The sequence below is a fragment of the Methylotetracoccus oryzae genome, from assembly GCF_006175985.1.
Lineage (GTDB): Bacteria > Pseudomonadota > Gammaproteobacteria > Methylococcales > Methylococcaceae > Methylotetracoccus > Methylotetracoccus oryzae.
Window position 1 is genome coordinate 170,754 of sequence record NZ_SRSH01000008.1, and the last position, 44,139, is coordinate 214,892.

The window sequence follows — 44,139 nt, forward strand, 5'->3', positions numbered from 1 at the left end:
CGAACTCGTCTGGCGGATTCTGGAAACCAGCTGTTGATGAGACCCAGAACCGCAGTGACGCGGCGCAGAGCGCCGCAACAGAGCCTGCGCTCGCCGCTGACGGCACGGTGGCTGGCCCCCTTGCTCAGTCTCGGGCTGCTTGGCGTCATCGGTTATGGCGCGTGGACCTATTGGAATCAGAGCTTGCGCCATGCCTATCCGATCCGCTACGTTCGAATCGAAGGCAAGATTCTCCAACTCGACGAGAGCGAGCTCAGCTCGGCGATCTCACCCCTGGCGCAGGGTGGTTTTTTTGACGTCGACCTGTCGGCGATCGAGGCAGTTGGCCGCTCGTTCCCCTGGGTGGAAGACCTCCGAGTGGTCCGTCAATGGCCGGATACGCTGATCGTGAACGTCAGCGAGCATCGACCGGCCGCGCGCTGGAACCAGGGAAGTCTCCTGAACGACCGAGGCGTCCGGTTTACCCCGGCGAGCCTTGGGGGATTCGACGCGCTGCCCGTTCTGTCCGGACCTGAAGGACAGGAACGTGCAGTGTTCGCGGTGTTGAGCAAGCTGAATGCGATGATCCAGGGCGACGACGTCCGCGTCGGCAGGCTGCAATTGACCGCCCGACAAAGCTGGACCGCAACGCTTTCCGATGGCCAGGAAATCGTCATCGGGCGCCAGGACCCGGTAGCCAGCTTCGAGCGCCTTCGGCGTTGGTTGCCAAGCCTGGAGCGCCGGCGCGGGGCCTTTGTGAAGCGAGTCGACCTGCGCTACCGCAACGGTTTTGCCGTGGTCTGGGGTCTGGCAACCGAACCGGAGCCAGCGCCCGACGAAAACGGTGCAGCTGGGGGCACGGGAGCCTCTCTCCAGCCGTTCATGCAACGTCCAAACTCACATCTTGCGGCGCTTCAATGGTAAGAAAAGCAGACAGAAACTTGATCGTCGGCCTCGATATCGGAACGTCCAAGGTCGCCTGTATCGTCGGCGAACTGAACGGCGATCACGATATCGAGGTGGTTGGCATCGGCACGCATCCGTCGCGGGGCATCAAGAAAGGTGTCGTCGTGAACCTGGAAACCACCGTGCTGTCGATTCAGCGGGCGGTCGAGGAGGCCGAGTTGATGGCGGGTTGCCGAATCAATTCGGTCTATGCCGGCATCGCCGGAAGCCATATCACGAGCATGAATTCGCATGGCATCGTGGCCATCCGCGACAAGGAAGTCACGCAGGCCGACGTGGACCGCGTGATCGATTCGGCGCGCGCGGTGGCCATTCCGGCCGATCAGAAAATTCTGCACATCCTGCCGCAGGAATTCGTCATCGACCGCCAGGAGGGCATCCGCGAGCCGATCGGCATGTCCGGCATCCGCCTGGAAGCCCGCGTGCACATCGTCACCGGCGCGGTCAGCGCCGCGCAGAACATCGTCAAATGCATACGGCGTTGCGGCCTGGAGGTCGAGGACATCATTCTCGATCAGTTGGCCTCGTGTACCGCGGTGCTCAGCGAGGACGAGAAGGATCTCGGTGTGTGTCTCGTCGACATCGGCGGCGGCACCACCGACATCGCCGTGTTCACGGATGGCGCCATCCGACACACTGCCGTCATTCCGATCGCCGGGGACCAGGTCACCAACGACATCGCCGTGGCCCTGCGCACGCCCACGCAGTTTGCCGAGGACATCAAGCTTCGCCACGGTTGCGCGCTGACTCAGCTGGCCAAACTCGAAGATACGATCGAGGTACCGAGTATTGGGGACCGTCCGGCGCGCAAGATCTCGCGCCTGAATCTGGCCGAAATCGTGGAACCACGCTACGAGGAACTTCTGCTGTTGGTGCAGGGGGAGTTGCGGCGCAGCGGGTTTGAAGACCTGATCGCGGCGGGCTTGGTGATTACGGGCGGCAGTGCGCGCGTCGAAGGTCTGACCGAGCTCGCGGAAGAGATCTTCCATGTTCCGGTGCGCGTCGGGGTGCCGCAGCATGTCACGGGTCTGACCGATGTCGTGCGCAACCCAATCTATGCAACCGGTGCCGGGTTGTTGCTATTCGCTCGCCAGCATCAGGGCGGAGGAGACCGGCAGTTCGTGGCGGGGCCGGGGTTCAAGGGCGTATGGACCAGGATGCGGAACTGGTTCAGTGGGAGTTTTTAGGCATATCAAACCGAACGTGAGGGATTGAGCATGAAATTCGAGCTCGTGGATTCATACAGTCAGAATGCCGTGATCAAGGTGGTTGGTATCGGCGGAGGCGGTGGCAATGCCGTCAACCACATGGTCACCAATCACATCGAGGGCGTGGAGTTCCTGTGCGCCAACACGGACGCCCAGGCGCTAAAGAGCATCAACGCGCGCTCCGTAATCCAGCTGGGTAGCGCTCTCACCAAGGGGCTGGGCGCCGGTGCGAATCCGGACATCGGCCGTCAGGCGGCACTCGATGACCGCGAACGCATCCAGGAAGTACTGGACGGCGCAGACATGGTTTTCATCACCGCAGGGATGGGTGGCGGTACCGGTACGGGAGCTGCGCCAGTGATTGCCGAGATTGCCAAGGAAGCCGGCATCCTGACCGTCGCCGTCGTCACCAAGCCGTTCATGTTCGAGGGACGCAAGCGGCGGCAGATTGCGGACAAAGGCGTCGAGGAACTGAGCCAGTTCGTCGACTCGTTGATTACGATTCCGAACGACAAACTGCTACCCGTCCTGGGCAAGGATGTCAGCCTGATGCAGGCGTTCGCAGCCGCGAACGACGTCCTGCTCGGAGCCGTCAAGGGTATTGCCGACCTGATCACCCGCCCCGGCCTCATCAATGTCGACTTCGCCGACGTGCGGACCGTCATGGCTGAGATGGGCATGGCGATGATGGGGACGGGAGTCGCCAACGGCGAGAACCGGGCGCGCGAGGCGGCGGAGCGCGCGATCGCGAGCCCCCTGCTCGAAGATACGAGCCTGCAGGGAGCGCGCGGAATTCTCGTCAACATTACCGGTGGCCTGGATCTGGCCATCGGCGAGTTCGACGAAGTCGGCAACAAGGTCAAGGAGTTCGCATCCGACGACGCCGTCGTCGTGATCGGTACCGTGATTGACCCCGACTTGGTCGATGAAGTGCGCGTGACGGTGGTCGCCACGGGCCTCACCGGTTCACACGCTTCGGGTGAGACCGCTTTGAAACTGGTGCAGAAGAACACCGGAGAGATCGACTACGAGCAGTTGCAGCGACCGGCTGTCCACCGTCGCCAACCGAAGCATGAGCCGCGCGCGGAGACGGCGAAGGAGATGGACATGGACTACCTGGATATCCCCGCGTTCCTGCGGCGCCAAGCGGACTGATGCCCGCAGCTCGCTACGCGGCGATCCGCGTCCGACCCGAGGATTCCAAGAGAGACACCGGCGTATTCGAATTTCGGTGGTGCCGCGGCGCGGCCTTCCGTTCGATATCGGTGGGGGCAGACGTTCCCGTCACAATGAGGAGAGTCAGATGATCAGACAACGAACGCTGAAGAACATGATTCGGGCGACTGGCGTCGGCCTGCACACGGGCGAAAAGGTCTATCTGACCCTCCGTCCCGCGGCACCGAATACCGGTATCCGATTCAGTCGGGTCGATTTGCCCGAGCCGGTGGTCATCGAGGCTAGGCCCGAAAATGTGGGCGACACGACCTTGTCGACCACGCTGATGCACGGCGACGTCCGCATCTCGACCGTCGAACACCTGCTGTCGGCGTTTGCGGGGCTCGGCATCGACAACGCGTACGTGGACGTCAGTGCGTCGGAGGTCCCAATCATGGACGGCAGCGCCGGGCCGTTCGTGTTTCTGATTCAGTCAGCCGGTGTTCAGGAGCAGGAAGCGCCGAAGCGCTTTATCCGCATCAAGCGTCGCCTGATGGTTCAGGATGGTGAGAAGTATGCCCGGTTCGAACCCTACGACGGTTTCAAGGTGACCTTCACCATCGATTTCGATCACCCCGCCTTTCACACCGACAGCCAGACGGCGAGCATCGATTTTTCCTCGACGTCTTTCGTCAAGGAAGTCGCAAGGGCGCGCACCTTCGGTTTCATGCGCGACATCGAGGCGCTGCGCAAGCGTCGACTGGCGCTGGGCGGCAGCATGGACAATGCGATCGTCGTGGACAACTATCGGATCCTGAACGAAGACGGCCTGCGCTATGCGGACGAGTTCGTGAAGCACAAGATCCTCGACGCCATTGGTGATCTTTACCTGCTCGGTCACAGCCTGATCGGCGCATTCGTGGGTTACAAGTCCGGGCATGCGCTGAACAACAAGCTCCTGATGGAACTGTTGCGCCGTAAGGATGCCTGGGAAATGATCACCTTCCGTGATGACGAGGCGCTGCCGATTTCCTACATGCGCCCGGCCCAGGTCGCACGCTGATCCCATGCTTGCGGAACGGGGGCGGCAGTATTCGCTCGCAACCCTCGTTCTTTTCTTTCCGGCTGCGATGGGTAGCGTAGCGGGGAGTCGGCGCTAGCGGCGCTCCGCGTCGCGGAGCGTCTCCGCCAAACGCGCCAGCGCGGCCTGGATCTCGTCGCTTGGAGAGTATCTGGCCGCCGTTTCGACTTGCTCGGCGATTGCGCGGGTCGGAAGTGCAAGTTCGCGCAGCCTCCGGTCGATTTGCCAGCCCGGAAAAACGCGGATCTGCACATGTCGCCAACGCGACTCGAAGCGGTGGTTCAGCGTCGGGAGGGCCGGCGCCAGCGCGAAACGGAGCGCAGTGGCATGGACGGCCGCGTCCGCAAAGACGACCAGATGGTCGTGGTGTGAGACACAGTGTACGCAGTGCTTCGCAAGACGCTCGGGAATGAGCGAGCGAACCGCGTGCTCGATCGCCGCGTGAATCTGGCAGCGCGCGACGAAGTCGGCCAGACCTGGCGTTTGCGAAACGATTAGGCCAAGCTCGCGCCCGCGCCGGCGACGCTTAGTCGGTCGTGAGGGTCGCTCAGTCATCCGCGGGTGTTAGTGCTGCTTCACAGCACCCGTGTGACACGCAGTACATCCGGATCATCCTCTTTTTCGCACGCCCGAAAGCCAAGCTTCTCCGTGAAGCGCAACATCGCCGTGTTGCGGGCTAGTACTTCGCCCTCCAGTGTTTCGAAGCCTTTTTCACGACCCGCTGCGATCAACTGATTCATCAGCCGCGTGCCTAGGCCATGACGTTGCCAGTCGTCGGCGATGACCACGGCGAATTCGGCGCTGCGCGCATCCGGATTCGGGAAAAAACGGGCGACTGCGATTTCGGTTTCCTCGCCAGCCACGGTGGTGGTTGCGATCAGCGCGAGTTCCCGGTGGTAATCGAGTTGCGTAAATCTCACCAGCAGTTCCTGACTCAACTCCCTCAGCGCTTGGTTGAAGCGCAGGTAGCGTGCCTCCGGGGACAGTTTTCGGACGAAGGCGCGCTCGATCGCTGCGTCCTCCGGCCGGATGGGCCGGATCGTGATGTCCTGCCCCTCCGGCAACTGGAAGCGACTGATCCAGTTACTCGGATATGGATGAATCGCCATATGGTCGAAGTGACGCCGACCGGCAATGGGCGGGCGCACCATGATGCGTGTATCCAGCGCGCGAACGCCGTCCTCATCGGCAACCAGGGGATTGATGTCCAGTTCCTCGATCTGCGGGAGTTCGCAAACCATCTCGGAAATCCGCAGCAGTACACGGATCAGAGCGTCCAGATTGATTGGGGGAAGGTTACGGAACTGGCCCAGTAGCCGAGAAATTCGGGTCTTGGCGATCAGGTTCCGAGCGAGATCCTCGTTGAGCGGCGGTAGCGCGATGGCCCGGTCCCGAAGTACCTCGATTGCAGTGCCTCCCGCTCCGAAGCTGATGACCGGACCGAATACCGGGTCCTGGACGACGCCGACGAAGAGTTCCCGTCCGCTCGTCCGCTGGTACATTCTCTCGACGGTCACGCCGAGCAGTGTGGCCTCGGGACGCAACTCCTGCACGCGTGCCAGCATGTCAGAGTAAGCGTGGCGGATCGATGCGGCGCTATCGATATTCAGCCGGACGCCATCGACGTCGGATTTGTGCACAATGTCGGGGGAGCGGATCTTCAGCGCGACGGGAAAGCCCAGGCATTCGGCAGCCGCCAGCGCCTCATTGGGGGAGCCCGCGTCGATCGCCGCGCCCGCCGGGATATGAAAGGCGCCCAGGACCGCGCGTGTCTCGAGAGGGGTCAGCAGTGCCTGCCGCGATCCGAGCGCGCCATCGATGATCAGTTGGGCACCCGCAAGATCGGGTCGTTCCAATTCGGCCAGTGGCCCGGGCACCTGCATCAGAAGGCGCTGGTTTCTTCGGTACTCGACCAGATAGCCGAAGGCCTCGATGGCCGTCTCGGGATTGACGAAGTCCGGAATCCGCGCTGCCCGGAACAACGCTCGGCCCGCCTGAACCTGCCGCTCGCCAAGCCAGCAGGCGAGGAGTGGCTTGTCCGTGCGGCTTGCGGCGGCGATCACCGCCTCCGCGGCCTCGGCTGGCTGCGACATGGCTTGTGGTGTCAGCATCACCAGGAGTCCGTCGACAGCAGGGTCTGCGGCACAGGTCTCGACCGCTGTGCGATACCGCTCCGGTGACGCATCGCCGAGGATGTCCACCGGGTTGGCGCGAGACCAGTTCTCGGGCAGTTGCTGGTTTAGGGCGTTTAGCGTGTCGGGACCGAGCACAGCCAGTTCGAGTCCCTTGTCGATGGCCCAGTCGGTCGCCATGACCCCCGGTCCGCCCGCATTGGTAACGATGGCCAACCGGTCCCCGCGGATCCGTGGTGGCGACGACAGCAATTGGGCCGCTGCGAACAACTGCTCTATCGTGGCAGCACGCACGACACCAGCGCGCTCAAGTGCGGCGGCGAAGACATCGTCCGCGCCCACCAGCGCTCCGGTGTGAGTCATCGCAGCGCGAGACCCCTCGGCATGACGCCCCGACTTGATCACGATGACTGGCTTGAGGCGCGCTGCGGCGCGCAGGCCGCTGAGGAAGGGTCGGGCGTTCGTGACGCCTTCGACGTACATTAGGATGCTACGGGTTTTGGGGTCCAGCGTCAGGTAATCCAGTACCTCCCCAAAACCGACGTCGGCCGCGTCGCCGATCGAAACGATCAGAGAAAAGCCGATGCCGTGCGCGCCAGCCCAATCGAGAATGGCGGTACAGATTGCGCCCGATTGGGATATCAATGCGATGGAGCCGGGTTCGGCGACGTTATTGCTGAAGGTCGCGTTGAGTCGAGCGCTCGGGCGGATGAAGCCAAGGCAGTTCGGGCCGAGCAGCCGAATTCCCGCGCGCCGACACTCCTCGACGACCGCCTGTTCCAGGCGCTTGCCCGCGGCGTCGTGTTCGCCGAAGCCCGCAGACAGGACGACGGCAGCGCGGACATGGCGTTCCCCGCACGCGCGCAGGATCTGGACCACGGTCGAGGCTGGGGTCGCGATGACCGCCAGATCCACATCTTGTCCCAGCGCCTCCATCGAGGGTGCGCAGGGCAGACCCCTGACTTCCGAGTATTTCGGGTTGATGGCGAAGATGGGTCCCCCGAAACCCCCATCCAGGAGATTGGCGTAGAGACGGGTACCGACGGCGTCGGCACGCTCACTCGCACCGAAGACCGCGATCGATCGTGGCGCGAACAGGGGTTCCAGGTAATGTCGGCTCATGGCGAGTACTCCCTGGTTTGGCCGCGGAACGCAGGAGACGAGGCGCCGCCGCCGATGCCGACCCGGGGAAATCTCCGACGCGGCCGGCAAGGTGCCGCTAGGGATTCCTATTCCGTGTCCTCTGCCGTAGTCTCGCGAGCGGCGCGCGCGAGCTTCCTCCGGTGCAACATCACATAGACCGCGATCAGGAGCGCGCTGAACGCGAGGATGTCGATGACCGCGTTTTTCGAGTAGCGTTCTATCAGTTCCTGGTTGGCGCCAATGAAGTAGCCGATCCAGGCGAGCACTGAAACCCATAGCGCGGCGCCGGCCAGCGTATACAGGGTGAATTTCCAGTGATCCATCCTTGCCAGGCCGGCGGGGAGCGAGATCAGATGCCGCGCGACCGGGAGTAGGCGTCCGACAAAAGTCGAAATCTCCCCGTGGTCGCGAAAAAAGCGTTCGACCTTGGCGAAGTGCTCCTCGGTGATCATCACGTATCGGCCGTAGCGGAGCAGCAGGCGTCGACCCAGATAACGCGCAGCGAAGTAGTTGGCGTATGCGCCCACCAGGCTGCCGAGCGTTCCGCTGAGAATCACCAGCGTCATGTTCATCTGACCTTGCTGCACCAGGTAACCCGCCGGCGGCATGACGATTTCGCTGGGTATGGGAATCACGGAGCTTTCCATGGCCATCAGCAGGAAGATCCCCCAGTAGCCCATGGAGCCGATGGTCGTGACGAGCCAGTTGATCAGTTCATGCAGCACAGTCGGAGCATCCTTGATGGTTTAAACAGACTTATACGGTGCCCGCGACGAGCGGCACGAAGGTTACGGGCTCGATCGACTCCATCTCGAAGCCGGTTTCCGTCCTGGTAATGCGGTGCAGCATCTGCTCTCGCCCCGCGCCGAGCGGCACGATCATCACGGCACCCCGGCCGAGTTGGTCGAGCAAGGCTTGAGGGACTTCGGCGGGCGCGGCGGTGACGAGCACGCCGTCGAACGGCGAGTAATCATCCCAGCCCCAGGCTCCGTCACTGTGCTTGAGCCGCACGTTGCGCAGTCCCATGTCCTGCAGACAGCGCCGGGCGCGTTGCTGTAAGGGGTAGATGCGTTCCACCGAATAGACGCGCTTCACCAGCTGCGCCAAGACCGCCGTCTGGTAGCCAGAGCCCGTTCCGACCTCAAGTACTTTCTCGGGGGTGCGCCGCTCCAGCAGCAACTCGGTCATCCGGGCAATGGTGTAGGGCTGGGAAATCGTCTGATTGAAACCGATCGGCAACGCCGTGTCGTCGTACGCCCGGCTTGCAAAAGCGTCTTCCACGAAGATGTGCCGCGGTGTGGCGAGCAGCGTGTCGAGGACGATGCGGCTCTTGATGCCTTGGCCCTCAAGGCGCCGAATCATCCGCTCGCGCGTCCGGCGCGACGTCATCCCGCTACCCTCCAGCCGCAGGTTCAAGCGCTATTCCCCGCCAACAGCCATTCCGCGATCAGAGGGACGCGCTCATAGCGGGTCAGGTCGATCTGCAACGGCGTAACGGACACGTAATGACTGCGCACCGCGAAGAAGTCGGTGCCCGGTCCCGCGTCCTGTTCGGGGCCTGCGGATCCAACCCAGTAGATTTCACGGCCGCGAGGGTCCAGCGACCTGATCACGGGCTCGGCCTTGTGACGCTGGCCGAGACGTGTTGCCTGGAATCCTCTGAGTTCCGCGTAAGGAATATCGGGGACGTTGACGTTCAGGATCGTGTCCGGCGGCAGTGGATCCTTCAGGACGCGTTCCAGAAGGTTCACCGCGACCCGGGCGGCCGTCTCGAAGTGCGTCGGATTCGAGGAACCGAGCGAAATCGCGACCGCCGGCAGACCGAGAAAGCGCCCTTCGGTCGCCGCGGCGACGGTGCCCGAGTAGATCACGTCGTCGCCAAGATTCGCGCCATGGTTGATACCGGCGAACACCATGTCGGGTTCCCGTTCCAGCAGGCCGGTAATCGCGAGATGTACGCAGTCGGTCGGGGTGCCGTCGACCTTGATGAACCCGTTGGGCGCAGCGGCGACGCGCAAAGGACGCTCGAGGGTTAAGGAATTACTGGCGCCGCTGCGATTGCGTTCGGGCGCCACAACGGTGAGGTCCACCAGCGGACGCAGTGCCTCCGCGAGCGCAATCAGACCCGGGGCAGCGTAACCGTCGTCGTTGCTTAGCAGAATGTGCATCGGTGGGGCAGGTTCTAAGACCAAATGGTACCACACCGCAGGCGCTTTTCCCGTGCCGCTTGCTTAACCTCGTGGTCGAACCGGACGTGGCGCACGGCCATAACCTCGAGTCAGCCTTGCTGCGCTCGCGGTGGATCGCTAGGATGTCGCGTCCGTTGAGCGATATCCGCGAAAGGGCTGCACGCTGTCCGGCTCGCGCAACGTGCCCAACGATCTGTCATGGATTTGAGTAAGCCTTCATGCTGAACACCATCAAGGCAGCGGTCGTGCAACGACTCGGCGCCTGCACTGCGTACCAAAGGTTCCGTGCCTTGCCGTTGCTGGCGCAGCGCCTTGCGGTCGTGGCCGCATTGGCGACCGTGCTGACGGCAGCGCTCGCCATCGTCTATTTTTTTGTCAGCCCCGTCATCGCGGTTGGCGCACTGGCCAGCATCGCAGCAGGGCTCGCGACGGGTCTGGGCGCATTGCCTGCGTTGTTTTTCCGGCAGGTCTCACAGCGCCTGCTTTACATCATGCTGGGCTTCGCGGCAGGCGTGATGCTTGCGGCGACCGCTTTCTCCCTGCTGGTGCCCGGGATTGAGTACGGCAATCAGATCTGGCCCGGTAAGGGGATTTTCGTCGTATCCGGAGGCTTGTTGGCAGGAGCCGGATTCCTGGAGCTTGCGGATCGGTTTCTGCCGTATGAACGGTTTCTGGCGGAGCGTGGCGAACTGATCACCTCGTTGCGTAAGGTCTGGCTGTTCATCGCCGCCATCACGCTGCACAATTTTCCGGAAGGCATGGCGGTCGGCGTCAGCTTCGGTGGGGGCGACTGGCACAACGGTCTCGTGATCGCGATTGCGATCGGCCTGCAGAATATCGTCGAAGGCCTGGCCGTCGCACTTCCGCTGGTGGGGCTCGGTTATGCGCGCAGTCAGGCTGTCTTCATCGCCACCTTGACCGGGCTGGTCGAGCCGGTCGGCGGGCTGCTCGGGGTGGCTGCCGTGTCTTTCTTCTTTCCTCTGTTGCCGATAGGCATGGCTTTCGCGGCGGGCGCGATGCTGTTCGTGATTGCCGATGACATCATCCCCGAAACACAGTCGAAAGGTAAGGCGCGATCCGCGACTTTCGCCTTTGTCTTCGGGTTTGTCGTGATGATGGTTCTGGACAACCTGCTGGGCTGATTGCATCGGCGATGGCGTGCCCCCTGTCCACGGAACTCCACACCTGGCTGCACGATCAGGTCTTCGACGCGGAGGTGTGGCGCTGGTTCACTGTGGCCGGCACGAGCTTCCTGGTGATCGCGGCCGCGGAAATCGGCGACAAGAGCCAACTCGTGTGCATGATGCTGTCCGCACGCCACCGGGGCTTGCCGGTGATGCTCGGTGCCCTCGCAGCATTCGGGCTGCTGAACCTGATGGCAGTCGTGTTCGGAGCTGCGATCGCGGAATGGGTCCCGCGCCCCTTGCTGCTGTTCGGCGTGGCGGCGCTGTTCGCTGTCTTCGGGTTAATTGCGCTGCTGTCGCGTGAAGACGAAGCCGCCGAGGAGTTCCGCGAAATGCGGGGTCACGGTGTGTTTGCGACCACGTTCCTGATGCTCGTGCTGGCCGAGTTCGGCGACAAGACGCAGCTGGCGACGGCCGGACTCAGTGTCGGTGCGGCGCCATTGCCGGTCTGGACGGGTGCGACGCTGGGGCTTGGCTTTACCTCTGCGCTTGGGATCTACGCGGGGCGCACCGTCTTGCAGCGCATCCCCTTACGCCTGCTGCATCGCATCAGTGGAGTGATGTTCCTGATGCTGGCAGGCTACGCGCTGGCGAACGCGTTGGCCGGCGTCAGGGTCACGGCTGTCCTGCAGCAACTGTTTCCCCAGGCGTTTTAGCGGCGGTAATGGTCTTGCGCGGGCTGTTTGGGTGCAGGGGCTCTTCCCGGCAGGCGACCATGTGTCGCCTGTGAACGTCAGCCCTCGCGCCCGGCGAAGTCTGACGGCCTCAGCACGGTATTCAGCGGAGCGTGGGTATCGTCCGGTTTGGGGTGGTCGAGCGTGAAGTGTAGCCCGCGGCTTTCGTGCCGCGCCAATGCAGATCGAATGATCAGTTCGGCAACGATGACCAGATTCCGCAGTTCAAGTAGATCGCTGGTTACGCGGAAGTGTCCGTAGTAATCCGAGATTTCCTGCTTCAGCAGCTCCACCCGTCGCAGCGCCCGCTCCAGGCGCTTGTTGGTTCGGACGATGCCCACATAGTCCCACATGAATCGCCGCACCTCGTCCCAGTTATGCGCCACGACGACTTCTTCATCTGAATCCGTGACGCGCGATTCGTCCCACGCTGGCAGTTCCGCGGGAGGCTGCGTCGCCGGCAGGGCCGCGAGCATGTGATGGGCCGCCTGTTCAGCAAATACGAGACATTCCAGCAGCGAATTGCTGGCCATGCGGTTTGCGCCGTGAAGTCCCGTGCAGGCCACTTCCCCGATGGCGTACAACCCGGGGATGTCCGTGCGGGCGTGACGGTCCGTGGCGACCCCTCCGCAGGTGTAGTGCGCTGCCGGGACGACCGGGATGGGTGAGCGTGTGATGTCGATATTCAAGCTCAGGCAATGCGCGTAAATCGTCGGGAAGTGGCTTCGCACGAAATCGGCCGGTTTGTGGGTGATGTCCAGGTACACGCAGTCTATGCCCAGCCGTTTCATCTCGTAGTCGATCGCGCGGGCGACGATATCGCGCGGCGCCAGCTCCGCACGCGGGTCGAAACGGCTCAGGAAAGGTGACCCGTCGGGCAGCAGTAGGCGTCCGCCCTCGCCGCGGACCGCTTCGCTGATCAGGAAAGAACGGGACTCGGGATGGAACAGGCAGGTCGGGTGGAACTGGATGAACTCCATGTTCATCACGCGCGCCCCGGCGCGCCATGCCATTGCGATGCCATCGCCCGTACAGACGTCAGGGTTGCTGGTATACAGATACACCTTGCTCGCGCCGCCGGTGGCCAGAGCAACCAGCCGGGCTCGGAAGGTCAGGACGCGTTGCCGCCGCGTGTCGAGCACATAAGCGCCGACGACCCGCTGGTCGGAAGCGTCGCCGAGCTTGCGGGTCGTGATCAGATCGATCGTGTTGTGATGTTCGAACAACTGGATATTCGGATGTGCCCGAGCGTGGCGTTCGAGGGACGTTTCTACGGCCCTGCCCGTCGCGTCCGCGGCGTGCACGACGCGGCGATGGGTATGGCCGCCCTCGCGCGTCAGGTGTAGTTCCGACGCGCCCTGATCGTTTTCCACCTCGGTGAAGGGAACGCCCCGCTGTTGCAGCCAATCGATCGATGTCTTGCCGCGCTCGACTACCAAGCGGACGATCTCGGGATCACACAGCCCGGCGCCCGCGACGAGCGTGTCCTGTATGTGAGACTCGACGGAGTCGCGGGCATCGAGCACGGCTGAGATGCCGCCCTGGGCATAGATCGTGCTGCCCTCGCTGAGGGCAACTTTCGACACGACGGCGACCCGGCAGTGGTCGGCCAGCCGCAGGGCCAGGCTAAGACCGGAGGCGCCGCTGCCGATGATCAGGACATCGAAGGAGGGGGACATCGCGCTTGTCGTTGCAGAAGTATCGACCGGTTACAAAGTGGTTACGATGCTACCGAAAAAGCCAGCGGGATTGAACGCTTCGGGGCGACAATCCATAATCGGCGCCAATCAGACTTCATCCGCATTCCGGGCGGCGTCCTTTTGGGAACGCGTTCCTGGCGCGAGGCGGCGGCCGGCTCGCACGGCGACCGGACCCGCAACAGCCCCTCCCCGTGGTCGGGTCGGATACCGACATAGAAAGAACAAAGCATGAACGAACTCCTGGATGAAGAACTGGTCCGACGTGTACAGAAGGGTGACAAGAAGGCTTTCGACAGTCTGGTCAGGAAGTACCAGTACAAGATCACGCAACTGATCAATCGCTACGTCAAGGATGCCGATGAAGCGCTTGACGTCGCTCAGGAATCATTCATCAAGGCCTACCGCGCTTTACCGAGTTTTCGTGGTGAAAGCGCGTTCTACACCTGGCTTTACCGGATCGCGATCAATACCGCGAAGAATCACCTGGCAATGCGGTCTCGCCGGCCGACAGACGATGACATCGACATCGATGCGGCGGAACAATTCGAGAGCGCCTCACGTCTAAAGGATCTGGAGACGCCCGAGGGGTTGGCCCTGAGTAACGAATTGGCTTCCGTGATACAATTGGCGCTGGACGAACTTCCGGAAGAACTCAGAGTTGCCATAACCCTCCGCGAGTTCGATGGGCTCAGCTACGAAGAGATCGCATCTGTCATGGAGTGTCCCGTTGGAACGGTCAGGTCGCGAATTTTTCGGGCTCGCGAAGCCATCGACAAGAAAATGCAAACTGTATTGGGGTGACTGCAATGAAGAGAGATGACATGTCCGAGAAACTGTCGCTAATGGTCGATGACCAGGTGGACGTGGCGACGGCTATGAAGCTCATGAAAGGGTTGGACTCGAGTCCGGAGGACGCCGCGAAGTTTTCCCGCTTCCTGCTCGCTAAGGAAGTGTTGCGCTCGCGCAAAACTGTGATTGCTGATACAGACTTCGTCTCGCGCGTGCACGCGGCGATAGAAGACGAACCCGCGATCATAGTCCCCGACTGGCGGAAGCGTGTGAGTGATCAGGCGATTACGCTCGCGTTGGCGGCCACCTTGGCCGGGTTGGCTGTGTTCGTTGGCGGTTCAGTGCTGCAGGAGCGGGAGGCGAGCCCTATGGCGGTGGCCGCGACTGACCCCGCCTCGTCGGCCCAGTTGCATGATTATCTGGTGACGCACAACGAAACGGCCTATCTGGCGGCCAATGGCGGCCTCATGCCCTATCTGCGCGTGGTCAGTAGCGACAGGGCAGGCCGGTAGTTAGCGTGATCCGCTTGTTCCGCGCGGCGACACGGCTCCGCCGCTGGTCCCTCGGTTTGATTGCGATGGCATGCTGTATCCACGCTTTCGCGGCCGATTTGACACAGGGTGGAGACGAGGCCGATGTCGCCGTCGCGCTGCTGGAAAAGATGCGGACGGCGATGAGCGAGTTGCCCTACCGCGGCATAATCGCCTACTCCCGCGACAACAAGGTCGAGCATATCGAGTTCGCCCACGCAGTCAGCAACGGTGTGGAGCGGGAGCGACTCGTTTCGCTAAGTGGGCCCATGCGCGAGGTAATCCGGCAAGGACAGGAGGTTCGCTGTTACCTCCATGACAGCCGTACCGTGTTGGTCGAGACGAAAACGGCCGGGCGAGATCTTTTCGATTTGCCGGCTAATTTCCAGCAGCTTCGTCCGAACTATATGTTCATCCTGGGCGGACGTGACCGTATTGCCCAGCGAGATGCGCAGGCCGTCGCCATTATCGCCAGGGATGACATGCGCTACGGCCGGCGCGTGTGGGTCGATTCCTCGTCCAACCTGCCTCTGAAGGTCGAAATCATCGATGGTACGGATACCGTGGTGGAGCAGATGGTTTTTTCATCGTTGGACCTTGCGACCCCTGTGTCTGCCGAGCAGCTTGAGCCCACGACCAAAACAGGGCCAAACGACTGGGAAACCCGAGAACACGTGAGCCTGCCGATAGATTCATTACGATGGACCCTGCACGGAGTTCCGGTCGGTTTCCAGATCGCGTCATTTCGCCGGATCAAGAGCGGCGCTGTGAGCCGGCCAGTCGAACATCTGTTGCTCAGCGATGGGTTGACTTCGGTCTCGGTCTATTTCGATGAGGTCGGCGAGAAGTTGGTAGTTGGGCAACCTACGGCATCGGGCGCGATACACTCCTTTTCGCGCAAGATCGACGACTTCCTCGTGACGGCGATCGGCGAAATTCCCGCTAGAACCGCGCAAGCCATCGCGAATGGCATACGGCGTCGCGGCGCGTCGGCCGACTGACGGCGGCGTTCGAGTCCTGTCGCTGCCTGACGGTGGAGGAAGTCGGTATCATCATTGCGCTCGATGGCACGTCGTGCGTCGTTGAAGTCGGTGCTGCAGACGCATGCAGTGGTTGCCAGACCCGCTGCGCGTCGGGCGGTGAGGGACTTCCACGCCAGCTCACGGTTCGTAAGCCGGAGTTCGACCTTCAGTTGGGAGATCGTGTCGTCGTAGGTATTTCGGCGCGTCGGACCTTGTTTGCGGCCGGGATGTTTTACCTGGGGTCGCTGCTGTCGCTGTTCATCGGAGCTTCGGTTGGCCACTTTGCCGTAGGCAGGGTCTGGCCCGCGGCGGTCGATCTTGGGGCGCTCAGTGGAGGTGCGATTGCCTTTTCGCTGGGTTTGTGGGCTGCCAAGAAATGGAATTTCATCGAGTCGCTGGCCTCGGCGCCGGTTATTTCCCGGCGTCTCGTGACCTGAATATGTCGGGTCAGTCATCTTTTTCGTCTCAGGGTTTTTCATGAAGATCATGCCTCATTTTTGCGTCGAGGTGCCTCGCGCCGTCCGCCTCTTGGTGGTCGGCATGGGATTGTCGCTGTGGCTGTCGAACAACGCGTTAGCTCAGCTTCCCGACTTTACGGAGCTGGTCGAGCGAAACAATGCGGCGGTCGTCAATATCAGCACGACGCAAAAGGTTGCCGCGTCCGAGCCTCAACTCCCAGAGGGCATGGAAATTCCCGAGGGCACTCCTTTCGACGACTTTCTGAAGCGCTACTTTGGCGAGGGCGGTGGCGGTGGGGGGGAACCCAGCGAGGCCCAGTCCCTGGGGTCGGGATTCATTCTGTCCTCGGACGGTTACGTCGTGACCAACCATCATGTCGTAAAGGGAGCCGACGAGATCATTGTGCGGCTGCAGGATCGCCGTGAACTCGTCGCCAAGCTGGTCGGTTCAGACAAGCGAAGCGACATCGCACTGCTGAAGATCGATGCCGTTGACCTGCCCACCGTCAAACTTGGTTCGTCCGAAGCTTTGAAGGTGGGGGAATGGGTGCTGGCCATCGGCTCTCCGTTCGGTTTCGAGCATTCGGCGACGGCCGGCATTGTCAGCGCGAAGGGTCGCAGCCTGCCGAGCGACAATTACGTCCCCTTCATTCAGACCGACGTTGCGATCAATCCAGGAAATTCCGGTGGCCCTCTGTTCAACCTTAACGGTGAGGTCGTCGGCGTGAATTCGCAGATTTACAGTCGCACCGGCGGCTTCATGGGGCTTTCCTTCGCGATCCCGACGGAAGTCGCCACGCAGGTTGTGGCCCAGCTCAAATCCGCCGGCAAGGTGTCGCGCGGCTGGCTCGGCGTGAACATTCAGGACGTGAACCGCGAACTGGCGGAATCCTTCGGCATGAAAAAGCCCCAGGGTGCGCTCGTCGCCAAGATCCTACCCAAGAGCCCTGCTGAGGCCGCCGGGATTCAGGTCGGCGATATCATCCTTGCCTACAACGGGACCGAAATCACCAACTCGAGCGCATTGCCCCCTCTGGTGGGTATGACCAAGATCGGCGAGACGGCGAAACTGAAGGTGTTGCGCGAAGGTGCCAATAAGGAACTGGTGGTCAAGATCGGTGCGTTGCCGACCGATGACGACGAGCCCGTGCTCGCCAAGGGCGAACTTGAAGGGCAAATGGTGACCCGCTTGGGTGTGCGCGTGGCCAACCTCACCGCAGAAATGCGCGAACAACTCGAAGTGACGAAGTTCGGCGTACTGGTCACCGATGTCGTGCAGCGCTCGCCGGCTTTCGAGGCGGGTTTGCGGAAGGGAGACGTCATTCAGCGCCTGCAGGACCAGTCCGTAAAGGACGTCGCCCATCTGCAGGACCTCGCCAAGGGACTGGCCAAGGGCAAGACGGTGGCCGTGCTCGTGCTAAGGGGCGGCAACTCGCTGTTTCTGCCGATGAAGATCAAGGAATGACTGCGTGACTGATCGGGCTCATATTCGCAATTTTTCGATCATCGCGCATATCGATCACGGTAAGTCGACTCTGGCCGACCGCCTGATTCAGATCTGTGGCGGCCTTGCCGATCGAGAGATGGCTGAACAAGTACTCGACTCGATGGACCTCGAGCGGGAGCGAGGCATCACGATCAAGGCCCAGAGTGTGACTCTGACCTATCGGTCGAAGGCAGGCGATGAGTATCTGTTGAACTTCATCGATACGCCGGGGCACGTCGACTTCTCGTACGAGGTCTCCCGGTCGTTGGCCGCGTGCGAGGGCGCCCTGCTGGTCGTCGATGCGGCTCAGGGGGTCGAGGCGCAGAGCGTCGCCAACTGCTATACCGCCATCGAGCAGGGGCTGGAAGTCTTGCCGGTCCTGAACAAGATCGATCTGCCTTCCGCCGAGCCGGAAAGAGTCTCGCGCGAGATCGAGGAAATCATCGGTCTGCCGGCCCAGGACGCGATCCGGATCAGTGCGAAAACCGGCCTCGGAGTCAATGATCTGCTCGAACAGCTGATCGGAGCGATCCCGGCGCCGGAAGGCGACCCGGGTCAGCCGCTGCAGGCGCTGATCATCGATTCCTGGTTCGACAACTACCTCGGCGTCGTGTCGCTCGTTCGGGTGATGAACGGCCGCATTGCCCGGCGCCAACGCGTCACGATGATGTCCACGGGCAAGAGCCATACGGTCGAGAAATTGGGTGTATTCACGCCCAAGCCTCTGGATAAGGCGAGCCTCGGGCCGGGCGAAGTCGGTTTCGTTGTCGCCGGGATCAAGGAAATCTTCGGTGCGCCGGTCGGTGACACGATCACCGCGACTGACAATCCGACGCAAACGGCGCTGCCGGGTTTCCAAACAGTGCAGCCGCGCGTGTTCGCGGGGTTATATCCCGTCGAGTCGGACGCCTACGAGAACCTGCGCGAAGCGCTGAACAAGCTCCGCCTGAACGACGCCGCGTTGAACTTCGAGCCCGAAGTTTCCCAGGCGCTGGGCTTCGGATTTCGCTGTGGCTTTCTCGGCATGCTCCATATGGAGATCGTGCAGGAGCGGCTGGAACGAGAGTATGACCTGGACCTGATTTCGACCGCACCGACGGTCGTCTACCAGGTACTGAAGACTAACGAAGAAGTCGTCGCGGTCGACAATCCATCTGAACTGCCGCCCCTGAATGAGATCTCCGAGATTCGCGAACCCATCATACGTGCCAACATCCTGGTACCGCAGGAGCATCTCGGCGCCGTCATCGGCTTGTGCATCGAAAAACGTGGGGTTCAGCAGAGCATGCAGTATATCGGCGGTCAGGTTTCGCTGAGTTTCGACCTGCCATTGAGCGAGGTGGTGCTGGATTTCTTTGACCGGCTCAAGTCCGTCAGCCGGGGCTTTGCCTCCTTCGACTATGAGTTCAAGCACTTCCAGGCGGCGCCCCTCGTGCGGCTTGACGTGCTGATCAATGGCGACAAGGTGGATGCGTTGTCGCTGATCGTCCATCGTGACAACAGTCAGACACGCGGCCGGGATCTCGTCGATAAGATGAAGGATCTGATTCCACGCCAAATGTACGAGGTCGCGATACAGGCAGCGATTGGTTCCAAGATCATCGCGCGCTCGTCGGTGAAGGCGTTGCGCAAGAACGTACTGGCGAAGTGCTACGGTGGCGACATCACGCGCAAGAAGAAGCTGCTTGAGAAACAGAAGGCCGGTAAGAAGCGCATGAAGCAGGTCGGTCGGATCGAGATTCCGCAGGAGGCCTTCCTCGCGGTGTTGCGGGTCGGCAAGGATTCCTGAGAGGGCGCGCGATGGATGTCGATTTTGAATTCGTGCTGGTCGTCGCGACGCTGGCGAGCGGCGTGATCTGGGGTGGCTATCTGCTGTGGCAGCGATGGGGTGGCGCTCCCACGAGGGACGCCAAGGAACCTTTGCTGGTCGAATATGCGCACTCCTTCTTCCCGGTACTGTTCGTCGTACTGGTGCTGCGATCGTTTATCGTCGAGCCCTTTCGGATTCCGTCCGGATCAATGATGCCGACCTTGCTGATCGGCGATTTCATCCTGGTCAACAAGTTCACATACGGAATCCGGCTCCCGGTGCTCGGAACGAAGGTGTTCGCCATGGGCGAGCCAAGTCGCGGTGACATCGTCGTCTTCAAGTTCCCGCAGGATCCTTCGGTCGACTATATCAAGCGCGTCATCGGTTTGCCTGGCGACCGTATCGCTTACTACAACAAGCAGCTTTACCTCAATGGCAAGGCGGTTCCGCAGACCCGCCTCGGCGAATACGTCGGCCTGGGTCAGGGCGCAAGCATGAGCGGTGCCCTACTGCTGAACGAAGACCTGACCGGCGTGACGCACGATATTCTGATTCGCGAAGGTCAGCCCGGGGTCCAGGGGGAGTTTCGAGTGCCGGAGGGACAGTACTTCGTCATGGGCGACAATCGCGACAACAGCAATGACAGTCGCTATTGGGGCACGGTACCTGAAGCCAATCTGGTCGGTAAGGCCTTTCTGATCTGGATGAACTGGGATTGGGACAACCACGGCGTGGCTCTGGATCGTTTGGGCGATAGCCTGCAGTGACCGCCGTGACGCGCGCCGACTCACAACGCCGTCATCTCGCGTCTGCGCGTACCGGGCAGGGTGGCATGACGCTGATCAGCTTTCTGCTCTTGTTGGGGTTCCTCGGCCTTTGCGCCGTGGTCGTGGTCAGGGTGGCGCCGATCTACTTCGAGCACTACATGATCCGCTCCACTCTGCAGTCGCTGGAGAGCGATCGCGACCTCGGTAACAAGTCGCGCGAAGAGATCTTCGATTTGCTGCGGCGGCGTTGGGAGATCAACAACGTCGAAGACGTCACCACCGGCAACGTAAAGCTCGAAAGGGACGACAAGAACCTGAAGCTGAGGTTGCAATACGACGTGGTCCGGCACGTGCTGGGCAATCTCGACGTGGTCGCGCGCTTCGATGACCTGGTCGTCATCGAACTGAAGCCATGAGGCACCCGGAAGACTTGCTGGCCCAGAAACTGGGCTTGCGCTTCACCGACCCCAGGCTGCTGCGGTCGGCCCTGACACATCGCAGCGCAGGTGGCATCAATAATGAACGACTGGAGTTCCTGGGCGATTCGGTCGTCGGTTTCGTGATCGCTCAGGCCCTGTTCGACCGTTTTCCCAGCGCGGATGAGGGGGTGTTGAGCCGGCTCCGCGCCGCGTTGGTCAATCAGACTTCACTGGCCCAGATCGCGCGGACGCTGGAGCTTGGTGATTATCTGATTCTGGGGGCAGGCGAGTTGCGCAGCGGCGGTTTTCGGCGTGACTCGATCCTGTCAGATGCTTTCGAGGCGATCATCGGCGCCGTGTTGACCGATCAGGGGTATGAAGTCTGCCGCGATCTCGTCTTGAGGCTATTTGGAGGGTCCTTTGAGCGCCTTACCGTCGCGGATTGGAAGAAGGACCCGAAGACCCAGTTGCAGGAGTTGATGCAGGCCAGGGGGCTGGATCTTCCCGAATACCGTCTCCTGTCGTTGACCGGGCGCCCACACGACCAGAGCTTCGTCGTCGAGTGCCGGATTCCGCTTTCGGCCGAGCCATCCACCGGCACCGGAAGTTCGCGCAAGCGGGCGGAGCAGCAGGCGGCGCAGGAGATGCTGCGGCAGCTCACCGAGGGGACCAAGGCGTCCGCATGAAGGTCGGTTACGTGGCGCTGGTCGGGTGCCCAAACGTCGGCAAGTCCACGCTGCTCAACCGTCTGGTCGGGCAAAAGCTGAGTATCGTCTCCACTCGACCGCAGACGACACGCCACAGGATTCTCGGCATCAAGACCACGCCTCGCGCGCAGCTCGTGTTCATCGATACCCCGGGGCTCCATGCAGGGATACGACGCGGCATCAATCAAGCGCTCAACCGTGCTGCCGAGTCGGCACTCAGTCATGCGGACGCGGTCGTCTGGCTGATCGATGGTCCACGCTGGAAGCCTTCGGACGAACCCGTACGCCGGCGGCTCGCTGATGTGTCCGCACCCATCCTGCTGGCGATCAATAAGATTGACCGGGTGACCGACAAGACGAGTCTGCTCCCCTTTCTGGGAAGCGCCAATGAGGGGCGTGAATTTCACGAGATCATCCCGATTTCCGCGACCAAGGGCATCAACATCGAGGCCTTGGAACAGTGCCTGATCGCACTGATGCCGGAAGGTGATCCCATATACCCGGGCGATCAGGTCACCGATCGGTCGATGCGCTTCTTTGCCAGCGAGCTGATCCGCGAAAAGCTGCTGTACCGGGTCGGTCAGGAAGTGCCGCACGCCTTGACCGTCGAGATCGAATCATACACCGAGACCCCGGGTCTGGTGACGATACACGCAACCATCTGGGTGGAACGCCCAGGCCAGAAGGCCATCGTCATCGGGCGGCAGGGCGAAGTTCTCAAGGCGATTGGCACCGCTGCGCGGCGCGAGTTGGAAGCCATGATCGAGAAGAAGGTCAATCTGCAGCTCTGGGCGAAAGTTAAGGAAGGGTGGTCCGACAGCGCCGCAGCGTTGCGACGCTTCGGTTATTCGGACTGAACCAGCAAGCCCCGGGAACCATGACAGAGACCGGGCGGATACTCCTCGAACCGGCGTACTTGCTGCATCGGACGAGTTATCGTGAAACCAGCCTGTTTCTTGAGTTCCTGACCCGCGAGCACGGCCGGGTTTCAGTGCTTGGCAAAGGACTGCGCCGCAAAAAGGGCGCTGCCTATGCAGTTTTCTTTCCGTTCGCGCCGCTGCGCGTTTCATGGTCAGCCCGCGGCGAATTGCCGATCCTGACTGATGTCGAGGTCGTCGCTGCTCAGCCTTTGGCGGATGCCAGGGCGCTGGGGTGTGGTTTATACCTGAATGAGCTGATTCTTCGTCTTTTGGCGCCGCATGATCCACATCCGCCGATCTTCGAAGTCTATGGCCAGGCCTTGCATCGGCTCGCAGCAGGGGATGAGCGGGAAGCGGTGCTGCGCAACTTTGAAGTCTTGTTGCTCGCGGAACTCGGTTACGAGTTGCCGCTTGAATGCGATATTGCCACGGGCGATGGATTGGATCCGGGCCGATACTATCGCTATATCGTCGAACAAGGTCCCGTCGCAGCCTTGCCGGATGCAGGAGCCGTCCGGGGATCGGCGCTGATCGCGCTGCGGACGGGCGTTTTCTCAAACGCTGACGACCTCAAGGACGCCAAGCGGCTGATGCGGGGCGTGATAGCCCATCATTTGGGCGGGCGTTCGTTGAAAAGTCGGGAACTCTTCAAATATTCGCGAACATGAGTACGACGAACTCCACAATCCAAAGGTCCATTGCCCTGGGCGTCAACATCGATCATGTCGCGACGCTGCGCCAGGCGCGCGGTACCCGCTACCCCTCGGTGTTGCTCGCGGCACTTGCGGCCGAGCAGGCGGGCGCGGACAGCATCACTGCCCATTTGCGGGAGGACAGACGGCACATTCAGGACCGTGATATCGATGTGCTACAGGAGCACCTATTGACCCGGCTCAACCTGGAAATGGCCGTTACTGACGAGATGGTCGCGGTGGCCTGCCGGGTGCGTCCGGCATCCGTCTGCCTGGTTCCAGAGCGGCGGGAGGAGTTGACGACCGAGGGGGGCCTCGATGTACAGGGACGCTTCGCCGCGGTTCAGGCCGCGTGTTCACGACTCAGCGCGGCCAACATCAAGGTTTCCCTGTTTATCGAGGCCGATCTGCGTCAAATCGATGCGGCGATTCGAGTTGGCGCGCCTGCAGTCGAGCTGCACACCGGAACCTATGCGGATGCCGTGCACGACGCCGAACGTGACGTAGCGTTGAAACGCCTGGAACGCGCGGCGCAAGCGGCGGCCGACGCTGGATTGGCCGTGCATGCGGGGCACGGCCTGCATTACCACAACGTCGGGCCCATCTGCGCTCTCCCGGCCGTTCGCGAATTGAACATCGGGCACTCCATTATCGCCCGCGCCGTCTTCTGCGGAATCGATGCGGCGGTGCGGGAGATGAAGGCATTGTTGGTCGGCGGAGCGACCGGCGCACGGAATTGACCGGGCAGCCGCGATCTGCCATATTGATATCTTTTCTCAGGATGGTCCAAGCGTTTCCGTAAGCCGGCTGACGGGGGGCTGATTTCCTGGGCAGCGGCCGATGAGAGCATTCGATGGCTGATTTACCTCCGGACGATGCGGCATATCGGCGCGCTCTGTACACGATAGAGGGCGACCGTCATCACCTGACGCGGGCCATGCCAGCATGGTTGCGGCGCTTGCAGCAGCTGATCTGGACACTCGGGATCATTGCCATGATGCTCCTGATCGTCGTGTGGCTTTACCGCGTACAATCCTCGCTTGCCCGTTTGGAAGGCGGGATTTCCGCTCCGGCGCTCGCAAACAGCGGCCAAGAACCACAGTTAAGTCCGGAAGTGAAAACGCTGGAGGGCCGCCTGGCGCGCGTCCTGAGCGCCTCGGTCGAAAGCAAGCTACGACGACTGGAGCAGAGTGTGGAAAGGGGTACGCTGGGCGGTGAGGACCTGCAACTGCTCGAGGCGGCAGCGGGTGAATTAAGGCTCCTGCGTTCTCAGCCACAGGGCGGCATGGGGCAAGATCGTACCACCGAGCATCCCCGATATCGTTCCGTCCAGGCCCCTGCGACCGCTACGGGGACGGATGCCCTCGGGCAGGTCGAGGAATTACGGGCCATCGTTTATGCCGTGGTGGTTTGCGTTGCGCTGTTGCTGCTTTTGGCGATCGGTTTGTGGTTCAGCACCTCGAGACAGGTCAGAATGATTTCCGCGTCTCCCCGCCACCAATTGCCGGCGATGCGTCCGAGCCGCGAAAACCAGCGGGGCACTTAAGCCGACCACCCGTGCTGCTGCCGTGATGACGAGGCCCCGGGCGGGCGCTCGATCCTGTGTGTGATCCCTACATCCGTCATCCTGAAAGCGCCGCACGGGGCGCTCGGGCAGGCTCCCGGCAACCCGGCACACAATCCATCACCCGTGCTGAATGACCACTGAACCCTTCTGCATTCTGGATAGGCGTCTGTCCGTCGCGCCGATGATGGATCGCACCGACCGCCACTTCCGGTTTTTCTTGCGGCTGCTGTCCAAACGCACCTTGCTCTACACCGAGATGGTCACGACGTCGGCGCTATTGCACGGTGACCGCGGTCGCCTGTTGGCGTTCAGCCCGGAGGAGAAGCCGCTGGCGTTGCAACTCGGAGGCAGCGATCCCGAGGCCTTGGCGGCCTGCGCCGCGATGGCCGACGCGGCCGGGTTTGACGAGGTCAACCTGAATGTCGGCTGCCCCAGCGACCGGGTGCAGAACGGGCGTTTCGGTGCCTGCCTGATGGCGGAACCCGCACTCGTCGCGGATGGCGTTGCGGCCATGAGGGCAGGCACGCGCTTGCCGGTGACGATCAAGACCCGGATCGGTATCGACGAGCGTGATTCCTATGAAGAACTGTTGGCATTCATCGATACGGTGGCTGCGGCTGGGTGCCGTGTTTTTGTCGTCCATGCGCGGAAAGCCTGGTTGAAGGGACTATCGCCCAAGGAAAATCGGGAGGTGCCGCCACTCCGCTATGACGTGGTTGCGCGACTCAAGCGGGATCGACCGGATCTGGAGATTATCCTGAATGGCGGAATTCTCACGCTCGAAGAGGCGAACGCCCAGTTGCGCAGCTTCGACGGCGTGATGATTGGCCGCGCGGCGTACCGAGACCCTTTCCTGCTGGCCCGCGCGGATCAGCAAATCTTCGGCGCGGAGAACTCGCCCGTAACGCGACACAGCGTTATCGACCGATGGCTCCCTTACGTCGAACGCGAGCTAAGCGCGGGTACACCTTTACATGCAATGGTCCGCCATGTGCTCGGTCTATATCACGGAGCACCCGGTGGACGCCGCTGGCGGCGCTACTTGACTGAGAACGCCACCGGCCGGCAAGCGAGCGCCGCAGCGCTGATCGAAGCCGCGCGGTTGTGCTCCGAATCGGCGCTGGCCTCACCGACCGGAGCCGCCGGGTAATTTTTCGACTTTCCGGAGAGACTGAGCCATGAGCAAGCGAATGGAAGCCGTGTTTTCCGACCTGATCCAGGAACTCGGCGAGGATGTGACCCGTGAGGGCCTGATCGACACCCCGAAGCGGGCCGCCGCTGCATTTCGGTTTCTGAACAGCGGGTACGCCCAATCCCTTGACAACGTGCTGAATAACGCGCTGTTCGAGGCCGATACCGAGGATATGGTCATCGTCAAGGATATCGAGCTGTACTCGTTGTGCGAACATCATTTGCTGCCGTTCATTGGCAAGTGCCACGTAGCCTATCTGCCCAAGGGCAAGGTCATCGGCTTGTCCAAAGTGGCACGCATCGTCGAGATGTACGCGCGAAGACTGCAGATACAGGAGCGTCTGACAAAGCAGATCGCCGATGCGATCCAGACTGCTTTGCAGCCGGCTGGCGTGGCCGTCGTGATCGAGGCCAAACACCTGTGCATGATGATGCGGGGCGTCGAGAAGCAGAACTCGGTGATGACGACCTCCTCGATGCTGGGGTTGTTCAGGCGCCAGATCAGCACGCGATCCGAGTTTCTTGGCTTGATCAATCGGAAGTGAGTGCCATGACGGCTGAGTCACAGCGAAAAGTCGGGGTGTTGCTGGTCAACCTTGGTACGCCCGATGCGCCCACACCGGCTGCGGTCCGGCGCTACTTGCGCGAGTTCCTGGCCGATCCGCGGGTCGTGGAGATTCCGCGAGCGATCTGGTGGTTTGTACTGAATCTGGTGATCGCTCCCCTGCGCGCCCCGAAGTCGGCCCACGCTTACGCCACGGTGTGGACGGAGCGCGGCTCGCCGCTGCTATTTCATTCGTCCGATCTTGCCGCGGCGGTGCAGGAACATCTGGAGCGCGGCGCCGTTAACGGGACACGGTATCTCGTCCGGTTGGGCATGCGCTATGGCAATCCCAGTGTGCGGAGTCAACTCGATGCCCTGAAAGCAGAGGGCGTCGAGGAACTGGTCATTTTGCCGCTGTATCCCCAGTACTCGGCAGCCACGGCCGCCTCGACCTATGATGCGCTATCGCAGGTGCTCCGCACCTGGCGACACGTCCCGTCCCATGCCTTCATCGCCGACTACTTCCGCGAGCCGGCGTATACCGATGCCGTAGCGAGCAGCATAAGCCAGTATTGGAAGAGCCACGGTCAGCCCTCCGGTATGTTGCTGTTCTCTTTTCACGGTCTGCCGGCCCGGAGCCGGGCGTTGGGCGACCCCTACTATGATCAATGCGTCGCGAGCGCAGCGGCCATTGCCGGTCGCCTCGGGTTGGACGAGTCCCGCTGGCGACTGGTCTTCCAGTCGCGCTTCGGCCCGATGGAGTGGCTAAAGCCCTACTGTGTCGAGGTCTTGGCGGAGTTGCCAACGCAGGGAGTCAGCGCAGTCGATGTGGTCTGCCCCGGCTTTGCGGTGGACTGTCTGGAGACCCTGGAGGAAATCGCCGTGGCCAACCGGGAAGTCTTCCTCGGTGCAGGAGGTTCCCAGTACCGCTACATTCCGGCCCTGAACTCCAGCCCACAGCACGCGTCGGTCATTGCCGACCTCGTTGCACGAGGCGCTTGACGGACGAAATACGGACGTCGGCGCGGGGCCGGGCCTGCGCCGGTGCACAGCGGCATCCGCAGGTTCTGGTGGTCGTTCGGTGGAGATGCGCGCGATGAGGCGGCGGTTTGAGTCCGCAATTGGCTCCCTTAGGGCGGTGCCGGTTCGACCGTCATGACACGGCAGCAGCGCAAGCGGGTACCACCGAAAGGCAGACGCGCACGCGGCGGGCGGTTCCGTCGCTTTATGTTGCGCCAGATCCTCGTTCTCCTGCCTTTTTTCGTCGTTGGGTTTGGAGCCTACCTCGCCTACCTCGATTACCGCATTCGGGAGGAATTCGAGGGAAAGAAATGGTCCCTGCCGGCTCGGATCTACGCGGCGCCGATGGAATTGTTCGTCGGTGCCGGAAGCGGGCCTGAGCGTCTCGAGCAGCGCCTTGCGGACCTCAAATTTCGGCCCGATCCGCTCCTCGCGACGCGCGCGAGCTATGCGCGACGCGGAACATCGCTGCTGGTCAAGACGCGCGCGTTCCGCTTTCCCGATAGGGCCGAGCCCGCACGCACCATTCGCGTCGACTTCGACGGTGATCGCATCTCGGCGCTGACCGACTTGGACAAGGGGCGCAGCCTTGCGGTGTTGCGCCTGGAGCCGCTGCAGGTCGGCAGCTTCTACCCGACGATCAAGGAGGATCGCATTCTCATCAAGCTGGCTCAAGCTCCCGACCTGCTGTTGAAGGCATTGTTTGCCGTGGAGGATCGGGACTTCTATCAGCATGCGGGAATATCGGCGCGGGGCATCCTGCGAGCGGTCTGGGTCAACGCCCGCTCGGGGGCCATCGTTCAGGGCGGCAGCACGCTGACCCAGCAACTGGTCAAGAATCTGTTCCTGTCGTCCCAGCGCACATGGTGGCGCAAGATCAACGAGGCTTTCATGGCGCTGATCCTCGAGGCGCGCTACTCAAAGCAGCAGATCCTGGAAGCCTATCTGAATGAGATCTACCTGGGGCAGGACGGTGCACGCGCGATCCACGGCTTCGCTCTGGCCAGCCAGTATTACTTCGGTCGCTCGCTGAGTGAACTGCAGTTACAGCATATCGCGACATTGGTGGGTCTGGTGCGAGGCCCTTCCTACTACGATCCCTTCCAGGCGCCGGATCGCGTCGTGAAACGCCGCAATGTCGTGCTCGATGCGATGGCGGAACAGCATTACGTCACGTTCGCCCAAGCCGCCGAGGCCAAGGGGAAGGCGCTCGACGTCCTCGCCGATCCCCATCAACCGATCAGCCAGTACCCGGCCTTTCTCGATCTGCTCAAACGCCAGCTGGCCAAGGACTATCAGAACGAGGATCTGACATCGGAGGGGCTGCGCATCTTTACGACGCTCGAAGTCGATGCACAGCGTGCCGCCGAAGCGGCCGTGGGCGACGGGATCAAGCAACTGGAACAGCGGGCAGGTCGTCGTGGACTTGAAACGGCCGCGATTGTTACGCGGCGCGACAGCGGCGAGATCGTCGCGCTGGTCGGGTCGCGGAATCCGCTGTCCGCAGGTTTCAACCGCGCGCTCGATGCCGAGCGGCAGATCGGATCACTGTACAAGCCAGTGGTGTACCTGACGGCACTGAGAAACTCGAAGCGTTATACGATCGCCTCGCCGCTGTCGGATCGGGCTTTGCGACTGAAGGCCGAGGGCGGTCGGCCGTGGCTTCCGAGCAATTACGACGGCAAGGAGCATGGGACCGTATTGCTGAGCACGGCGCTTGCTCAATCCTATAATCTGGCGACCATCCGGCTTGGTCTCAGTGTCGGAGTCGAACGCACTCTGGAGACGCTGCGGCGGATGGGCGTGTCGCGCAAGGGGCCCACGTTCCCGTCGGTGTTGCTCGGCGCCGTCAGCATGACACCGATCGAGGTGGCGCAGGCGTATCAGACGCTGGCTGCCGAGGGTTTTCTGATGCCGCTGACCACCATACGAGCGGTCACCTCACGCGATGGCAAGGTATTGCAGCGCCACGCACTCAAGCCGCGGCAGCAAGTCGATACGTCGGCGGTGTTCCTGGTCAATACCGTGTTGCAGGAAGCCGTGTCGCAAGGCACCGGGAAGTCGCTTTATGCGCTCCTGCCGCGGCACTTCAATGTGGCAGGGAAGACCGGAACCACAAACGATCTCCGCGACAGCTGGTTCGCCGGGTTTACCGGAGATTATCTGGGTGTGGTCTGGGTGGGGCGCGACGACAACCAGCCGGCGCGACTCACGGGCGCGCAGGGCGCGATGCGGATCTGGGGTCTGACCATGAAGCAAATTGCGCGTGAACCGGTGACCCTGGCACGGCCACAGAACGTGGCGGAGGCCTGGATAGACCGGGAAACGGGATTGCGCTCCGAGCCGGGCTGCCCGACGGCGGTTCGCATGCCTTTCATAAAGGGTTCTGAGCCGCCGACCGGTCGGGCCTGTGGTGCAACCGCCAGGACGGCGCCTTCCGTAAGTGACAGTCTGTTCTGACGCTTGCCTTCCGCCGCGAGGGGCAACGGACGGGCCCGTGTCACGGCAAGCTGGAAGCCTCAACCAAGGCGCGTCAGCAGGGCCTGTGCTTCCCGGCGTTGCTCTGCCGTTCCAGCGGTGATGACTTCATTCAGGATGATGCGGGCCTGTACGACATCCTGCATGTCGGCATAGGCCCGAGCCAGATCCAGCTTCGACTCGAGATCTTCGACTTCAGTTGCGGCGGGATGACTGCCATCGTTCGTTTGGGCCGCGAGCGAGCGATCGGTCGCCGCAGGGCTCATGCCGTCCGGCACCGTGGCGAGGTGTTCCTCGAAATGCATGGCCGACAGCTCTTTAAGCAGGTCCTCGATCGACCGCGCAGCATCGGTGTCGAGAGCCGATTCGGCGTTTTCGTGCGCCGGTTCTTTGGAAAACGGGATGGGCGTGTAGGGAATCATGTGCGCATCCTCTCCCTGTTCGCCGGTACCTGTCGTAGACTCGGTCGGCGCCTCTTCTGGAGCAGCGGCACTCTGCAACGGGCCGGCCGTTCCATCAGTCGTCGATGACAGGGGAGGGACGGTTCCCTTGCCCTGGCTTGAATCGTCAAGCGCGGCGCTCGGTATTTCCTCGTCGAGGGTGCGGCTTTCCAAACTGAAATGTTTGAGCTTGGCAATCAACTGATCGGTTTCGTCGGGCGCTGCGTTGGCCGGGGTGCTGTCGTCTGCACTGTTCGACAGTGTCTCTTCGAGCGTTCCCAAGGGCAGACCTATTTTTTTCCCCAGGGCGTCGGCACGAGCCCAGAACTCGGGGTCGGCGATCGGGTGTTCCGTCTTCAGCTTTTCGGTCAATAACCGAAAGGCGTCGCGGTCTTGCGTCTCCGCGTAGACTTGAAGAAGTTTGAGGTAGGGCTCGGGACGCTCGGGGGCGAGTTCAATCGCGCGCTTGATGGACTCCTCGGCCTGGCGGAACTTGCCATACGACAGATAAATCTCCGCCTCGAACAGTGCGTCTCCTTCCAGCGGTTCGGTCCGGGCGAATTCCGGCGCTGGCTGCACCGTTGTGGCGTCTGGGGGTGTGTCGGCTGCAATGGCTGGTGGTTCGGTTACCGCCGCATTGATCAGCCCGGCCGGCGCCGAGCGAGCCGTTGATTTGCTTGCAGTCACCGCCAAAGCATTCTCGTCGTCGACCATTGGACGCGAGCGGCGGGACTCAATACGTCGCCGCGCGTAGTTTCCCACGAGTGCTGCGACCAGAGCTGCCGCGAGACCCAGGAGCCAGGGTTGCAGACCGTCATCGGCGGTGGCCTGCGTCTGGTGCGTCGATGGCGGCGCCGCAGGTCTGTGAGACGGGATCGGTAGGTTAGCGGGTTTTGATTCAGTCCCGGCGCCATCGAACTCGGTTCCGTGTCGCGCACCGTCCGCGGCCGGTACCTGGGCGGGAGTCGCTGCAGGTGCAGGCGCGGCGACCGTTGCGGGACCTGTTGCATCGACGGGCTGCGACGCGGCTTCCACATCGCGTGACGCTGGTGTCCCCGACGCAGAAGTAGTGGTGGTCGACACCGCTTCGACAACAGGTACTGGCGTCGCGGTGGGCACGATGGCAGAGGCTGGGGCCGCTGGTGCCGGCGGCATGCTGGCACTGCGGTCGCGGGCCTCAAGCTGACGGGTCAGATCCGTCACCCGCAGTTCCAACTGGGTCATCCGGTTGCGTAGCTGTTCATTCTCGCGCCGGAGCTTTTCGATTGCAGGCCACGCTGGATTTTCGGGTATGCGTGCCGGCGAAGATGTTCCGGCTGTAACGGACTCACGAGCATTAAGGTTTGGCTGAGCAGGCCCGGTGGCTTCATCCGGCGAAGTAGCTAATGCTGCAACGCGATGTTGCGCGGACCGATTCCGCCGCCCGGCCTGAAAAGGGGGTTCCTCTATCGATTGTGGCGACTGTACGGCATCTCCCAGGCCGAAGAGATCGTCCTCCCCGGGGACCCTCAGGTAGGTGCCGGCATTCAGGGCGTTGACGCTCGGCCGGGAAAAGGCCCGGGGATTCAGACGGAAGAGTGCCGTCATCATCCGTTCAGTCGTAATCGACGTATCGGGCTTAAGCCGCTCGGCGATCTTCCAGAGGTTCTCATTGCGAGCAACGGGACCATAGATTTGCCCCTTCGGGCCCATCGGAGCGATGCGTTTGGCCCCGGCATCCGTGGAAACTTCGGAGACGGGGCGGGTCTCCAGCGAGTCGCCCCCCCACTCGGGCATCAGTTCCCGGCGCGCCGTCGCTAGGGGCGCCGCCAACGCATCAGGCGGGTCCAGCAGGACCGTGAAGCTGCGCAGCATGCGGCCCTGGGGCCACGTCAGTTCCATCAGGAAGCTGAGAAAGGGTTCGGAGATGACATCCAGAGAGCGGATGCGAACCGCGAAACTTCCATCACGCCGCTGCACCGCATCGAATCGCAGCTTGCCGATCGCCGGCGAGCGGGTCAAACCGACCTTCGCGAATTCCGCAGGTGCCGCCAGGCCGATGCGGATCTGATCCAGTTGTTCGCCGGACAGAACGAGCGGTACCTCCGCGTCGAGCGGTTGATTCAGAAAGGAGTGCAGTCTGATTTCGCCAACGCCGAGCGTCTGTCCACTGCCGGGGGCCAGCAATCCGACGATGACGAGTGCTTTCGAAAAACTGTGCACGCGGCCAATCTCCGGTTCAAGCGATGAATGAGAAGGGGCAAGCCGCTGTGGGCGGTCCCCTTCACACAAACTTAGATCACAGTTCGATCACACGCAGCGCGACGCTGTATTCAACCGAATTCACCCGACTCGGAACGAGAGCGGGACCAACGCGCCGTGCTAGGCGAGGAATCGCTGGAGCAGCATCTCGGCGATCTGCACGCTGTTGAGGGCCGCGCCCTTGCGAACGTTATCTGCGACGACCCACAAGTTCAAGCCCAAGGGATGAGAAATGTCCTCCCGGATGCGACCCACGTAAACGGCATCATGACCCGCGGCTTCGGTCACGGCGGTGGGATAGCCGCCTGGCTGGGGCTCGTCGATGACGATGACGCCGGGTGCGGCGGACAAGAGGGCGCGGGCCTCGTCGGCGGTGATTTTCCGTCGCGTTTCAACATGCACGGCCTCCGAATGCCCATAGAACACGGGTACCCGAACGGTTGTCGGATTCACCTGTACCGTGTCGTCGCCCAGAATCTTACGAGTCTCCCAGACCATTTTCATTTCTTCTTTGGTGTAACCGTTGTCCATGAAAACGTCGATCTGCGGGATGACGTTGAAGGCGATCTGTTTTGGATAGACCGCGGGATCCACCGGGCGTCCGTTGAGCAGCTTGGCGGTCTGGCCGGCGAGTTCTTCGATGGCTTTCCGGCCCGTCCCCGATACGGCCTGGTACGTCGACACATTGATCCGGGCAATCCCGACGGCGTCGAAGATCGGCTTCAGCGCGACGACCATCTGTATGGTCGAGCAGTTCGGGTTCGCGATGATGCCGCGGTGACGAAAATCTGCGATGCGCTCGGGGTTGACTTCGGGCACGACCAGCGGAATCTCGTCGTCATAGCGGAAGCAGGAGGTGTTGTCGATCACCACGCAGCCGGCTGCCGCCGCCTTAGGTGCAAATTCCGCCGATACGGAGGCGCCGGCCGAAAACAGCCCGATCTGCGCCTTGGTCCAGTCGAAGTGCTCGACGTCGGTGACCGTCAGGGTCTCGTCACCGAACTCGACTCGTTTTCCCGCGGACCGTGCGCTGGCGAGCGCGTAAACTTCACCGACCGGAAAATTCCGTTGCGCGAGGATCGAAAGCATAGTTTCGCCGACGGCGCCGGTAGCACCCAGTACGGCCACATTAACGGTCTTGTTCATCGCTTTGGGTCAGAGTCGTTCGAGAGTTGTGCGTAGCTCGCGCTTCAGCCGGGGGGCGCACGGAGGGGTGACTTCCACCCCGGCAAGCGCGATTTGTCGTGCGACGCCTCGGGGCCGCATCGCCTCCGTATTCAGGTCGGTACCGTGTCCGGAAACAGCCAGGGCGCGGCAGAGCGCCGGCGCGCCTCATAGGCCTCGATCTGCGCGCGGTGCTGCAGTGTCAGTGCAATGTCATCAAGGCCATGCAGCAGCCGATGCTTGCGCGATGCATCGATCTCGAACGGAATCACTCGGCCGTCCTGAGTCGCGATGGTCTGCAGCTCCAGATCGATAGTCAAGTCGTGACCCGACCCGGCCAGCGTGAATAGTTCATCGACGGTTTTTGCATCCAGGACGATCGGCAGGATGCCGTTCTTGAAGCAGTTGTTGTAGAAGATGTCAGCGAAGCTGGGGGCGATGATGGCCCGGATGCCGAAGTCCTCGAGTGCCCAGGGCGCGTGCTCGCGCGACGAACCGCAGCCGAAATTTTCGCGTGTCAGCAGGATACGAGCCTCCGCGAACAGCGGCTGGTTCAGCACGAACTCTGGATTCAACGGGCGGTCGGTGCAATCCATACCCGGTTCGCCGTGGTCCAGATAGCGCCACTCGTCAAACAGGTAAGGACCGAAGCCAGCACGCTGAATGGACTTCAGGAACTGCTTTGGAATGATGGCGTCGGTATCGATGTTGGCCCGATCCAGAGGGGCGACGCGGGCGGTGATACGGGTGAAAGCTTTCATGGAGATTAACCGATCAGGCTCAGAGGCGGGTGATGTCGACGAAATGACCGTGGACGGCTGCGGCCGCCGCCATCGCCGGGCTCACGAGATGGGTTCGACCGCCATAGCCCTGGCGTCCCTCGAAATTCCGGTTTGAAGTCGATGCACAGCGTTCGCCGGGTTCGAGGCGGTCGGCATTCATCGCCAGACACATCGAGCACCCCGGTTCTCGCCACTCGAATCCGGCTTCGCGAAAGATCCGGTCAAGTCCTTCGCGTTCGGCCTGTTCCTTGACCAGGCCCGAGCCAGGTACAACCAGCGCAAGCCGCACATTGCTGGCCCGCTGCCTGCCTTGCACTACGGCGGCGGCCGCGCGCAGGTCCTCGATGCGCCCATTCGTGCAGGAACCAATGAAAACTTTGTCGACCGCCACGTCGGTCAGCGGGGTACCGGGTTTCAGGCCCATGTAGTCGAGTGCGCGTTGTATCCCCGCGCGGCGCGTCGCATCAGCTTCGGCATTCGGATCCGGGACTCTGCCATCGATCGGCAACACCATCTCGGGCGAGGTTCCCCAGGTGACTTGTGGACGGATGTCCTCAGCGCGGATTTCCACCTCGGCATCGAAGTGGGCGCCGTCATCGCTATGCAAATGTGCCCAGGCGGCGACTGCCTGGTCCCAAAGTGCGCCCTTCGGGGCGAAGGGCCGGTTGGTCAGATAGTTCACCGTGGTGGCATCGACCGCGATCAGTCCGGCACGCGCACCGGCCTCGATTGCCATGTTGCAGACGGTCATGCGGCCCTCCATCGAGAGGTCGCGGATGACCGACCCGGTGAACTCGATCGTGTAGCCCGTGCCGCCGGCGGTGCCGAGCCGTCCGATGATGGCCAGAATTACGTCCTTGGCGGTCAGACCCGGCTGAAGGGTCCCTTCCACGGCGACGCGCATGTTCTTGGCTTTCCGCTGCACCAGACATTGGGTGGCGAGTACGTGCTCGACTTCCGAGGTGCCGATGCCGAAGGCTAGGGCCCCGAATGCGCCATGCGTCGAGGTATGCGAGTCGCCACAGACGATGGTCATGCCGGGCAAGGTCGCGCCCTGTTCCGGTCCCATGACGTGCACGACGCCCTGCCGAATGTCCGACATCGCGAACTCGGTAATGCCGAACTCCGCACAGTTGCGGTCCAGCGTCTCGACCTGGAGCCGCGAGATCGGGTCGCTGATGCCGGCCTGACGGTCGGTGGTCGGCACGTTGTGGTCGGGTACGGCGAGGTTTGCGGACCGACGCCAGGGTTTCCGGCCGGACAGCCGCAGACCCTCGAACGCCTGTGGTGAGGTGACTTCGTGGATCAGCTGGCGGTCGATGTAGATCAACGCCGAGCCATCGTCTTCGGCCAGGACGAGATGATCGTTCCAGATTTTGTCGTAGAGCGTTTTGGCGGTCATCGGCTTCGGGCAGGTTTCGGTATCAAACAATGTGGGACGACGTCCCCCGTACGTTTCGACAAACGGTAGTGATTTTTTCTCGCTCAGCTCAATGCTGCGAACAGTCGCGAGCGGATCTCGTCGACGGTTCCGATGCCATCGATACTGGCAAAGCTCAGCGCGCCGGACTCTGCGTGCTTCGTGTAGTAATCGACCAGTGGCCGAGTTTGCTCGTGGTAGACGTTGAGGCGTTTCCGTACCGTCGCTTCTTCGTCATCCGCGCGCTGGATCAGGGGCTCTCCGGTGACGTCGTCCTGATCCGCCACTTTCGGCGGGTTGAAGACGGTGTGGTAGGTGCGCCCGGATGCAGGGTGGATGCGGCGTCCGCTCATGCGCTGCACGATGGTCTCGTCGTCCACACGAATCTCGACCACGCAGTCGAGTTGAATACCCATGGCAGCCAGTCCATCGGCTTGCTTGATGGTGCGTGGAAAGCCGTCGAGCAGGAAGCCTCGCTGGCAATCGGGTTGCGCGATGCGCTCTTCGATCAGACCGAGAATGATGTCGTCGGAGACAAGGGCCCCGCTGTCCATGACCTGCTTGGCTTGTAGTCCGAGCGGTGTGCCCTTGGCTACCGCGGCGCGCAGCATATCGCCCGTCGAAATCTGTGGGATGCCGTAGTGCTCGGTCAGGAACTGGGCTTGTGTGCCTTTGCCGGAACCGGGACTCCCCAAGAGGATAATGCGCATACCTAACCTCTGCACGAAATTGCGCATCATGCCATAAAGGCAGGGGATAAGTCATGACGCCAGATCCCTCTGGCACGCTTGGGATCGGATCTGCACGGGGAGGGACGCGGTTGATCGCCGACGCGCCCCTCCGAAGGGTAATTGCAGGGGTCTGCAGCCTACTGCATCAGGCCCTGCAACAGGCTGTTGATGCGGTGGACGAACTGCGACGGATCGTCCAGTTGTCCGCCCTCCGACAACACCGCCTGATCGAACAGGATGCGAGCGAGATCGTTGAAGCGCTGCTCGTCGGCTTCGTGCTTCAGATGGTTGACGATGGCATGGCCAGGGTTGATTTCAAGCACCGGCTTGCTGGCCGGCACCTGCTGACCGGCGGCCTTCATGATGCGCTCCATCGTGCGGCTCAGCCCATAGTCTTCCGAGATCAGGCACGAAGCCGACTCGGTCAGGCGGTGGCTGATCCGGACGTCGCTTACGCTGTCACCGAGTGCCGTCTTGACGCGCTCGGTCAGCGGTTTCAACTCTTCGGTCAGCTTCTCCTGCTGCTCCTTGTCCGTAGCTTCGTCCTCGCCCAGCTTCGATAGGTCGAGGTTGCCCTTTGCGACTGACTGCAGGTGTTTGCCTTCGTATTCGGTCAGGTAACCGACCAGCCACTCATCGACGCGATCGTGCAGCAGCAGGACCTCGACGCCCTTCTTCCGGAACACTTCGAGATGCGGGCTGTTTGCCGCTGCCCCGTAGGATTCAGCGGTAATGTAGTAGATCTTGTCCTGATCCTCCGGCATCCGTGCCAGGTAGTCGGCCAGAGAGACCGTCTGAGCGTCGCTGCCGGTATGGGTTGAGGCGAAGCGGAGCAGTTTGGCGATTCGCTCGCGGTTCTTGAAGTCTTCGATCGGCCCTTCCTTGAGCACCGAACCGAACTCCTTCCAGAATGTTGCGTATTTCTCGGGCTCGTTGGCGGCGATGTCTTCGAGCAGGCCCAGGACTTTCTTGACCGCACCCGAGCGGATCTTTTCGAGTTGCTTGTTCTCCTGCAGGATCTCGCGCGAGACGTTCAGCGGCAGGGAATCCGAGTCGATCACGCCGCGCACGAAGCGCAGATACCGCGGCATCAGCTTCTCCGTGTCCTCCATGATGAATACCTTGCGCACGTAGAGACGCACGCCGCGCTTGGCGTCGCGGTCCCACAGGTCGAAGGGGGCATGCGCGGGCACGTAGAGCAGCAAGGTGTACTCGTTGGTGCCCTCGACCCGGCTGTGCAAGCGGGCCCAGGGTTCCTGGAAGTCGTGCGAGACGTGCTTGTAGAACTCGTTGTAGGCTTCGTCGCTGATGTCTTCCTTGGACTTCGCCCAGAGCGCTGAGGCACTGTTGATGGTTTCCCATTCGACTTCCGTAGCCTTCTCCTCTTCATCGTCCCCCGTGACCTTGTCCTTAGTCATCAGGATGGGTACGGAGATGTGGTCCGAGAATTTACGGATGATGCTGCGGAGCTTCCAGCCGTCGAGGAATTCGTCTTCATCCGCGCGCAGGTGCAGCGTGACGCGGGTTCCGCGTTCCGGTCGGTCAATCGTTTCCAGTGTGTAATCGCCTTCGCCGGTGGACTCCCAGCGGACGCCGTCGCTCTGGTTGTGGCCTGCCTTGCGGGTCTCGAGCACGACCTTGTCGGCGACGATAAAGCTGGAATAGAAGCCGACGCCGAACTGTCCGATCAACTGGCTGTCCTTGGCCTCGTCTCCGGTCAGCGACTCGAAGAACTTGCGGGTTCCGGAGCGGGCGATCGTGCCGATGTTCTGCTGCACTTCCTCGCGGTTCATGCCGACGCCATTGTCGGTGATCGAGATGGTCCGATTCGCCTTGTCGAATTCGATTCTGACCTTCAGTTCAGCGTCACCCTCATACAGCGCCTCATGCGTCAGCGCCAGGAATCGCAGCTTGTCGATCGCGTCCGAGGCGTTGGAGACGAGCTCCCGCAAAAAGATTTCCTTGTTGCTGTAAAGCGAGTGGATCATCAGGTTCAGCAACTGCTTGACTTCGGCCTCGAAGCCCAGCGTTACCTTTTGCTCAGCGGTAGTCATGTCCGGACAGGTCTCCTTTGGTTGTAGGTGGCACGTGGTGACGATCGAACGCCAATGACCCAGGCGAAATGGGTCGCAGGTCCAGGGTTTTCAAGGGCAGTTCGGTGACGTTCGATCTTCAAACGGAGCGGATCACCTTGGGATTCTGACATTCCGCATGGCGAAAGCAGGTGATCAGGTGATCGTTCACCATCCCGGTGGCCTGCATGTGCGCGTAAATGATCGTGCTGCCGACGAATTTGAAACCACGCCGGCGCAGTTCCTGGCTGAGCCGGTCCGATGCGGCCGAATGCGCTGGAACCTCGGCCATATCCTGCCAGTGATTGATGATCGGATTACCATCGACAAAGCTCCACAGGAACGCATCGAGGCCCCCGAATTCATCCTGAACGGCAAGCGTCTTCTGGGCATTGATGATGGCGCTCTCGATCTTGAGACGATTACGCACAATGCCCGGAAAGCCCATCAGGCGCTCGACCTCGGCCGGACCAAAGCGCGCGACGGCTGCCGGATCGAAATCAGCAAACGCTTCCCGGTAGCCCTGACGCTTCTTGAGGATCGTCGCCCAGCTGAGGCCCGCCTGGGCGCCCTCCAGTAGCAGAAACTCGAACTGCGTACGCTCATCGTGCACGGGTACACCCCATTCCTGGTCATGGTAGCGAACGTAGGCTTCATTCATGCCGGCATAGGACCAAGGGCAGCGGACTGGGCAGGTCATCGGGTTCTCCTGGCTGATTTCGGACGGTCTGGAGCGCACAATCATCGTGCCGGTTCCGGTCCGGGCAGGCCGGACAGAGACGGGAATCGGCCATGTGAACGCTTTATCCCTACTTTGGGTGGCGTTGCAGCATCCCGTGCGAAGCAGTATGGTAGCCGGTGATCAGGAGCACTTTCCGGAAAGCCAGTCCGGCCTAGACCCGGGCACCCAAGTTCAGTCGCGTTGCCAGTAGGGAAACCGGTTGTGATTGCGGGGGCATCTTTCGGAAGGGGGATTTAGGGAGTGCGCCATCAACCGTGTTCCTTAGCAATCGTTCCGGCCATGAACCTCGATCTTCTCTCCGACCGATTTCTCCAGCGAGCTACCCGCGCGTTCCGTTGCAGTGACGGTTCGCCGTTGCCGCTGGGCCCGTCTCTGCAGTCCGCGGGTGTCAACTTCAGCCTTTTCAGCCGTAATGCGACGCGCGTTTGGCTGCTACTCTACGAGACGGCCGAGGCTCGCGAGCCCTGCAGCATCGTCCAGCTGGATCCGCGTCGCAATCGTACCGGAGACATCTGGCACATCCGAGTTGAAGGCGTCGGCCGCGGCTTGGCTTACGCGTTTCGCGTAGACGGACCCTGCGCACCGGAGCAAGGACACCGGTTTGCTCCGGAGCGTGTTCTGATCGACCCTTACGCGACGGCCTTGTACGCGCCACCGAACTGGACATTTGACGAAGCGTGCGGTGACAGGGCGCAGTCCCAGGTTCGCAGCCTGGTCACGGCACCGCAGTTCGACTGGGAGGGTGATCGTCCGCTGCGGTTACCCTGGTCGGAGACCGTGATCTACGAGACGCATGTGCGGGGTCTGACCTGGCATCCCTCGTCACGGGTCAACGCGCCCGGAACCTACCGGGGCGTCATCGACAAGATCCCCTATTTCAAGGAACTGGGCATCACGGCCATCGAGTTCCTGCCGCTGCAGGAGTTCAATCCGGACGAGCTGACGCGGGTCAACCCGATGAGCGGCGAGCGTCTGACCAATTACTGGGGCTACAGCACGATCGCCTTCTTCGCCCCCCACCAGGGTTTCGGGACGCGGCGCTATCCCGGTTGTCAGGTGGACGAGTTCAAGGAGATGGTCAAGGCACTACACCAGGCCGGTATCGAGGTGTTGCTGGACGTGGTCTTCAACCATACGGCCGAGGGTGATGAAACCGGACCCACGTTCAGTTTTCGCGGGCTGGACAACAGCATTTATTACCTGCTTGAAGACGATAAACGGTCCTACAAGAACTATTCCGGCTGCGGCAACACCGTCAACTGTAACCACCCGGTCGTTATCAACTTCATTCTGGAGTGCCTGCGCTACTGGGTTGTCGAGATGCATGTCGACGGCTTTCGCTTCGATCTGGCGTCGATCCTCAGCCGTGACCGGAGCGGGCGGTTGATTCCGAACCCGCCGCTGCTCGAGGCGATCAGCGAGGATCCCATCCTGCGGCAAACCAAGCTGATTGCCGAGGCCTGGGATGCCGGCGGCGCCTATCTGGTGGGGCGTTTCCCGGGAGATGGCTGGTCGGAATGGAACGGCGTCTATCGGGACGATGTGCGTCGCTACTGGCGCGGCGATCAGGGTATGGCCGGCGCGTTCGCGCAGCGCTTGACCGGCAGCGCCGACCTGTACGAGCACAGCGGTCGGTCGGCGGTCCATTCCATCAATTTCGTGACCTGCCATGACGGCTTCACGCTCAACGATCTCGTGTCCTATGAGCAGAAGCACAACTGGGCCAATGGCGAAAGCAATCGGGATGGCTGCGATGCCAACTTCAGCGCCAACTACGGTGTCGAAGGTCCTACCGACGATCCGCAGATTCAGCGGATTCGAACGCGCCAGATGAAAAATTTTCTGGCTACGTTGCTGTTGTCGCGTGGCGTGCCGATGTTGCTGGGCGGCGATGAGTTCTGTCGCACGCAGCGGGGCAACAACAACGCCTATTGCCAGGATAACGAGGTGTCGTGGTTCGACTGGCGTCTGGTTGAACAGAACCGGGCCATGCTCGAATTCACGCGGGGTTTGCTGGCCTTTCGGGCTCGCCACCAGGTGGTGTCGCGCGATGAGTTCTATCGCCCGCAGGATCTGAGCTGGTTCAATGCCTGCGGCTGGATGCCGGAATGGCATTCGGACGCGGCGATCGGCTGCCACTTCCATTGTGCAATGGGCGGGGAGCGGCAATTGTGCATGCTGTTCAACCCGACGTCGCATGCCGTCAACTTCGTGCTGCCGCATCCTCCGGAGAATGACGTGTGGCTCAAGGCCATTGACACCGGGGCGACACCGCCCTTCGATATTTGTGCGCCGGGCGCCGAAATACCTCTGTTCGAGCAGGACAGCCTGCTGGTCTGGGACAAGACTCTGGTGGTACTTCTCAGCGACCGGGACCCGCGCCTAAAGTGATGTGGACTGGTGGAGGCTTGACGCCTCCACCAGGTTCCGACCTCACTCAGGGCGTCAAGGTCTGCGTCGTTGAATAGCGGCCGCCAAGGTTGTCCCGAATTTCCGCCTTCAACTCGCCTTGTCCTTGCGGTACGAAGTAAAACCGGAAGTTTGGGTCCGCGCTGATCGCGATATCGGTCTGAGCCGTCATGACTGGCCTGTCGTTGAAGCTGACTTTGACCTCTTCGACATAGTGAGCTGGTTGCACCATGCGCGAAATCTGATTCATCTGGAGGCCGGTGATGTTCGGATGGCTGATCAGCAGTTGAGTGAGGTTGGGTTGCTGTGGCGTCAGACGCTCACCGTCCATCTTGAATTTCATCTTGCCAAGGCGCGCCATCGCCGCCTCCAGGTCGCCCCCGATCGGGGCCGAACAGCCGCCGCTGGCCTTGACGAAGGCCTTGGCCATATGCACCTTGCCGTCATTGGTCTCGGCGATGGCTCGCACATAGCTATACGAGTTCACGCGGACGCGCATTGCGATATCCGCCTTCCCTGAGTCCGGCGTGAATTCGAACGACGCCCCGAACGGGACCGGGTTATTATCGATGACCAGCGTGATCTTCCTGATGAACCGCTCGGGCGTCTGCGGGATCCGGCTGGTGATCTGCAGCGGGACCAAGGCCGGGTCCTCGGCACGATAGGGCGCGGACAGTTCGATCACGTCGTTGCCTTCCTCGATGGCTTTCTCGCCGATGAACTTTGCGCGCAGGCCATTGACCCAGGCGGTTTCATCCGGCATGTCGCTGGCGCCCGAGCCGAGGCTCGGCGAAAGCAGTGCGATCGCCAGAAGGAGGCTGGAGAAGACAAGTGGGCGACGGTGCATATTCGATTCTCCGTTCAGTATTTATTCCTCGATGATGATTCTTGCTGCCCGCAACAGCGCGGTCAGTCTTCTTCCCATTCAAGCTCGGCGTAGGCAGTCGCGACGTTCCTCGGGTGGAACTCATCGAACAACGCCCAGCGATTGCGTTCGGACCGCCCGGCTGATGCCACCGCCTGCTCGATGGTACGGCCTTGCTTGATCGCCGCGCGAAGCTCGGTACGCAACTCGCTCAGGTATCTTATCTCGGGCGCTGCATCGGCCGGCCAAAATGCCGCGACGGGGCCGTGCCCCGGCACTGCGCGTTTAGCCGGTATCGCACGCACCCGGTCCAGTACCTTCAGCCAACCATTCAGGCTGCCGTCGATCACCGGCAGATGATCCATGAACAACAGGTCAGCCAGCCACAGCGTCTGCGTCGTTTCGTCGTAAACGGTCAGATCGTTGTCGGTATGGGCCGTTGCATGAGCTACCAGAGTCAGACGTCGCTCGCCTAAATCGAGTTCCAACTCGCCGTTGACCTCGATGTCAGGTAGCACGAAGTCTTCCGCGGTCAGTGCGACGTCGAGGTCGCGGCTCGCCTTGTCAATGTAGAAGGCCGCACGTGCCGCCATCGCGGCAGCCAGCTTGTGATGACCGACGAAGCGTACGCCGGGCTCTCTGAAGGCGCGATTTCCGTAGATGTGGTCCGGGTGCACGTGCGTATTGATCACGTAGCAGATCGGCGTGCGGGTCAGTGCCCTGATCCCTTCGCGCAGTGCGCGACCCTGTTCCGGGCTGCCTCCTGAATCGATGACGGCGACGCAGCGCTGGCCTTCGATGAAGCCGATGTTGGCGATCTCCCCCTGATTGTGGCGATCCGGCAGCTCATGCACGCCCTGGTGTACAAAAACGCCCGGGGCTATGGGTTCCAGGTGGATCGTTGTTCGGCCCGAACAGGGGCTTGCGGCGAGCAACAGCAGTGAAGCGAGCAGTGCTGGGCGGGGCATCGGGTCAGTGGCACGGTGAGTGGGGGTCGAAGGGCCGGGATTGTGGACTCGGCTCAACAAATGTTCAATGCCTCCAGCCAGCTCTGAAGCGTGCGTTGCTCGGCGTTCGACACGGTCGGAGAACATGATGCCGGCCATGCCACTTCGTCCAAAAGAACCACGGCGGCCGCTGAATGAATTCGGAACTATCGAGCGATAGTGGGTGTTTTGTGGGCTACCCCCTGGAAGCGCGGCGCGCCGGGGGCTCGGATCTCCTAACCCGCGACGAGGTGGCGCGCTAGCCCTGTCAAACGAGCCCCAAAGCCCGCTTGGGCCTCTGGTTCGTTTGCTCCGTACGGAACGCCTTGTGGCAGGCGTCGTGATGGTCCCTCGGTAGAGTCCAGCGACGTGGTGTAAATCGAGGGTCAGAGATGGGAGGCCATCGCGAACTCCGGTAAGGTTGAAAGTGCGAAAGACAACCTGAACGTGGAGACGACGATGGCCGACGACAGCAT

The 44,139-nt window shown here is 61.8% G+C and carries 40 protein-coding genes (1 of these 40 cut by a window edge); 25 read left to right on the forward strand and 15 right to left on the reverse strand.

The window, feature by feature from the left end:
- The 5 genes from BWR02_RS10130 to lpxC form a co-directional block, all read left to right on the forward strand.
- Positions 1–37: the 3' end of a D-alanine--D-alanine ligase gene (locus BWR02_RS10130; protein ID WP_139557612.1), read on the forward strand. Its footprint begins 890 nt before the window's first position; the window shows 37 of its 927 coding nt (coding positions 891–927); its start codon lies off the left edge, out of view; its stop codon occupies positions 35–37.
- On the forward strand, positions 37–903 hold the full coding sequence (locus BWR02_RS10135) for a cell division protein FtsQ/DivIB (RefSeq protein ID WP_139557613.1): 867 nt from the start codon (positions 37–39) through the stop codon (positions 901–903). The genes BWR02_RS10130 and BWR02_RS10135 overlap by 1 nt, the downstream gene beginning before the upstream one ends.
- Positions 897–2,132 carry a cell division protein FtsA gene (ftsA, locus tag BWR02_RS10140; protein WP_139557614.1) on the forward strand — a complete coding sequence of 412 codons (1,236 nt, stop codon included), beginning with the start codon at positions 897–899 and terminating at the stop codon, positions 2,130–2,132. The genes BWR02_RS10135 and ftsA overlap by 7 nt, the downstream gene beginning before the upstream one ends.
- Before the next feature lie 30 nt (positions 2,133–2,162).
- The gene (gene ftsZ / locus BWR02_RS10145) at positions 2,163–3,308 is read left to right on the forward strand and encodes a cell division protein FtsZ (RefSeq protein ID WP_129882342.1); all 1,146 of its coding nucleotides are present in this window, start codon (positions 2,163–2,165) and stop codon (positions 3,306–3,308) included.
- Between the two features lie 148 nt (positions 3,309–3,456).
- Positions 3,457–4,371: a UDP-3-O-acyl-N-acetylglucosamine deacetylase gene (gene lpxC / locus BWR02_RS10150; protein ID WP_139557615.1), complete on the forward strand. Its 915-nt coding sequence runs from the start codon at positions 3,457–3,459 to the stop codon at positions 4,369–4,371.
- Positions 4,372–4,464: 93 nt separating this feature from the next.
- On the opposite strand, the gene BWR02_RS10155 is transcribed toward lpxC, so the two are convergent.
- From BWR02_RS10155 to surE, 5 genes are all read right to left on the reverse strand, one after another.
- Positions 4,465–4,944, reverse strand: coding sequence for a DciA family protein (locus tag BWR02_RS10155; RefSeq protein WP_139557616.1), 480 nt, complete (start codon positions 4,942–4,944; stop codon positions 4,465–4,467).
- Between the two features lie 20 nt (positions 4,945–4,964).
- A complete protein-coding gene (locus BWR02_RS10160; protein WP_139557617.1) occupies positions 4,965–7,643 on the reverse strand; it encodes a bifunctional acetate--CoA ligase family protein/GNAT family N-acetyltransferase in 2,679 nt (892 codons plus the stop codon).
- Between the two features lie 107 nt (positions 7,644–7,750).
- Entirely contained in the window at positions 7,751–8,389 is a 639-nt protein-coding gene (locus BWR02_RS10165; RefSeq protein WP_201276222.1) for a DedA family protein, read from the reverse strand.
- A gap of 31 nt (positions 8,390–8,420) precedes the next feature.
- Entirely contained in the window at positions 8,421–9,080 is a 660-nt protein-coding gene (locus tag BWR02_RS10170) for a protein-L-isoaspartate(D-aspartate) O-methyltransferase (RefSeq protein WP_139557618.1), read from the reverse strand.
- Entirely contained in the window at positions 9,077–9,832 is a 756-nt protein-coding gene (surE, locus tag BWR02_RS10175; protein WP_139557619.1) for a 5'/3'-nucleotidase SurE, read from the reverse strand. The genes BWR02_RS10170 and surE overlap by 4 nt, the downstream gene beginning before the upstream one ends.
- Before the next feature lie 239 nt (positions 9,833–10,071).
- On the opposite strand from surE, the gene BWR02_RS10180 reads away from it, so the two are divergent.
- Positions 10,072–10,995, forward strand: a complete 924-nt coding sequence (locus BWR02_RS10180) for a ZIP family metal transporter (protein WP_139557620.1) — start codon at positions 10,072–10,074, stop codon at positions 10,993–10,995.
- 11 nt (positions 10,996–11,006) lie between these two features.
- Positions 11,007–11,693: a TMEM165/GDT1 family protein gene (locus tag BWR02_RS10185; protein WP_139557621.1), complete on the forward strand. Its 687-nt coding sequence runs from the start codon at positions 11,007–11,009 to the stop codon at positions 11,691–11,693.
- A gap of 77 nt (positions 11,694–11,770) precedes the next feature.
- Here the strand turns inward: BWR02_RS10185 and nadB are convergent, their stop codons facing one another.
- Positions 11,771–13,390, reverse strand: a complete 1,620-nt coding sequence (nadB, locus tag BWR02_RS10190; protein ID WP_139557622.1) for an L-aspartate oxidase — start codon at positions 13,388–13,390, stop codon at positions 11,771–11,773.
- A 249-nt stretch (positions 13,391–13,639) separates the two neighbouring features.
- Here nadB and rpoE point away from each other — a divergent pair, with 249 nt between their 5' ends.
- From rpoE to mrcB, 17 genes are all read left to right on the forward strand, one after another.
- Entirely contained in the window at positions 13,640–14,212 is a 573-nt protein-coding gene (rpoE, locus tag BWR02_RS10195; protein ID WP_139557623.1) for an RNA polymerase sigma factor RpoE, read from the forward strand.
- 20 nt (positions 14,213–14,232) lie between these two features.
- Positions 14,233–14,712 (forward strand): sigma-E factor negative regulatory protein, encoded by a 480-nt coding sequence (locus BWR02_RS10200; RefSeq protein WP_162560099.1) that lies wholly within the window; start codon positions 14,233–14,235, stop codon positions 14,710–14,712.
- A gap of 5 nt (positions 14,713–14,717) precedes the next feature.
- Positions 14,718–15,731 carry a MucB/RseB family sigma factor regulatory protein gene (locus BWR02_RS10205; RefSeq protein WP_139557625.1) on the forward strand — a complete coding sequence of 338 codons (1,014 nt, stop codon included), beginning with the start codon at positions 14,718–14,720 and terminating at the stop codon, positions 15,729–15,731.
- A gap of 32 nt (positions 15,732–15,763) precedes the next feature.
- Entirely contained in the window at positions 15,764–16,189 is a 426-nt protein-coding gene (locus BWR02_RS10210; RefSeq protein WP_162560100.1) for a SoxR reducing system RseC family protein, read from the forward strand.
- Between the two features lie 49 nt (positions 16,190–16,238).
- Positions 16,239–17,675 (forward strand): DegQ family serine endoprotease, encoded by a 1,437-nt coding sequence (locus tag BWR02_RS10215; RefSeq protein WP_236102111.1) that lies wholly within the window; start codon positions 16,239–16,241, stop codon positions 17,673–17,675.
- A 4-nt stretch (positions 17,676–17,679) separates the two neighbouring features.
- Positions 17,680–19,485 (forward strand): translation elongation factor 4, encoded by a 1,806-nt coding sequence (gene lepA, locus BWR02_RS10220; RefSeq protein ID WP_139557627.1) that lies wholly within the window; start codon positions 17,680–17,682, stop codon positions 19,483–19,485.
- An 11-nt stretch (positions 19,486–19,496) separates the two neighbouring features.
- Positions 19,497–20,273, forward strand: coding sequence for a signal peptidase I (lepB, locus tag BWR02_RS10225; RefSeq protein ID WP_139557628.1), 777 nt, complete (start codon positions 19,497–19,499; stop codon positions 20,271–20,273).
- 65 nt (positions 20,274–20,338) lie between these two features.
- Entirely contained in the window at positions 20,339–20,689 is a 351-nt protein-coding gene (locus tag BWR02_RS10230; RefSeq protein ID WP_139557629.1) for a DUF4845 domain-containing protein, read from the forward strand.
- Entirely contained in the window at positions 20,686–21,378 is a 693-nt protein-coding gene (gene rnc / locus BWR02_RS10235) for a ribonuclease III (RefSeq protein ID WP_139557630.1), read from the forward strand. Before BWR02_RS10230 ends, rnc begins: the two co-directional genes overlap by 4 nt.
- Positions 21,375–22,256, forward strand: a complete 882-nt coding sequence (era, locus tag BWR02_RS10240) for a GTPase Era (RefSeq protein WP_139557631.1) — start codon at positions 21,375–21,377, stop codon at positions 22,254–22,256. The genes rnc and era overlap by 4 nt, the downstream gene beginning before the upstream one ends.
- Positions 22,257–22,276: 20 nt before the next feature.
- The gene (recO, locus tag BWR02_RS10245; protein ID WP_139557632.1) at positions 22,277–22,987 is read left to right on the forward strand and encodes a DNA repair protein RecO; all 711 of its coding nucleotides are present in this window, start codon (positions 22,277–22,279) and stop codon (positions 22,985–22,987) included.
- Positions 22,984–23,751 carry a pyridoxine 5'-phosphate synthase gene (gene pdxJ / locus BWR02_RS10250; RefSeq protein WP_139557633.1) on the forward strand — a complete coding sequence of 256 codons (768 nt, stop codon included), beginning with the start codon at positions 22,984–22,986 and terminating at the stop codon, positions 23,749–23,751. The genes recO and pdxJ overlap by 4 nt, the downstream gene beginning before the upstream one ends.
- A 218-nt stretch (positions 23,752–23,969) precedes the next feature.
- Positions 23,970–24,557 (forward strand): hypothetical protein, encoded by a 588-nt coding sequence (locus tag BWR02_RS10255; RefSeq protein WP_162560101.1) that lies wholly within the window; start codon positions 23,970–23,972, stop codon positions 24,555–24,557.
- Between the two features lie 151 nt (positions 24,558–24,708).
- Positions 24,709–25,728, forward strand: coding sequence for a tRNA dihydrouridine(20/20a) synthase DusA (dusA, locus tag BWR02_RS10260; RefSeq protein ID WP_139557635.1), 1,020 nt, complete (start codon positions 24,709–24,711; stop codon positions 25,726–25,728).
- Between the two features lie 40 nt (positions 25,729–25,768).
- Positions 25,769–26,314, forward strand: coding sequence for a GTP cyclohydrolase I FolE (gene folE, locus BWR02_RS10265; protein ID WP_129882641.1), 546 nt, complete (start codon positions 25,769–25,771; stop codon positions 26,312–26,314).
- A gap of 5 nt (positions 26,315–26,319) precedes the next feature.
- Positions 26,320–27,315 (forward strand): ferrochelatase, encoded by a 996-nt coding sequence (hemH, locus tag BWR02_RS10270; RefSeq protein WP_139557636.1) that lies wholly within the window; start codon positions 26,320–26,322, stop codon positions 27,313–27,315.
- Positions 27,316–27,540: 225 nt separating this feature from the next.
- Positions 27,541–29,793 (forward strand): penicillin-binding protein 1B, encoded by a 2,253-nt coding sequence (gene mrcB, locus BWR02_RS10275; RefSeq protein ID WP_139557637.1) that lies wholly within the window; start codon positions 27,541–27,543, stop codon positions 29,791–29,793.
- A 59-nt stretch (positions 29,794–29,852) separates the two neighbouring features.
- On the opposite strand, the gene BWR02_RS10280 is transcribed toward mrcB, so the two are convergent.
- From BWR02_RS10280 to BWR02_RS10310, 7 genes are all read right to left on the reverse strand, one after another.
- Positions 29,853–32,453: a FimV/HubP family polar landmark protein gene (locus BWR02_RS10280; RefSeq protein ID WP_139557638.1), complete on the reverse strand. Its 2,601-nt coding sequence runs from the start codon at positions 32,451–32,453 to the stop codon at positions 29,853–29,855.
- 159 nt (positions 32,454–32,612) lie between these two features.
- On the reverse strand, positions 32,613–33,638 hold the full coding sequence (locus BWR02_RS10285; RefSeq protein WP_139557639.1) for an aspartate-semialdehyde dehydrogenase: 1,026 nt from the start codon (positions 33,636–33,638) through the stop codon (positions 32,613–32,615).
- Between the two features lie 131 nt (positions 33,639–33,769).
- A complete protein-coding gene (gene leuD / locus BWR02_RS10290; protein ID WP_139557640.1) occupies positions 33,770–34,417 on the reverse strand; it encodes a 3-isopropylmalate dehydratase small subunit in 648 nt (215 codons plus the stop codon).
- 19 nt (positions 34,418–34,436) lie between these two features.
- Complete coding sequence (leuC, locus tag BWR02_RS10295) at positions 34,437–35,840, reverse strand: 3-isopropylmalate dehydratase large subunit (RefSeq protein WP_139557641.1); 1,404 nt, start codon at positions 35,838–35,840, stop codon at positions 34,437–34,439.
- A gap of 83 nt (positions 35,841–35,923) precedes the next feature.
- The gene (adk, locus tag BWR02_RS10300) at positions 35,924–36,568 is read right to left on the reverse strand and encodes an adenylate kinase (protein WP_139557642.1); all 645 of its coding nucleotides are present in this window, start codon (positions 36,566–36,568) and stop codon (positions 35,924–35,926) included.
- A gap of 158 nt (positions 36,569–36,726) precedes the next feature.
- Complete coding sequence (gene htpG, locus BWR02_RS10305; RefSeq protein ID WP_139557643.1) at positions 36,727–38,643, reverse strand: molecular chaperone HtpG; 1,917 nt, start codon at positions 38,641–38,643, stop codon at positions 36,727–36,729.
- Positions 38,644–38,761: 118 nt separating this feature from the next.
- Positions 38,762–39,361, reverse strand: coding sequence for a DNA-3-methyladenine glycosylase I (locus BWR02_RS10310; RefSeq protein ID WP_201276224.1), 600 nt, complete (start codon positions 39,359–39,361; stop codon positions 38,762–38,764).
- Between the two features lie 321 nt (positions 39,362–39,682).
- Between BWR02_RS10310 and glgX the strand changes: the two genes are divergently transcribed.
- Positions 39,683–41,794 carry a glycogen debranching protein GlgX gene (gene glgX, locus BWR02_RS10315; protein WP_139557644.1) on the forward strand — a complete coding sequence of 704 codons (2,112 nt, stop codon included), beginning with the start codon at positions 39,683–39,685 and terminating at the stop codon, positions 41,792–41,794.
- A gap of 46 nt (positions 41,795–41,840) precedes the next feature.
- Here the strand turns inward: glgX and BWR02_RS10320 are convergent, their stop codons facing one another.
- A complete protein-coding gene (locus tag BWR02_RS10320) occupies positions 41,841–42,659 on the reverse strand; it encodes a quinoprotein dehydrogenase-associated SoxYZ-like carrier (protein WP_139557645.1) in 819 nt (272 codons plus the stop codon).
- Positions 42,660–42,721: 62 nt separating this feature from the next.
- A complete protein-coding gene (locus BWR02_RS10325; protein ID WP_236102103.1) occupies positions 42,722–43,645 on the reverse strand; it encodes a quinoprotein relay system zinc metallohydrolase 2 in 924 nt (307 codons plus the stop codon).
- Positions 43,646–44,139: the final 494 nt, after the last annotated feature.

Coding starts and splice junctions, on each gene's coding strand:
- BWR02_RS10135 (WP_139557613.1), top strand. CDS start 37: ATGAGACCCAGAACCGCAGTGACGCGGCGCAGAGCGCCGCAACAGAGC.
- ftsA (WP_139557614.1), top strand. CDS start 897: ATGGTAAGAAAAGCAGACAGAAACTTGATCGTCGGCCTCGATATCGGA.
- ftsZ (WP_129882342.1), top strand. CDS start 2,163: ATGAAATTCGAGCTCGTGGATTCATACAGTCAGAATGCCGTGATCAAG.
- lpxC (WP_139557615.1), top strand. CDS start 3,457: ATGATCAGACAACGAACGCTGAAGAACATGATTCGGGCGACTGGCGTC.
- BWR02_RS10155 (WP_139557616.1), bottom strand. CDS start 4,944: ATGACTGAGCGACCCTCACGACCGACTAAGCGTCGCCGGCGCGGGCGC.
- BWR02_RS10160 (WP_139557617.1), bottom strand. CDS start 7,643: ATGAGCCGACATTACCTGGAACCCCTGTTCGCGCCACGATCGATCGCG.
- surE (WP_139557619.1), bottom strand. CDS start 9,832: ATGCACATTCTGCTAAGCAACGACGACGGTTACGCTGCCCCGGGTCTG.
- BWR02_RS10180 (WP_139557620.1), top strand. CDS start 10,072: ATGCTGAACACCATCAAGGCAGCGGTCGTGCAACGACTCGGCGCCTGC.
- BWR02_RS10185 (WP_139557621.1), top strand. CDS start 11,007: ATGGCGTGCCCCCTGTCCACGGAACTCCACACCTGGCTGCACGATCAG.
- nadB (WP_139557622.1), bottom strand. CDS start 13,390: ATGTCCCCCTCCTTCGATGTCCTGATCATCGGCAGCGGCGCCTCCGGT.
- rpoE (WP_139557623.1), top strand. CDS start 13,640: ATGAACGAACTCCTGGATGAAGAACTGGTCCGACGTGTACAGAAGGGT.
- BWR02_RS10200 (WP_162560099.1), top strand. CDS start 14,233: ATGTCCGAGAAACTGTCGCTAATGGTCGATGACCAGGTGGACGTGGCG.
- BWR02_RS10215 (WP_236102111.1), top strand. CDS start 16,239: ATGCCTCATTTTTGCGTCGAGGTGCCTCGCGCCGTCCGCCTCTTGGTG.
- lepB (WP_139557628.1), top strand. CDS start 19,497: ATGGATGTCGATTTTGAATTCGTGCTGGTCGTCGCGACGCTGGCGAGC.
- BWR02_RS10230 (WP_139557629.1), top strand. CDS start 20,339: ATGACGCTGATCAGCTTTCTGCTCTTGTTGGGGTTCCTCGGCCTTTGC.
- rnc (WP_139557630.1), top strand. CDS start 20,686: ATGAGGCACCCGGAAGACTTGCTGGCCCAGAAACTGGGCTTGCGCTTC.
- era (WP_139557631.1), top strand. CDS start 21,375: ATGAAGGTCGGTTACGTGGCGCTGGTCGGGTGCCCAAACGTCGGCAAG.
- recO (WP_139557632.1), top strand. CDS start 22,277: ATGACAGAGACCGGGCGGATACTCCTCGAACCGGCGTACTTGCTGCAT.
- pdxJ (WP_139557633.1), top strand. CDS start 22,984: ATGAGTACGACGAACTCCACAATCCAAAGGTCCATTGCCCTGGGCGTC.
- dusA (WP_139557635.1), top strand. CDS start 24,709: ATGACCACTGAACCCTTCTGCATTCTGGATAGGCGTCTGTCCGTCGCG.
- folE (WP_129882641.1), top strand. CDS start 25,769: ATGGAAGCCGTGTTTTCCGACCTGATCCAGGAACTCGGCGAGGATGTG.
- hemH (WP_139557636.1), top strand. CDS start 26,320: ATGACGGCTGAGTCACAGCGAAAAGTCGGGGTGTTGCTGGTCAACCTT.
- mrcB (WP_139557637.1), top strand. CDS start 27,541: ATGTTGCGCCAGATCCTCGTTCTCCTGCCTTTTTTCGTCGTTGGGTTT.
- BWR02_RS10285 (WP_139557639.1), bottom strand. CDS start 33,638: ATGAACAAGACCGTTAATGTGGCCGTACTGGGTGCTACCGGCGCCGTC.
- leuD (WP_139557640.1), bottom strand. CDS start 34,417: ATGAAAGCTTTCACCCGTATCACCGCCCGCGTCGCCCCTCTGGATCGG.
- leuC (WP_139557641.1), bottom strand. CDS start 35,840: ATGACCGCCAAAACGCTCTACGACAAAATCTGGAACGATCATCTCGTC.
- adk (WP_139557642.1), bottom strand. CDS start 36,568: ATGCGCATTATCCTCTTGGGGAGTCCCGGTTCCGGCAAAGGCACACAA.
- htpG (WP_139557643.1), bottom strand. CDS start 38,643: ATGACTACCGCTGAGCAAAAGGTAACGCTGGGCTTCGAGGCCGAAGTC.
- BWR02_RS10310 (WP_201276224.1), bottom strand. CDS start 39,361: ATGACCTGCCCAGTCCGCTGCCCTTGGTCCTATGCCGGCATGAATGAA.
- glgX (WP_139557644.1), top strand. CDS start 39,683: ATGAACCTCGATCTTCTCTCCGACCGATTTCTCCAGCGAGCTACCCGC.
- BWR02_RS10320 (WP_139557645.1), bottom strand. CDS start 42,659: ATGCACCGTCGCCCACTTGTCTTCTCCAGCCTCCTTCTGGCGATCGCA.
- BWR02_RS10325 (WP_236102103.1), bottom strand. CDS start 43,645: ATGCCCCGCCCAGCACTGCTCGCTTCACTGCTGTTGCTCGCCGCAAGC.